Origin of the sequence: Nonomuraea sp. GTA35 (genome assembly GCF_041950525.1) — a bacterium.
Classification (GTDB): domain Bacteria; phylum Actinomycetota; class Actinomycetes; order Streptosporangiales; family Streptosporangiaceae; genus Nonomuraea.
In genome coordinates, this window is record NZ_JBGNUV010000003.1 from 395,440 (window position 1) to 450,469 (window position 55,030).

The 55,030-nt window shown below is 72.0% G+C and carries 55 protein-coding genes (2 of these 55 running past the window's edge); 29 read left to right on the top strand and 26 right to left on the bottom strand.

The annotated features are described in order from the left end of the window. The 8 genes from ACBJ32_RS15005 to ACBJ32_RS15040 all read right to left on the bottom strand — a co-directional run. Positions 1 to 70 carry the beginning of a leucine-rich repeat domain-containing protein gene (locus ACBJ32_RS15005; protein ID WP_375127225.1) on the bottom strand. It extends 932 nt beyond the left edge of the window, so only the first 70 of its 1,002 coding nucleotides appear in the window; it begins with the start codon at positions 68 to 70; the stop codon falls past the left edge of the window. Between the two features lie 75 nt (positions 71 to 145). Then, positions 146 to 2,506 (bottom strand): aerobic carbon-monoxide dehydrogenase large subunit, encoded by a 2,361-nt coding sequence (cutA, locus tag ACBJ32_RS15010; protein ID WP_375127226.1) that lies wholly within the window; start codon positions 2,504 to 2,506, stop codon positions 146 to 148. Then, positions 2,503 to 2,982, bottom strand: a complete 480-nt coding sequence (locus tag ACBJ32_RS15015; RefSeq protein ID WP_357868809.1) for a (2Fe-2S)-binding protein — start codon at positions 2,980 to 2,982, stop codon at positions 2,503 to 2,505. Before ACBJ32_RS15015 ends, cutA begins: the two co-directional genes overlap by 4 nt. After that, entirely contained in the window at positions 2,972 to 3,823 is an 852-nt protein-coding gene (locus ACBJ32_RS15020; protein ID WP_375127227.1) for an FAD binding domain-containing protein, read from the bottom strand. Before ACBJ32_RS15020 ends, ACBJ32_RS15015 begins: the two co-directional genes overlap by 11 nt. Then, on the bottom strand, positions 3,820 to 5,232 hold the full coding sequence (locus ACBJ32_RS15025; protein WP_375127228.1) for a uracil-xanthine permease family protein: 1,413 nt from the start codon (positions 5,230 to 5,232) through the stop codon (positions 3,820 to 3,822). Before ACBJ32_RS15025 ends, ACBJ32_RS15020 begins: the two co-directional genes overlap by 4 nt. Before the next feature lie 151 nt (positions 5,233 to 5,383). After that, the gene (locus ACBJ32_RS15030) at positions 5,384 to 6,691 is read right to left on the bottom strand and encodes a solute carrier family 23 protein (protein WP_357868802.1); all 1,308 of its coding nucleotides are present in this window, start codon (positions 6,689 to 6,691) and stop codon (positions 5,384 to 5,386) included. 95 nt (positions 6,692 to 6,786) lie between these two features. Continuing rightward, positions 6,787 to 6,999 (bottom strand): RNA-binding S4 domain-containing protein, encoded by a 213-nt coding sequence (locus ACBJ32_RS15035; protein ID WP_357868799.1) that lies wholly within the window; start codon positions 6,997 to 6,999, stop codon positions 6,787 to 6,789. A gap of 11 nt (positions 7,000 to 7,010) precedes the next feature. Next, the gene (locus ACBJ32_RS15040) at positions 7,011 to 8,621 is read right to left on the bottom strand and encodes a PucR family transcriptional regulator ligand-binding domain-containing protein (RefSeq protein WP_375127229.1); all 1,611 of its coding nucleotides are present in this window, start codon (positions 8,619 to 8,621) and stop codon (positions 7,011 to 7,013) included. A gap of 130 nt (positions 8,622 to 8,751) precedes the next feature. On the opposite strand from ACBJ32_RS15040, the gene ACBJ32_RS15045 reads away from it, so the two are divergent. The 8 genes from ACBJ32_RS15045 to ACBJ32_RS15080 all read left to right on the top strand — a co-directional run bounded on the left by ACBJ32_RS15045 (position 8,752) and on the right by ACBJ32_RS15080 (position 18,919). Beyond that, positions 8,752 to 9,600: a DUF2877 domain-containing protein gene (locus ACBJ32_RS15045; RefSeq protein WP_375127230.1), complete on the top strand. Its 849-nt coding sequence runs from the start codon at positions 8,752 to 8,754 to the stop codon at positions 9,598 to 9,600. Continuing rightward, on the top strand, positions 9,597 to 11,051 hold the full coding sequence (locus tag ACBJ32_RS15050; RefSeq protein ID WP_375127231.1) for an FdrA family protein: 1,455 nt from the start codon (positions 9,597 to 9,599) through the stop codon (positions 11,049 to 11,051). Before ACBJ32_RS15045 ends, ACBJ32_RS15050 begins: the two co-directional genes overlap by 4 nt. A gap of 37 nt (positions 11,052 to 11,088) precedes the next feature. Next, entirely contained in the window at positions 11,089 to 12,468 is a 1,380-nt protein-coding gene (locus ACBJ32_RS15055) for a DUF1116 domain-containing protein (RefSeq protein ID WP_375127232.1), read from the top strand. Between the two features lie 256 nt (positions 12,469 to 12,724). Continuing rightward, positions 12,725 to 14,875 (top strand): protein kinase, encoded by a 2,151-nt coding sequence (locus ACBJ32_RS15060; protein WP_375127233.1) that lies wholly within the window; start codon positions 12,725 to 12,727, stop codon positions 14,873 to 14,875. 43 nt (positions 14,876 to 14,918) lie between these two features. Beyond that, positions 14,919 to 15,491 carry a TetR/AcrR family transcriptional regulator gene (locus ACBJ32_RS15065; protein WP_375127234.1) on the top strand — a complete coding sequence of 191 codons (573 nt, stop codon included), beginning with the start codon at positions 14,919 to 14,921 and terminating at the stop codon, positions 15,489 to 15,491. A gap of 60 nt (positions 15,492 to 15,551) precedes the next feature. Continuing rightward, complete coding sequence (locus ACBJ32_RS15070) at positions 15,552 to 16,751, top strand: Cmx/CmrA family chloramphenicol efflux MFS transporter (RefSeq protein ID WP_357868782.1); 1,200 nt, start codon at positions 15,552 to 15,554, stop codon at positions 16,749 to 16,751. Beyond that, positions 16,748 to 17,572, top strand: a complete 825-nt coding sequence (locus tag ACBJ32_RS15075) for an MOSC domain-containing protein (protein WP_375127235.1) — start codon at positions 16,748 to 16,750, stop codon at positions 17,570 to 17,572. The genes ACBJ32_RS15070 and ACBJ32_RS15075 overlap by 4 nt, the downstream gene beginning before the upstream one ends. An 87-nt stretch (positions 17,573 to 17,659) precedes the next feature. Further along, entirely contained in the window at positions 17,660 to 18,919 is a 1,260-nt protein-coding gene (locus ACBJ32_RS15080) for an MFS transporter (protein WP_375127236.1), read from the top strand. A gap of 92 nt (positions 18,920 to 19,011) precedes the next feature. Here the strand turns inward: ACBJ32_RS15080 and ACBJ32_RS15085 are convergent, their stop codons facing one another. Together ACBJ32_RS15085 and ACBJ32_RS15090 are read right to left on the bottom strand one after the other, a co-directional pair. Next, positions 19,012 to 20,580, bottom strand: a complete 1,569-nt coding sequence (locus ACBJ32_RS15085) for a bifunctional 3'-5' exonuclease/DNA polymerase (protein WP_375127237.1) — start codon at positions 20,578 to 20,580, stop codon at positions 19,012 to 19,014. A 44-nt stretch (positions 20,581 to 20,624) separates the two neighbouring features. Next, positions 20,625 to 22,037 (bottom strand): metallophosphoesterase family protein, encoded by a 1,413-nt coding sequence (locus tag ACBJ32_RS15090; protein WP_375127238.1) that lies wholly within the window; start codon positions 22,035 to 22,037, stop codon positions 20,625 to 20,627. Positions 22,038 to 22,240: 203 nt separating this feature from the next. Between ACBJ32_RS15090 and ACBJ32_RS15095 the strand changes: the two genes are divergently transcribed. After that, positions 22,241 to 22,657, top strand: coding sequence for a hypothetical protein (locus ACBJ32_RS15095; RefSeq protein WP_375127239.1), 417 nt, complete (start codon positions 22,241 to 22,243; stop codon positions 22,655 to 22,657). 42 nt (positions 22,658 to 22,699) lie between these two features. Here ACBJ32_RS15095 and ACBJ32_RS15100 read toward each other — a convergent pair whose 3' ends face one another. Next, complete coding sequence (locus tag ACBJ32_RS15100; protein WP_375127755.1) at positions 22,700 to 24,277, bottom strand: FAD-binding oxidoreductase; 1,578 nt, start codon at positions 24,275 to 24,277, stop codon at positions 22,700 to 22,702. Between the two features lie 31 nt (positions 24,278 to 24,308). Here ACBJ32_RS15100 and ACBJ32_RS15105 point away from each other — a divergent pair, with 31 nt between their 5' ends. The 6 genes from ACBJ32_RS15105 to ACBJ32_RS15130 all read left to right on the top strand — a co-directional run bounded on the left by ACBJ32_RS15105 (position 24,309) and on the right by ACBJ32_RS15130 (position 29,927). Beyond that, positions 24,309 to 24,818, top strand: coding sequence for a TetR/AcrR family transcriptional regulator (locus ACBJ32_RS15105; RefSeq protein ID WP_375127240.1), 510 nt, complete (start codon positions 24,309 to 24,311; stop codon positions 24,816 to 24,818). Beyond that, entirely contained in the window at positions 24,811 to 26,307 is a 1,497-nt protein-coding gene (locus tag ACBJ32_RS15110; RefSeq protein ID WP_375127241.1) for a glycerol-3-phosphate dehydrogenase/oxidase, read from the top strand. Before ACBJ32_RS15105 ends, ACBJ32_RS15110 begins: the two co-directional genes overlap by 8 nt. 103 nt (positions 26,308 to 26,410) lie before the next feature. Continuing rightward, positions 26,411 to 27,280 carry a sucrase ferredoxin gene (locus ACBJ32_RS15115; RefSeq protein ID WP_357868765.1) on the top strand — a complete coding sequence of 290 codons (870 nt, stop codon included), beginning with the start codon at positions 26,411 to 26,413 and terminating at the stop codon, positions 27,278 to 27,280. Positions 27,281 to 27,380: 100 nt separating this feature from the next. Further along, a complete protein-coding gene (locus tag ACBJ32_RS15120) occupies positions 27,381 to 27,692 on the top strand; it encodes a WhiB family transcriptional regulator (protein ID WP_080036407.1) in 312 nt (103 codons plus the stop codon). Between the two features lie 297 nt (positions 27,693 to 27,989). Continuing rightward, positions 27,990 to 29,189 carry an esterase-like activity of phytase family protein gene (locus ACBJ32_RS15125; RefSeq protein WP_375127242.1) on the top strand — a complete coding sequence of 400 codons (1,200 nt, stop codon included), beginning with the start codon at positions 27,990 to 27,992 and terminating at the stop codon, positions 29,187 to 29,189. Positions 29,190 to 29,267: 78 nt separating this feature from the next. After that, positions 29,268 to 29,927, top strand: a complete 660-nt coding sequence (locus ACBJ32_RS15130) for a hypothetical protein (RefSeq protein ID WP_375127243.1) — start codon at positions 29,268 to 29,270, stop codon at positions 29,925 to 29,927. A 49-nt stretch (positions 29,928 to 29,976) separates the two neighbouring features. Here the strand turns inward: ACBJ32_RS15130 and ACBJ32_RS15135 are convergent, their stop codons facing one another. Together ACBJ32_RS15135 and ACBJ32_RS15140 are read right to left on the bottom strand one after the other, a co-directional pair. Next, positions 29,977 to 30,210 (bottom strand): DUF397 domain-containing protein, encoded by a 234-nt coding sequence (locus tag ACBJ32_RS15135; protein WP_080036405.1) that lies wholly within the window; start codon positions 30,208 to 30,210, stop codon positions 29,977 to 29,979. Positions 30,211 to 30,346: 136 nt separating this feature from the next. Then, the gene (locus tag ACBJ32_RS15140) at positions 30,347 to 31,228 is read right to left on the bottom strand and encodes a helix-turn-helix domain-containing protein (protein ID WP_375127244.1); all 882 of its coding nucleotides are present in this window, start codon (positions 31,226 to 31,228) and stop codon (positions 30,347 to 30,349) included. Positions 31,229 to 31,357: 129 nt separating this feature from the next. On the opposite strand from ACBJ32_RS15140, the gene ACBJ32_RS15145 reads away from it, so the two are divergent. Next, positions 31,358 to 31,831 carry an ATP-binding protein gene (locus ACBJ32_RS15145; protein WP_357868756.1) on the top strand — a complete coding sequence of 158 codons (474 nt, stop codon included), beginning with the start codon at positions 31,358 to 31,360 and terminating at the stop codon, positions 31,829 to 31,831. A gap of 48 nt (positions 31,832 to 31,879) precedes the next feature. On the opposite strand, the gene ACBJ32_RS15150 is transcribed toward ACBJ32_RS15145, so the two are convergent. After that, entirely contained in the window at positions 31,880 to 32,506 is a 627-nt protein-coding gene (locus ACBJ32_RS15150) for a phosphoribosyltransferase family protein (RefSeq protein ID WP_357868753.1), read from the bottom strand. A 116-nt stretch (positions 32,507 to 32,622) separates the two neighbouring features. After that, on the bottom strand, positions 32,623 to 33,720 hold the full coding sequence (rsgA, locus tag ACBJ32_RS15155; protein ID WP_375127245.1) for a ribosome small subunit-dependent GTPase A: 1,098 nt from the start codon (positions 33,718 to 33,720) through the stop codon (positions 32,623 to 32,625). A gap of 294 nt (positions 33,721 to 34,014) precedes the next feature. On the opposite strand from rsgA, the gene ACBJ32_RS15160 reads away from it, so the two are divergent. The 3 genes from ACBJ32_RS15160 (at position 34,015) to ACBJ32_RS15170 (ending at position 35,614) form a co-directional block, all read left to right on the top strand. Beyond that, complete coding sequence (locus ACBJ32_RS15160; RefSeq protein WP_375127246.1) at positions 34,015 to 34,563, top strand: sigma-70 family RNA polymerase sigma factor; 549 nt, start codon at positions 34,015 to 34,017, stop codon at positions 34,561 to 34,563. Beyond that, positions 34,560 to 35,291, top strand: a complete 732-nt coding sequence (locus tag ACBJ32_RS15165) for an anti-sigma factor family protein (RefSeq protein ID WP_375127247.1) — start codon at positions 34,560 to 34,562, stop codon at positions 35,289 to 35,291. Before ACBJ32_RS15160 ends, ACBJ32_RS15165 begins: the two co-directional genes overlap by 4 nt. A 107-nt stretch (positions 35,292 to 35,398) precedes the next feature. Continuing rightward, complete coding sequence (locus ACBJ32_RS15170) at positions 35,399 to 35,614, top strand: DUF3455 domain-containing protein (protein WP_375127248.1); 216 nt, start codon at positions 35,399 to 35,401, stop codon at positions 35,612 to 35,614. Between the two features lie 182 nt (positions 35,615 to 35,796). On the opposite strand, the gene glyA is transcribed toward ACBJ32_RS15170, so the two are convergent. From glyA to ACBJ32_RS15195, 5 genes are all read right to left on the bottom strand, one after another. After that, positions 35,797 to 37,047 (bottom strand): serine hydroxymethyltransferase, encoded by a 1,251-nt coding sequence (gene glyA / locus ACBJ32_RS15175; RefSeq protein ID WP_357868741.1) that lies wholly within the window; start codon positions 37,045 to 37,047, stop codon positions 35,797 to 35,799. Between the two features lie 224 nt (positions 37,048 to 37,271). Beyond that, positions 37,272 to 38,639 (bottom strand): serine/threonine-protein kinase, encoded by a 1,368-nt coding sequence (locus ACBJ32_RS15180; protein ID WP_375127249.1) that lies wholly within the window; start codon positions 38,637 to 38,639, stop codon positions 37,272 to 37,274. A gap of 39 nt (positions 38,640 to 38,678) precedes the next feature. Further along, positions 38,679 to 39,611 carry a YihY/virulence factor BrkB family protein gene (locus tag ACBJ32_RS15185; RefSeq protein WP_357868736.1) on the bottom strand — a complete coding sequence of 311 codons (933 nt, stop codon included), beginning with the start codon at positions 39,609 to 39,611 and terminating at the stop codon, positions 38,679 to 38,681. A gap of 58 nt (positions 39,612 to 39,669) precedes the next feature. Then, a complete protein-coding gene (locus tag ACBJ32_RS15190; RefSeq protein WP_357868734.1) occupies positions 39,670 to 40,044 on the bottom strand; it encodes a YccF domain-containing protein in 375 nt (124 codons plus the stop codon). A gap of 33 nt (positions 40,045 to 40,077) precedes the next feature. Continuing rightward, on the bottom strand, positions 40,078 to 40,863 hold the full coding sequence (locus ACBJ32_RS15195; protein ID WP_375127756.1) for a TIGR03084 family metal-binding protein: 786 nt from the start codon (positions 40,861 to 40,863) through the stop codon (positions 40,078 to 40,080). A gap of 57 nt (positions 40,864 to 40,920) precedes the next feature. On the opposite strand from ACBJ32_RS15195, the gene ACBJ32_RS15200 reads away from it, so the two are divergent. From ACBJ32_RS15200 to ACBJ32_RS15220, 5 genes are all read left to right on the top strand, one after another. Then, positions 40,921 to 41,046 carry a hypothetical protein gene (locus ACBJ32_RS15200; protein ID WP_357868731.1) on the top strand — a complete coding sequence of 42 codons (126 nt, stop codon included), beginning with the start codon at positions 40,921 to 40,923 and terminating at the stop codon, positions 41,044 to 41,046. Positions 41,047 to 41,125: 79 nt separating this feature from the next. Beyond that, positions 41,126 to 41,209 (top strand): putative leader peptide, encoded by an 84-nt coding sequence (locus ACBJ32_RS15205; protein WP_311132608.1) that lies wholly within the window; start codon positions 41,126 to 41,128, stop codon positions 41,207 to 41,209. 112 nt (positions 41,210 to 41,321) lie between these two features. Then, a complete protein-coding gene (locus ACBJ32_RS15210; protein ID WP_375127250.1) occupies positions 41,322 to 43,010 on the top strand; it encodes a nitrite/sulfite reductase in 1,689 nt (562 codons plus the stop codon). 136 nt (positions 43,011 to 43,146) lie between these two features. After that, on the top strand, positions 43,147 to 43,875 hold the full coding sequence (locus ACBJ32_RS15215; RefSeq protein ID WP_357868725.1) for a phosphoadenylyl-sulfate reductase: 729 nt from the start codon (positions 43,147 to 43,149) through the stop codon (positions 43,873 to 43,875). 59 nt (positions 43,876 to 43,934) lie between these two features. Continuing rightward, complete coding sequence (locus tag ACBJ32_RS15220; protein ID WP_375127757.1) at positions 43,935 to 44,633, top strand: sirohydrochlorin chelatase; 699 nt, start codon at positions 43,935 to 43,937, stop codon at positions 44,631 to 44,633. Positions 44,634 to 44,678: 45 nt separating this feature from the next. Here ACBJ32_RS15220 and ACBJ32_RS15225 read toward each other — a convergent pair whose 3' ends face one another. Next, positions 44,679 to 45,398 (bottom strand): DUF1707 domain-containing protein, encoded by a 720-nt coding sequence (locus ACBJ32_RS15225; protein WP_357868720.1) that lies wholly within the window; start codon positions 45,396 to 45,398, stop codon positions 44,679 to 44,681. A 186-nt stretch (positions 45,399 to 45,584) separates the two neighbouring features. Here ACBJ32_RS15225 and ACBJ32_RS15230 point away from each other — a divergent pair, with 186 nt between their 5' ends. Continuing rightward, the gene (locus ACBJ32_RS15230; protein ID WP_375127251.1) at positions 45,585 to 46,949 is read left to right on the top strand and encodes an ankyrin repeat domain-containing protein; all 1,365 of its coding nucleotides are present in this window, start codon (positions 45,585 to 45,587) and stop codon (positions 46,947 to 46,949) included. 4 nt (positions 46,950 to 46,953) lie between these two features. Here the strand turns inward: ACBJ32_RS15230 and ACBJ32_RS15235 are convergent, their stop codons facing one another. The 4 genes from ACBJ32_RS15235 to ACBJ32_RS15250 form a co-directional block, all read right to left on the bottom strand. After that, a complete protein-coding gene (locus ACBJ32_RS15235; RefSeq protein WP_375127252.1) occupies positions 46,954 to 47,529 on the bottom strand; it encodes an HD family hydrolase in 576 nt (191 codons plus the stop codon). A gap of 125 nt (positions 47,530 to 47,654) precedes the next feature. Next, entirely contained in the window at positions 47,655 to 48,086 is a 432-nt protein-coding gene (locus ACBJ32_RS15240) for a hypothetical protein (RefSeq protein ID WP_375127253.1), read from the bottom strand. Positions 48,087 to 48,340: 254 nt separating this feature from the next. Then, on the bottom strand, positions 48,341 to 49,231 hold the full coding sequence (locus ACBJ32_RS15245) for a maleylpyruvate isomerase family mycothiol-dependent enzyme (RefSeq protein ID WP_375127254.1): 891 nt from the start codon (positions 49,229 to 49,231) through the stop codon (positions 48,341 to 48,343). A gap of 58 nt (positions 49,232 to 49,289) precedes the next feature. After that, positions 49,290 to 49,847: a sigma-70 family RNA polymerase sigma factor gene (locus ACBJ32_RS15250; RefSeq protein ID WP_357868705.1), complete on the bottom strand. Its 558-nt coding sequence runs from the start codon at positions 49,845 to 49,847 to the stop codon at positions 49,290 to 49,292. A gap of 151 nt (positions 49,848 to 49,998) precedes the next feature. Between ACBJ32_RS15250 and ACBJ32_RS15255 the strand changes: the two genes are divergently transcribed. Together ACBJ32_RS15255 and glgX are read left to right on the top strand one after the other, a co-directional pair. Next, positions 49,999 to 50,424 (top strand): OsmC family protein, encoded by a 426-nt coding sequence (locus ACBJ32_RS15255; RefSeq protein ID WP_185102645.1) that lies wholly within the window; start codon positions 49,999 to 50,001, stop codon positions 50,422 to 50,424. 76 nt (positions 50,425 to 50,500) lie between these two features. Next, the gene (gene glgX, locus ACBJ32_RS15260) at positions 50,501 to 52,627 is read left to right on the top strand and encodes a glycogen debranching protein GlgX (protein ID WP_357868702.1); all 2,127 of its coding nucleotides are present in this window, start codon (positions 50,501 to 50,503) and stop codon (positions 52,625 to 52,627) included. A gap of 7 nt (positions 52,628 to 52,634) precedes the next feature. Here the strand turns inward: glgX and ACBJ32_RS15265 are convergent, their stop codons facing one another. Next, positions 52,635 to 53,030, bottom strand: coding sequence for a hypothetical protein (locus tag ACBJ32_RS15265; protein WP_375127255.1), 396 nt, complete (start codon positions 53,028 to 53,030; stop codon positions 52,635 to 52,637). Positions 53,031 to 53,170: 140 nt separating this feature from the next. Between ACBJ32_RS15265 and ACBJ32_RS15270 the strand changes: the two genes are divergently transcribed. Next, on the top strand, positions 53,171 to 53,911 hold the full coding sequence (locus ACBJ32_RS15270) for a pyrimidine reductase family protein (protein WP_375127256.1): 741 nt from the start codon (positions 53,171 to 53,173) through the stop codon (positions 53,909 to 53,911). Beyond that, positions 53,908 to 55,030, top strand: the 5' portion of a protein-coding gene (locus tag ACBJ32_RS15275) for an ATP-dependent DNA ligase (RefSeq protein WP_357868693.1). 29 nt of this gene lie beyond the right edge of the window; only the first 1,123 of its 1,152 coding nucleotides appear in the window; it begins with the start codon at positions 53,908 to 53,910; the stop codon falls past the right edge of the window. Before ACBJ32_RS15270 ends, ACBJ32_RS15275 begins: the two co-directional genes overlap by 4 nt.

Genomic DNA, 55,030 nt, shown 5'->3' on the forward strand with positions numbered 1-55,030 from the left:
CCAGGTCGACGACCCGGACGTCGGCGGGCACGGCGGGAAAGGCGGTCAGGCCGGAGTCGGGGGCACGCATGCCGCCGATCATCCCACGCGCCCGCCGGCGGGCGCGCTACCGGCGCGCTACCGGCGCGCTACCGGCTGGGGCCCGTCAGCCCGTACGGGCGGCGCGCAGGTCGAACAGCTCGGACGGCGAGATCGGCATGCGGTTGATCTCGATGCCCTCGGCGTCCTCGAGGGCCGAGGCGATGACGGCGGAGACAGGGATCACGCCAGCCTCGCCCGCCCCCTTGATGCCCAGGGGGTTGAGCGGCGACGGCGTCTCCAGGTGGCCGGTCTCGACGTGGGGGATCTCGGTGGCGTACGGCATGAGGAAGTCCATGAAGGAGGCGTTCACGAGCTGCCCGTGCTGGTCGTAGACCATGCGCTCGTACAGCGCGCCCCCGATGCCCTGGGCCACCCCGCCGTGGATCTGCCCCTCCACGATCATGGGGTTGATCAGCCGCCCGCAGTCGTGCACGACGGCGTACCGCAGGACCCTGATCTCGGCGGTGTCGGGGTCGGTCTCGACGATCGCGGCGTGCATGCCGGCCGCGAACGTGGACCTGATCGGCGAGTAGTAGTCGCGCCCCTCCAGCCCCGGCTCCTCCCCCTCGGCGACCGGCGGCCGGTCGGGGGTGGCGGTCCCCGCGAACTGGGTGGCCTTCGCGGTCTCCTCGTCGAAGGCGTACCGCAGCGGGTTGGCCAGCACCGCCACCGTGGACAGCGGGATGGCGGCGGACGGGGCGCCGGCCACGTGCACGATGCCCTCGGCGATGTCGAGGTCGTCCGGGTTCGCCTCCAGCGCCTCGGCGGCGATGCGCAGCGCCTTCTCGCGCACCTTCCTGCAGGCCAGCGCGATGGCGTTGCCGCTGACGACGGCCGCTCTGGAGGCGAAGGTGCCGACGGCGTAGCCGAACCTGCGGGTGTCGCCGGTGACCACCCTGACCCGCTCGATGGGCACGCCCAGCTCGGTGGCGGCGATCTGGGCGAACGCCGTCTCGTGCCCCTGCCCCTGCGAGGTGAGGCCGGTGGAGACGTGGACGAGGCCGTCGGAGGTGATCTGCACGTGGCCGCCCTCGTACGGCCCCACGCCGGTGCCCTCCACGTAGCACCCGATCCCGATCCCGAGGCCCGGCCGGCGCTCGAAGGTGTCCCAGCCGATCAGCTCCTTGATCATCCGCAGCATCTCGGGGTAGTCCCCGCTGTCGTAGATCAACGGCCGCCCGTCCTGGAAGGTCATTCCCTGGTCGTAGGGGAACTCCTCGGGCCGGATGAAGTTGGCCGCCCGCACCTCGGTGCGGTCCTTGCCGAGGTACCGGGCGATCTTGTCCATCGTGCGCTCCATGCAGAAGACGCCCTGGGGCCGCCCCGCCCCGCGGTAGGGCGTCACCTGCACGGTGTTGGTGTAGACGGCGGTGAACTCGACCCGGTAGGCGCCCGGCTTGTACGGCCCCAGCAACTGCGTCGAGGTGACGATGGGGACGATGATCCCGTACGGGGTGTAGGCGCCGTGGTCGTGCAGGATCGTCACGTCGAGCCCCAGCACGCGCCCGTCGTCGTCGAACCCGACCCGCACGTACTGCACCTGCCCCCGCTCGTGCGCCGAGGCGATGAAGTGCTCCCTGCGGTCCTCGGTCCACTTGATCTCCCGGCCGAGCGTCATGGCGGCCCACGGGACCAGCACCTCCTCGGGCCACGGGTGCACGATCTTCACCCCGAAGCCGCCGCCCACGTCGGGCGCGATCACCTCGACCTGCGGCAGCGGCAGGCCCAGCGCGGCGGCCACGGCCATGCGCACGCTGGTGGAGGTCTGGGTGCTGGAGTAGACGCGCAGGTCGCGGCCGTCCCAGCGGGCGTACACGCCGCGGCCCTCCAGCGGCGTGCTGGCGCTGCGCTCGATGTCGAGCCGGAAGGCGAGCGTGTGCGGCGCGGTCTCGATGGCCTGCCTGGCGCCGCTCCCGTCGGCCGCCGCGACCTCCTGGACGAGGTGCGCGCCGACGTTCCCCGGCACGTCCTCGTGGACGAGCTGGGCCCCCTGGACGGCCTCCTCGATGCCGACGACGGGCTTGAGCGGCTCGTAGTCGACCTCGATGAGCGCGCAGGCGTCCTCGGCGGCGTACCGGTCGGCGGCCACCACCATGACCACCGGCTCGCCGACGTGCCTGACGACGTCCCTGGCCAGCGGGTAGGCGGTGCGCCCGTGCGTGAGCGCGGGGTGCGGGATCAGCAGCGGCAGCGCCCGGCCGACCCGCTCGGGCAGGTCCTCCCAGGTGTAGACGGCGACGAGCCCCGGCACGTCCAGCGCGCCCGCCACGTCGATGTCGCGCACGCGGGCGTGGGCGTGCGGCGAGCGCACGAACGCCGCCGCCAGCGCCTCGCGGCCCAGGTCGTCGAGGTAGCGGCCCTGCCCGGTGAGCAGCCTGGGGTCCTCGCGCCGCTGGACGGCCTCCCCGAACAGCTTGGTCGTCATGCTTCCTCCGCCAGCAGCTCGGCGGCCCGGTGCACGGCCTTGACGATGTTCTGGTAGCCGGTGCAGCGGCACAGGTTCCCCGAGATGCCCTCGATCACCTCGTCGCCGGTGGGAGCCGGGTTCTCCTTCAGCAGGGCCGTCACCGTGCACAGGAAGCCCGGCGTGCAGAACCCGCACTGCAACCCGTGGCACTCGGCGAACGCGCGCTGCACGGCCGACAACCCGCCGTCCGGTCCGGCCAGCCCCTCCACGGTGGTGATCTCGGCGCCGTCGACGGTCACGGCGAACGTCAGGCACGACCGTACGGGCCGCCCGCCCAGCAGCACCGTGCAGCAGCCGCAGACGCCGTGCTCGCAGCCCACGTGCGTGCCGGTCAGGCCGAGGTCGTGGCGCAGGCAGTCGGACAGCAGCCGCCGCGCCGGGACGCGGACCCGCCTGGCCGTGCCGTTCACGACGAGTGTGATCTCATGCTCCACGGGCCGCAGCCCCTTCCCGCGCCGCGTTGCGCAGCGCCCGCTCGGCCAGCACGCCCACCAGGTGCCTGCGGTAGGCGGCGGAGGCGTGGATGTCGGCTTCCGGCGCGGTCGCGTCCCGCACGAGGGCCGCCGCCGCGCCCCAGCCGGCGTCCGCGGCGGGCCCGCCCGCGCCCGCCTGGCCCAGCTCCACGACGACGGGCGCCGGGCCGACCCCGATGCAGGCGACCCTGGCGCCGTCCGGGGTGACCACGGCGCACACGCCCGCCAGCGCGTAGTCCCCGTGCCTGCGCGCGACCTCCTCGAACGCGGTCCCGGCCCCTTCCCCCAGCGCCGGGAAGAAGGCCGACACGGCCAGCTCGCCCGGTTCGACCGCCGACTCCATGGGCCCCACGAAGAACTCGTCCGCGGGCACCTCCCGCACCGTGACCCGGCCGTCCCAGCGCGCCACCCGCACGCTGCCGCCCAGCACCGCCAGCACGGCGGGCAGCTCGGCGGCGGGATCGGCGTGCACGAGGCTGCCCACCACGGTCCCCCGGTTGCGGATCACCGGATGGGCCACCAGCTTGAGCGCCCGGGTGAGCAGCGGGTGCACCTCGGCCCGCTCGACGTCCGCGTGCCTGGCCAGCGCCCCCACCGTCACCCCCGCCGGGCTCGCCTCGATCCCGTCGAGCCCGGCCACCCGGTTGATGTCCACGACGTGCTCGGGCGCGGCCAGCCGCATGTTGAGCATCGGGATGAGGCTCTGCCCGCCTGCCAGCACCTTCCCGCCGACCTCCGCGAGCGTGCGCAGCGCCGCCGGGAGGTCGCGGGGCGCGTGGTAGGTGAACGGCGGCGGCTTCACCCGGCCTCGCTCCTGACGGGCTCGGGGCTGCGGCCCGCGATGGCACGCAGCAGGTGGTAGCCGCCCAGCACCACGACCGTGCCGAGCGCGATGCCCTCCAGCGTGAAATCGCCGCCGATGAAGTGCTTCACAGGTCCGATGGCCAGGATGATTCCCGCGCCGATCGGAACCATGTTCACGGGATCGGCGAAGTTCACCCGGTTCTCGATCCAGATCTTCGCGCCGAGCAGCCCGATCATCCCGTACAGGATCACGGTCACGCCGCCGAGCACGCCGCCGGGCGTGGCCGCGACGAGCGCGCCGAACTTGGGGCAGAGCCCGAACAGGATCGCGATGACGCCGGCGATGTAGTAGGCGGCGGTCGAGTACACCTTGGTGGCCGCCATGACGCCGATGTTCTCGGCGTAGGTGGTGGTGGGCGAGCCGCCGACGGCGCTGGTGACCACGGTGCCGACGCCGTCGGCCATGACGGCGCGCCCCACGTACGGGTCCACGTCCGTCCCGGTCATCTCCCCGACGGCCTTGACGTGCCCGATGTTCTCGGCGATCAGCGCGATCACGGCGGGCAGCACCAGCAGCACGGCCGAGGTCCTGAAGTCGGGCGCGTGGAAGCTCGGCAGCCCGAACCAGGGCGCGTCGGCCACCGACTGGAAGCTCACCCGGTCGTGCGGGAAGGCCGTCGCCACGCAGTACGTGCCCTCGACCGGGCAGGCGTTCCCGGCGGCGTCCCGCAGGTTGGCGCCCGGCAGCACGGACGTGACCGGCCCGGCGGCCCTGTCCAGCACCCACGACAGCACGAACCCGGCCACCAGCCCGATCAGCACCCCGATCCGCCCGGCGAACCCCTTGAACGCCACGATCACCACGAACGTGATCAGCATCGTGACGAGCGCCACCCAGTGGTCCTGCGGCCAGTAGACGTCCGCCGCCACGAACGCCAGCCCGAACCCGATCAGCATCACGACCGCGCCGGTGACCACGGGCGGGAAGACCCGGTGGATGATCCGCACGCCGAGGAAGTGGATGGCCAGCCCGGCCAGCGCCAGCACGAGCCCGGCGACCAGGATGGCGCCGGTCACGATCGCGTCCGCGCCGCCGGTGTCGCCGCCGGCCGCCGCCCTGATCGCGAACACGCCGCCGACGAAGGACGCGCTGGTGCCCAGGTAGCTGGGCACCTTCCCCTTCACGATCAGCAGGAACAGGATCGTCGCGACGCCGGACATCATCACGGCCACGTTCGGGTCCAGCCCCATGACCAGAGGGAACACGAACGTCGCGCCGAACATCGCGATCACGTGCTGCGCCCCGAACCCCACCATCCGGGGCCAGCTCAGCCTCTCGTCGGGCCTGACCACCTCGCCGGGGGCCAGATGCTTGCCGTCACCGTGTTTGGTCCATCCCACAACCATGCGAGCCCCTCTTGTGCCGGGCGCCTGGACGTACCGTTCGCGGGCACATTAGGCCCGCCGGCACGCTCCTACACGGGCATGATCTGCCAAATCTGACCCGCCGACCAGAGAGAACCTCGCGCACACGGGCGCGGCCGCCTTGTGAGGGGGACTACCGCCGTACGGCGCGCAGCAGGTGGTAGCCGACGAGCAGCACGATGGTGCCGAGCGCGATGCCGCTGAGCGCGAACGTGTCGGTGATCGGGAAGGCGACGGGCCCGATGGCGCAGATGATGCCGGCGCCGGTCGGCACGAGGTTGCCCGGCTCCGACAGGTTCACCTTGTTCTCGATCCAGATCTTGGCGCCGAGCAGGCCGATCATCCCGTACAGGATGGTCGTCACGCCGCCCAGCACCCCGCCCGGCGTGGCCGCGATGAGCGCGCCGAACTTGGGGCAGAGCCCGAACAGGATCGCGATGACGGCCGCGATGTAGTAGGCGGCGGTCGAGTAGACCTTGGTGGCCGCCATGACCCCGATGTTCTCGGCGTACGTGGTCGTCGCGGAGCCGCCCACGGAGGTGGCCACGACGGTGCCGACGCCGTCGGCCATGACCGCCCGCCCCATGTAGGCGTCGACGTCGGCCCCGGTCATCTCGCCCACGGCCTTGACGTGCCCGACGTTCTCGGCGATCAGCGCGATCACCACGGGCAGCACCAGCACGATGGCCGACACCTCGAACACGGGCCCGTGCAGCGACGGCAGCCCGATCCAGTCGGCCTGCGCCACCGCGTCCAGGTTCACCCGGAAGTGCTCGGTCACCTTGCCGCTGTCGTCGGGCGCCGTGATCGGCCCGCCGGCGAGGTCCCACGCCCAGGACAGCAGGAACCCGAACACGAGCCCGAGCAGCACCCCGATCCGGCCGAGGAAGCCCTTGAACACCCCGATGAACACGAACGTGGCCGCCATCGTCAGCAGCGCCACCCACGGGTCCTTCGGCCAGTAGACGTCCGCCGCCACGTACGCCATGCCGAACCCGATGAGCATCACCACCCCGCCGGTCACGATCGGCGGGAAGACCCGGTGGATGACGCCGACGCCCAGCTTGTGGATCGCGAACCCGCACGCGGCCAGCACGACCCCGACGACGAGCAGCGCCCCGGTGACGGTCGCGTCGCCGCCGCCGGCCGCCCTGATCGCCACGACGGCCCCCACGAACGACGCGCTGGACCCGACGTAGCTGGGCACCTTGCCCTTGACGATCAGCAGGAACAGGATCGTCGCGACCCCGGACATCATCACGGCGAGGTTCGCGTCCAGCCCCATGACGAGCGGGAACACGAAGGTCGCGCCGAACATCGCGATGACGTGCTGTGCCCCGATGCCCACCATCCTGGGCCAGCTCAGCCGCTCGTCCGGCTTGACCACCTCACCCGGCGTCAGGCGCTTCCCATCGCCGTGCACCTTCCACCCCAGCGCCACGAACACACCTCGATCTCCCGCCTGAACTGCGGGTATGTCTCCTGTCTGATGCTGGAGAGCACAATAGAGGGTGCCCTGGGGTACTCGCGCACCGGCTAGGCGACGTGGATCGAGAACCCGTCGCCGCCGACCACCTGCCCCTTCCGGATCTTGGCGCGCTTGCGCAGCTCCACCTCGCCGTCCACCTCGATCATCCCCTCGGCGATGAGCTGCTTGGCCATCCCTCCCGTCTCGGTGATGCCGCAGTACTTCAACAGGTCGCACAGCGGTATGTACTCGTCGCGCAGTTCGAATTCCAGCTCGTCCACAACGCAGCAGCCTAGATGCCCCGCATCCGCAGCACGTGCAGGGCCAGCGTGAGGTTGAGCCGCAAGTGGGGATCGTCGGTGAAGTTGCCGAGCAGCCGCTCCAGCTTGCCGATCCGGTAGCGCAGCGTGTTGTAGTGGAAGTGCAGCCGCCGGGCCGTCTCCGCCACGTTCAGGTTGGTCTCCAGCAGCGACTGGAGCGTGCGCCGCAGGTCGGCGTTCTCGGCGTCGTCGTCGGAGGCCAGCGGGCCGAGCGTCTCCCGGACGAACGCGTGCAGCTCCTCGGTGTCGTTCACCAGCGACAGCAGCCGGTAGACGCCGAGCTGGTCGAAGTGCGCCACCGCCCCGGGCCCGTGCAGCTGCCGCCCCACCCGGGCCGCCTTCAACGCCTGCGAGTACGCCTCGGGCAGCGTCTCCGCGCCGGGGCTCGGCCGGGAGGTGCCGGTGGAGAACGTGGCGGGCGGCACGTCGGCGAAGGCCGCGGCGGCGTCCTTGGCCACGCGGGCGGCGTCGATGGCGGCGTCCACCACGGCCACCACCTCGTGCGAGAACCCGGCGACGGCGCCGTGCGGGTCGTGCCGCCTGATCGCGGCGGTCCAGCAGGAGACGAGGCGGTCCTGGGCGCTGCGCTCGTCGCCGTCGGGGTCGAGCTCGGCCACCAGCACGGTCACCGGCCGCGACAGGTCCCAGCCGAACGCCTGCGCGCGGGAGGTGACCCGCTCCGCCGTGCCGGCCCGGCCGGTGAGCACGTCGCGCAGGAAGTCGGCGCGGTACTTGCTCTCGACGGCGTTGACCGCCTCCTGCCGGGTGACGACGAGGGCGGCGACGGTGGCGGCACGTTCCAGGATGCCGACGTCGCTGTCCCTGATCGCCGCGGCCGGGCTGTAGGCGACGATCCTGCCGTGGTGGTGGCCGCCGGCGAGCACGGGCACCGAGGCGAACGAGCGGGCGCGCGCGGCGGGCGTACGCGGGTGCGACGTGGGAGGCCCCTCGCGGGAGATCGACTCCCGCAGGACGCTCACGTGGTCGCCGGGCCCGGCGGTGGCCAGGACGCGGCCCGAGCCGTCCACGGCCGCCACCGCCACGTCGAGGAGCTGCGCCACCTCCGCGGTGACCTCGTCCAGGCCGCCGCCGGCCAGCACCACCTGGACCAGCGCCCGGTGCGCCTCCTCGGCGCGGGCGAGCACGGCGGCCTGGCGGTTGAGTATGTCGGTGAGCACCTGGTTGAGGATGTCGTCGAAGCCGACGTCGTTGGGCAGCAGGATGAGCGGGAAGCCCAGCCTGTCGGCCTGCTCCACCATCTCGGCGGGCAGCTCGTCGAGGTAGCGGCCGAGCTTGATGGCCAGCGCGGCCAGCCCGCGCTCGTCGAGGTCGGCGACCAGCCGGCCGAGCGACTGCGGCGTGTTGCGCAGCGGGTAGCCGGTGGTGAGCAGCAGCTCGTGCGGCTTGACCCAGGCCAGGATGTCGGGCACTTCCATGACGTTGAGCCGCTGCACGATGCGGCCGAGCCCGCTCTCCCCCGCGATCAGCCTGGCCTCCGCGAGAGTGGACACGCCCAGCACCTCTCCCACGGACACGCCGTGGATGATCGTGCCGGTGCTGGCGAGACGAACGGGGGGCTCCATGGGGAAATTGTGAACCCGGAAGCCGTCTGTCAGGAAGAGCCAACCAACCCGCTGACTGTTGGCAAATTTACCCGTACGGAGGGTTCACCGGCCGTTCTACGGTCAGGTCCAAGGTCGGTTGGGAGGTCCGGTGACCGTCAGTACTTCCGCGCGGCGTACCCGCGTCCACGTCACGGGCGCGGCGAGCACCGCGGTCCGCCCCGTCCTCGAGGGCCAGCGCCGGCCCGCGCGCGTGCTGGCGGCGTTCCCCGCGGGCGTCTACCTCGAGGTCAGGACGGAGCTGGAGCCTTCGGTGATCGCCGTCATCACGGGCGAGGCCACCCGGCTGCCGAACTCGGTGCTGCTGGCGGGGCCGCTCCCCCACCTCACGGTGGGTGACGACGCCTCGGTGGGTGACCGGGCGATCGAGCTGGGCCCGCTGAGCCTGAACGTGCGCCGCTGGTGGGATCCGGCCCCGCCGCTGGGGCGGCTCGACCCGGCCCTGCTGGAGGACGCCCTGCCGAAGGACCCGCCCGGCGCCGGGCTGGCGGGCAACGGCGCGGTGGACATGCTGGCGAGCAGTTGCGCGAAGGGCTGGCTGCTGGGGGCGGTGACGGCGGCTGAGCAGCTCGTCGGGCTGGGCCCCGGGCTGACGCCGAGCGGCGACGACGTGCTGGCGGGGCTGCTGGTGACGCTGCGGCGCCTGGGCACGGCGGCGGGGTGCGAGCGGGCGGTCCGGCTGGCCGGCTGGCTGGCGGCGACCGTGACGTTCGACGCGCGCACGCGTACGACGCCGATCTCGGCCACGCTCCTGCACTGCGCCGCCAGGGGCGAGGCCAGCCCCGAGGTGACCGCGGTGCTGCGCGGCGTGGCGGGCCGCCAGGCGCTCGAACCGGCCCTGCACCGCCTGTACCGCCTCGGCCACACCTCGGGCGCCGACCTGGCCCAGGGCATCGCCATCGGCGTGGCCGCCGTCCGTTCCCTGAGCGAGGCGCGATGACCGGCCTGCCGCAGGCGGTGCTGGTACGGCGGGGGGCCTACCACGACTCGGTCACCCTCATGCGGGTCAGCCGGGCACTGTCGGAGCTGCCGGGCGTGGAGGCGGCCATGGTCGCCATGGCGACGGACCTGAATGTCTCGATCCTTAGGGAGATGGGCTTCGGCGTCCCGGAGTCCGACCCGGGCGACCTGCTGATCGCCGTGCGGGCGCGGGACCCGGACGCGGCCGTCGAGGAGGCCGAGCGCCGGCTCACCGAGGTGGACCGGCCGCGCTCCGGCTCGTCGGAGCAGCCGCCGCTGACCACCCGCTCGGCCGCCGCCCGCGGCCCCGCGGACCTCGTGCTGGTCTCCACCCCGGGCGAGTACGCCTTCTTCGAGGCCCTGGACGCCATCGAGGCCGGCCTGCCCGTCATGATCTTCAGCGACGGCGTCACCGTGGCCCAGGAACGCCGGCTGAAGGAGCTGGCCGAGGCCAGGGACGTGCTGGTGATGGGCCCTGACTGCGGCACCGCCGCGATCGGCGGCGCCGGCCTCGGCTTCGCGAACGTGCTGGCCCCCGGCCCTGTCGGCGTGGTCGCCGCGTCCGGCACCGGCGCGCAGCAGGTGACGTGCCTGCTCGACTGGGCCGGCGTCGGCGTGAGCCACGTGCTGGGGGTGGGTGGCAGGGACCTGTCCGCCGAGGTGGGCGGCCTGTCGGCGCGGCGCGCCCTGCGCATGCTGGACGAGGACCCGGCGACGGAGCTGATCGTGCTCGTCTCCAAGCCGCCGGCGCCGGAGGTGGCGCGGGCCGTGCTGGGGCAGCGGCTGCGCACGCCCGTGGTCCCGGCCCTGCTGGGCACGCCCGCCCTCACGCGGGGAGGGCCCGGGGCAGCGGACGGGGCAGCGGCCGGGGAGGCGCCCGGCTCCGCGCGGACGCCAGGCACCGCACCGGCGCCCGGCCCCGCGCCGGCCGGGGATCTCACCTGGGCCGCCGAGCAGGCGTTGCGCGCCCTCGGCAGGCCCGTCCCCGAGTGGCCGTCCTGGCCCGCCCCGCCCGGCACGCGCCCCGCCCCCAAGCGGATCAAGGGCCTGTACTCGGGGGGCACGCTGGGCGCGGAGGCGGCGCTGGTGGCCGGCCACGGCGACTTCGTCGACTACGGCGACGACGCCTTGACCAGGGGCAGGGCGCATCCGATGATCGACCCGACGCTGCGGGTCGAGGCGCTCGCCCGTGCCGGGGAGCAAGACGTGGTGCTCATGGACGTGGTCCTGGGCCACGGCGCCGACCCCGACCCGGCCGCCTCGCTGGCGCCCGCGGTCGCCGGCACGCCGGCCACGGTCGTGATCGCCCTGATCGGCACCGAGGGCGATCCTCAGGACCTGCACCGCCAGGCCGCCGCCTTCCGCGAGGCGGGCGCGGCCGTCTTCACCTCCAACGCCCAGGCCGCCCGCCACGCCAGGAGCCTGCTGTGACGTGCCGGGAGCGGGGCGTCCCGGCTCAGGAGTCGCCGTGACCACCTTGCTGAACGCCCCGCCACGCGTGATCACCGTCGGCGCCGGCCTGCTCGACGAGGCGCTGCGCGCGCAGGCCGTGCCGACGGCCCCGGTCGCCTGGCGCCCGCCGCTGCCCGGCACCGCCGGCGCCCTGGCCAGGGTGCTGGCCGACCCGCGCCGCCAGGAGGCCAACGAGCTGGCCGTGCGCAGGCTGATCTCGGCCCGCCCGCACCTGGTGGGCGTGCGGCGCGCCGCCGAGCTGCTCGACGGGGACACGTTCCTGCACGCGGGCCCGCCCATCACCTGGGAGCGTGCCTCGGGCCCGATGCGCGGCGCGCTGATCGGCGCGATGCTCCTGGAGGGCCGGGCCGCGGACGAGCACGAGGCCGCCGGCATGCTGGCGGCGGGCGCGGTCGCGCTGCGCCCCTGCCACGAGCACGCGGCCGTGGGCCCGATGGCGGGCGTGGTGAGCCCGTCGATGTGGCTGTTCGAGGTGCGCGACGACGAGCACGGCGGCACCGCGTACTGCTCGCTCAACGAGGGCCTGGGCAAGGTGCTCAGGTACGGCGCGTACGGCCCGGAGGTCCTCGACCGGCTGCGCTGGATGGACCGGGTGCTCGGCCCGGCGCTGGCGGCGACGCTGGATCGTACGGGCCCGATCGACCTGCGCTCGCTGATCGCGCAGGCCCTGCAGATGGGCGACGAGCTGCACAACCGCAACAGGGCCGCCACCTCGCTCCTGCTGCGCGAGCTGGCCCCGGCCGTGGTGGAGGCGGCGCCGGGCGCGGCGGCGGAGGTGCTGCGCTTCATCAACGGCAACGACCACTTCTTCCTCAACATCGGGATGGCCGCGGCCAAGGCCGGCACGGACGCGGCCCGCGACGTGCCGGGCTCGTCCCTGGTCGTGGCCATGGCCAGGAACGGCACCGACTTCGGCGTCCAGGTGTCGGGGCTGGGCGGGCGCTGGTTCACGGGCCCGGCGGGGGTGCCGGACGGGCTCTACCTCGGCTCGTACGGCCCGCAGGACGCCAACCCGGACATCGGCGACTCCACGATCACGGAGACGTCGGGGCTGGGGGGGTTCGCGATGGCGGCGTCGCCGGCCATCGTGCGGTTCGTGGGCGGCGAGGTGGCGGACGCGGTGCGGGCCACCCGCTCCATGTACGAGATCACGCTGGCCGAGCACCCCGTCTACCAGATCCCCGGCCTCGGTTTCCGCGGCACGCCCGTCGGCATCGACGTGACGCTGGTGGCGCGGACGGGCCTGCTTCCGGTGGTCAACACGGGTATCGCGGGCCGCGTCGCGGGGACGGGCCAGGTCGGCGCGGGCCTGGTCGAGCCGCCTGCCGAGGCGTTCACCAGCGCGTTGCTGGCTCTGGCCGAGGCGAATAAGTGATCCATTTTAAGGCGGACATATCCCCACGTCAGTGGCAATGTAAGACTGTATCGCCTTCCCTTGCGGATTCGCCGCCGATATCGTAACGATCCTCATAATCTGCAAGTAGCGTGAAGAACGCACGTGACGGATGAGGCGAGATGGGGGCGGGAACATGGCAGCCGACCGCTTGCTCAGCGGGCCCGGCTCAGAGGGAGGTGCCACGGGGGGCGCTCCGCAGAGCCAGGGGCGCCTGATCGGCAGGCGCTACCGACTGATGTCGCCCGTAGGCAGAGGCGGCATGGGCATGGTGTGGCACGCGCACGACGTGCTGCTCGACAGGGACGTGGCCGTCAAGGAGCTGATCCTGCCCTACGGCCTGGACCACGCGGGCAAGCAGGTGGCCCACCGGCGCATGCTGCGCGAGGCCCGCTCGGCCGCGCGGCTGACGCACCCGGGCATCGTGACCGTCCACGACGTGGTCGAGGAGGACGGACGGCCCTGGATCGTGATGGAGCTGGTCCGGGCGTGGTCGCTGGAGCAGGCCGTACGCCAGAGCGGGCCGCTCCCGGTGATCCAGGCGGCCGAGATCGGCATCCGGGTGCTCGACGCGCTCATGCACGCGCACGCGGCCGGCATCCTGCATCGCGACATCAAGCCGGGCAACGTGCTGCTCACCCAGGACCGGGTGGTGCTGACCGACTTCGGCATCGCGGCCATCGAGGGCGACGTCACGATCACCCAGACGGGGCTGCTCATGGGGTCGCCGGCGTACATCCCGCCGGAGCGCCTGTCCGGCCAGCCGATCTCACAGGCGGCGGACCTGTGGTCGTTCGGCGCGACCCTGTACGCCGCCGTCGAGGGCCGCCCGCCCTACGAGGGGCCCGACCCGGTGGCGGTGCTCGGCGCGGTGGTCACCCAGGACCCGATCAGGCCGCAGCGGGCCGGCTCGCTCATGCCCGTGATCGAGGGCCTGCTGCGCAAGAACCCGGCCGAGCGGCTCACCGCCACGCAGGTGATCGAGATGCTGGAGGCGGTGCTGCGCGCGCACGGCGCGCCCAGGCCGCGCGCCCCCGAGACGCTGCCCGGCCCCGCCGATCCGACCCCGGCCGGGCTGCTGCCCCCGCTGGACACCCCCTCGGGGCCGATGCCCTCGCGCATCGTGGAGACCCCCTCGGGGCCGGTGCGGGTGCCGTACGACCCGCTGAACAGCCCGTCGGGCGGCCACTCGATGCCCTACGAGGGGATGACGAGCCCTTCGGGCAGCCACCGCACCGACCAGCTCCCGCCGCTGCCGCGCACCCCGGCCCAGCCCCCGGCCCAGCCCCCGGGCCAGCAGCGCGGCCCGTACGACTCCCTGGCCAGTTCCTCCGGCCCGTACGACTCCCTGGCAGGCCCGTCCGGCCCGTACGACTCCCTCGCCGCCCCGTCCGGCCCGTACGACTCGCTGAGCAGCTCTTCGGGCCCGTACGACTCGCTGAGCGGTTCCTCCGGCCCGTACGACTCCCTCGCCGCCCCGTCGGGCCCGCAGCAGCCGCCGTTCGGCGCGCCGCCCGGCCCCCGGAGGGGGCGCCGCGACGCCGACGACCTGGACGGCCCGAGCGGCCCGCACCCCCAGCCGATCCTGCCGCTGACCACGGACAGCCGGACGTCGTCCGCCGCCACCCCGTGGCCGCTGGCCTCGCCCGACGACCTGCGCGAGCAGTCGCGCGACCTGTCGCACGACATCTCCCGCAGCCGCCTGGCCACGCTGCCGGGCGGCGGCCCGCGTCCGGGCAAGAGCCGGCGCCGGGTGGAGGACGACGAGGGCGGCCCCTGGATCCGCGACGGGCGGCCCACACTGCTCACGATCATCAGCTCCCTGGTGGCCGTGGCCGTCGTGGCGGGCGCCGTGTGGATCATCCTGACGGGTGGCTCGGCGCAGGGGCCGTCCACCGCCTCCACCACCGTCTCGGAGAGCGCCACGACGGAGAACGCGACCGAGCCGTCGATCATCCCCGAGGGCTACCTGGAGCACACGGGCCCCGGGTTCTCGGCGGCCGTGCCCGAGGGCTGGAAGCTCGCGACGTCCGGCGGCGTGGCCACGTTCAGCGGCCCGAAGGACTCGGGCATGCGCATCCTGGTCGAGCGGGCCGCCCCGCAGACCGACGGCGGGCTGTCGGAGCTGAGCAGGCTGGAGGCCGACGGCGGCCTGGAGAGCTACATCCAGGTGCAGCTCCAGGCCGTCGACTACCGCGACTGGCAGGCCGCCGACTGGGAGTACACCTACACCACCGCCAACGGTGTCCCCATGCACGCCCTGACCAGGTACGTCTCCATCGACGACACCGCCGCGTTCAAGATCACGATGGATCTGCCCGAGCTGAAGTGGGACGACCAGGCCGACACCCGCAAGGTGTTCCTCAACACGTTCCGCCAGGCCACCTGACCCGTATTGCACCAACCGTTCCAAAACGTGTAACGTGCCTGCCATGGCGCGACCGAGGAAGTTCGAGGAGGACCGGGCGGTCGAGGCGGCCATGCGCGCGTTCTGGAGCGCGGGCTACGAGGCCACCTCGACGCAGGACCTGTGCGCGGCCACGGGGCTCGGGCGCAGCAGCATCTACAACACCTTCGCCAGCAAGCACGACCTGTTCCAGCGATCACTGCGGCACTACATGGACGAGCGCAACGCGCGGCTCGCCGAGCTCATGGGGGGCGAGCTGCCGATCAAGGAGAAGATCAGGACCGTGCTGTGGTGGGCGGTCGAGCCCGACCCCGGCGACCCGACCGGCTGCCTGGTGGTGAACTCGCTGGTCGAGCTGGGCCCGCGCGACGCGGAGATCGCGCGTTTGCTGCGCCGCGACAACGACAAGCGGGTCCAGATCGTCAGGGCCGCGATCGAGGCGGCCCGCACCCGCGGCGAGTTCGACTCGGGCCGGGACCCGCTGGCCCTGGCCCACTTCCTGGCCGCGACGGTCAGCGGCCTGCGCGTCGCGGCCCGCGGCGGGGCCGATCGGGCCACGCTCGAGTCGATCGCGAACACCGCACTGGCCGCCTTCTGAATTCTTCGTGGCCGCATTTTGAACTGATCAATCCAAAACTGTCTGAAGGAGGAGGTCGCCATGCCGTTGGCGGTCTACATACTGGGGCTCTCGATCTTCGCTCAGGGCACCTCCGAGCTCATGCTGGCCGGGCTGCTCCCCGAGCTGGCGCGCGACCTCGGGGTGTCGGTGCCGGACGCGGGGCTGCTGATCTCGGCGTTCGCGATCGGGATGCTGGTGGGGGCGCCGGTGCTGGCCGTCGTCACGCTGCGGTGGCCGCGCCGCACGGTGCTGCTGGCGTTCCTGGGGCTGTTCGCCCTGTCGCACGTGGCGGGCGCGCTGACGTCGAGCTACGGCGTGCTGTTCGCCACCCGCGTGGTCGGCGCGTTCGTCTACGCGGGCTTCTGGGCCGTGGCGGCCTCCACCGCGATCGGCCTGGTGCCCGCGAACGCGCGTGCCAAGGCGATGAGCGTGCTGGCCGGCGGGCTCACCGTGGCCACCGTCATCGGCCTGTCCGCGGGCACGGTGATCGGGCAGCACCTGGGCTGGCGGGCGGCGTTCTGGGCGGTCGCCGCGCTGTCGGCGCTGGCCGGCATCGGCGTGTTCGCCACGATCCCCGGCGGCCGTCCCGACCGGGACAGCACGCCTCGCGTCTCCGACGAGCTGCGCGCGCTGGCCAGGCCCGCGCTCTGGCTCGCCTACGGCACCACCGCGCTGACCACCGGCGCGCTGCTGTCGTCCTTCAGCTACCTCAGCCCCCTGCTGACCGACGTCACCGGCCTGGACCCGGCCTGGGTGCCCGCCGTGCTCGGCCTGTACGGGGTGGGCGCCCTCATCGGCATCACCATCGGCGGCCGGATCGCCGACGCGCGGCCGTACCCGCTGCTGTACGCCGGCGTCGCCGGCCTGATCCTGACCTCGGCGGCCCTGGCCGCCTCCGCGGCCGTGGCCCTGCTCGCCATCCCGCTGATCTTCCTGCTCGGCGCGTTCGGCTTCGGCACCAACCCGGCGCTGAACGCCCGCCCCTTCGCCCTGGCCAGGAACGCCCCCACGCTGGCCGCCGGCATGAACGTCGCCTCCTTCAACGTCGGCATCACCGCCGGCCCGTGGGCGGGCGGCCTGGCCATCGAGGCGGGCCTCGGCTACGCGTCCGTCGCCTGGATCGGCGCCGCGATCGGCGTGGCGGGCCTGGTCGCCGTGGCGCTCGGCGCGGGCCTGCAGCGCAGGAGCTCGCTCGTCCAGGAGACGTCCGGAACCCGTGAGATACGGTCTGCCGTATGAAGCTGGCGAGCATCTCCCGCTACCCCGTCAAGTCCACCGCCGGGCACGAGGTCACCGAGGCCGAGGTACAGCCGTGGGGGCTGGCCGGCGACCGCCGCTACGTCATCACCGACGAGAGCGGCGCGGTGCTCACCGCCCGCCAGGAGCCGCGCCTGCTGGCCTGCGTGCCCGTGCTCGACGGCGGCGCGCTCACGCTGACCGGCCCGCACGCCGATCCGCTGGCGGTGATCCCCACCGGCACGAGGTCCGTCGTGCACCTGCCGAGGACCTCCGTGGAGGTCACCGACTGCGGCGACGACGCCGCCGCATGGCTGAGCGGGCTGGCGGGGCGGCCGGTGCGGCTCAGGTGGCTCGACGACCCGACCCGCCGCCCGGTCGACCCGATGTACGGCCGGCCGGAGGACCGGGTGAGCCTGGCCGACGCGTTCCCGCTGCTGCTCACCACGACGGCCTCGCTCGCCCGCCTCAACGAGTGGATCGCCGGGACGGCGCTGGAGCTCGGCGAGGAGCCGCGGCCGCTGCCCATGCGCAGGTTCCGGCCGAACGTGGTGATCGACGGGGTGGCGGAGGCGTTCGCCGAGGACGAGTGGAAGCGCCTGCGCATCGGGGAGGTCGAGTTCCGCGTGAGCAAGGGCTGCGATCGCTGCGTGCTGACCACGGTCGACACCACGACCTACCGCAAGGGCAAGGAGCCGCTCAGGACGCTCGCCCGTCACCGCAAGCGGGACGGCAAGGTCTGGTTCGGCGTGAACCTGATCCCCGACCTGATTCCCGGGACGTACGGGCGCGTCGCGCAAGGGGATCCCGTTCTCGTGCTCTGAAAGATCATGGCGAAAATCCCAATTTCCCGATAAATAGGATCACCGTCCCCTTTGGGGCACTGTTAGGGGTTATGCGAGACTTCACGGGTGACCAGTGCCCCCACAAAGCCCGCTGTCTCGCCCCCTGACCGGATCCAGCGCGTACAACGGCGGACCCTGGCGGTCCTGTCGGCGGCACAGATCGTGGGCGGGGTGGGCGTGGCCGTCGGGCTGGCGCTCAGCTCGGTCGTCGTGGACGAGCTGTCCCGCTCCACGGTGATCAGCGGCTTCGCGGGCACGGCCACCGTGCTGGGCGCGGCGCTGCTGGCCCTGCCGACCGCCAAGGCGTCGGGCCGGGGCGGGCGGCGGGCGGGGCTGTCGCTGGCGTACGCGGCGGCGCTGGTGGGCTGCGCGGTCTCGGTGCTGGCCATCAGCCTGCGCAACTGGCCGCTGCTGCTCGCGGGCCTCGTGCTGGTCGGCGGCGGCAGCGCGGCCAGCCTGGCGGCCTGCTACTCGGCCACCGACCTGTCGCCGAAGGACCGCTCGGCCCGCCACCTGTCGCTGGTCGTCTGGGCCTCGACCATCGGCTCCGTGGCCGGCCCGAACCTGGCCGAGCCCGCCGACCGGATCGGCAGGAGCCTCGGGCTGGTGGAGAAGGCGGGGCCGTTCGCGTTCGCGGCCCTGGCGTTCGCGCTGGCGATGGTCGTCATCCTCGGCTTCCTCCGCCCCGACCCGCTCCAGCTCGCCAGGGCCGGTGCGCGCGAGGAGGACTCCGGTGGGAACCGCACGATCCGTACGGCCTGGCGGACCCTGCGCACCACCCCGATGGCCCGCCGCGCCCTGGTCATGATCGCCGTCAGCCACACGGCGATGGTCTCCGTCATGTCCATGACCCCGGTCAAGCTCCACCACGACGGCTCGAACCTGGACGTCATCGGCATCGTGATCAGCCTGCACATCGCCGGCATGTACGTGCTCTCGCCGGTCGTGGGCTGGCTGGCCGACAAGGCGGGCAAGGTGCCGGTGCTGGTGCTCGGCTCGGCCCTGCTGCTGGCCGCCGCCGCCCTGGCCGGCACGGCGGGTCACCGGGTGTGGCAGGTGACGGCGGCGCTGGTGCTGCTCGGCCTGGGCTGGTCGTGCGGCCTGGTGGCCGGCTCGGCGCTGGTCACGGAGTCGGTGCCGATCGAGCGCCGCCCTGCCGTGCAGGGGCTGTCGGACCTGCTGATGAACGTCTGCGGCGCCACGGGCACGATCGTCGCGGGCGCCATCGTGGGGCTGCTCGGCTACGGCATGCTCGGCCTGGTGGTCGGCATCATGGTCGCCCTGGCCGGCCTCTGGCTGACCGTCGTCTGGCGCCGCACCACCTGACGACCGCCCGGCTCACCACAGGCCGGCTCACCGCCGGGGTGAGCCACCGCCCGCCACTCCCTCTCCGCCTCGCACGTCGTGAACCGGCGAGCTCACTTCGCGTCGGCGTAGGACTTGACCGCCACCGCCTCCATCGGGAACCGCACCGGCGTCGCGCCGAACAACAACCGGCTGGCCTCCGCCGCCGAGGCCGCCACGGCCGCGATCACCTCCTCGGCCAGCTCGGCCGGGCAGTGCACCATCACCTCGTCGTGCTGGAAGAACACCAGCCGGGCCGGCTCGGGCAGCCGCCCCCGCAGCACGGCCAGCAGCGCCAGCGCCCACTCGGCCGCCGTGCCCTGCACCACGAAGTTGCGCGTGAACCGCCCGCGGTCCCTGGCCGCCCGACCGCCCTCGGGCCCCGACACCAGCTCCTTCCACCGCTCCGACGGGGGCGGGCTGGTGCGCCCGAGCCACGACCGCACGATCCGCCCCTCCTCCCCCGCCTTGGCCGCGTCCTCCACGAACTGGTACGCCTTCGGGAAGCGCTGCCGCATCACGGCCAGCAGCTTGGAGGCGTCGCCGCTGGTGCCGCCGTACATCGCGGACAGCATCGCGATCTTGGCGTTGGCCCGCTCGCCGCCGAACGACTGCGCCAGCGCGGAGTACAGGTCGATCTCCCCCGCGGCCCTGGCCAGCCCCACGTCGCCGGCCATCGCCGCCAGCACCCGCGGCTCGAGCTGCGCCGCGTCCGCGACGACCAGCAGCCATCCGTCGTCGGCCACCACCACCCGCCGCATGACCTTGGGGATCTGCAGCGCCCCGCCCCCGTTGGTGGCCCACCGCCCGGACACGACGCCGCCCACCACGTACTCGGGCCTGAACCGCCCGCCGCGCACCCACTGGTCGGCCCACGTCCACCCGTGCGCGCTGAACAGCCTGGCCAGCTCCTTGTAGGCCAGCAGCGGCGTCACCGCCGGGTGGTCGATCTGCTTGAGCTCCCACTGCCTGGTCGTCTTCAGCGCCACCCCGGCGCCCTTGAACGCCTTGACGAGCTGCTGCACCGAGTCGGGGTTGACCGGGTGCCCGAACGCGGCCGCCACCTCGTCGGCCAGCGCCTGCAGCTTGGCCGGGCGCATGCCGTGCACGGGACGCGGCCCGAGCAGGTCGGTCAGCAGCGCGTCGTGCACGTCCCTGCGCCACGGCATGCCCTCGTGCGACATCTCGGCCGCGACCAGCGCGCCGGCCGACTCGGCCGCCACCAGCAGCCGGAACCGGCCCGGCTCGGGCAGCGCGGCGACGCGCCGGAGCTGGTCGGCCAGCACCTCGGCGACCGCCTCCGCGCCGAGCGGCTCGGGCGCGAACAGCGTGCCGGGCGCGCTCGGCTGCTCGTCCGGCACCGGCAGGCCGTGCAGCCTGGCGTGCGCGGCCCTGGCCGAGCGCGGCTCGCCGTAGCGGCCCTCGTACGCCAGCAGCAGCCCCTCGGTCAGCGCGAGGTCGTGGCAGCGCGCGACCCGCACACCCCGCTCCAGCAGCGGAGGGTACGACTCCCGCGCGTCCGCCCAGACCCACCGCGGCCCCTCGGCGGCCTCCAGCTCCCGCACGGCCCGCGCCAGGTCGGCGGGACGGCGCGCCGCGCCGCCGACCGGCAGCACCGTCTCCCCCGCGACCACGACGTACACGTGGTCAAGGGTGCCAAACGGCCCCGACAAAAAGGGGCACGGGGTCAGGCGAGGCTGATGCGCACCTCGTCCTCCAGCGGCGGCTCCAGCTCCTGCGCCAGGCACCCGGTGGCCGCGAAGCAGCGCAGGGTCAGCTCGTCGGAGGTCACCGTGGCGTGCAGGAACTGCTTGAAGAACGGCGGCGTGTCCCAGTCGGACAGCTCGGACAGGTAGCGGTGGAACACCCGGTCCACCGGCAGCCGCAGCGGCCACGGCCAGGCGCCGAGCAGCCGCGCCGCCCACCGCATCCGCCGCGTGATCTTCACGGGCCCTTCCGGGGTCCTGACGGGCTCGTTCTTGATGTGCTCCGACATGATGCACAGCGCCTCGGAGGGCGTCAGGTAGAGCCACTTCATCCGCAGCCGCTTGGCGTAGAGCTGGCTGTAGAAGGACAGCGAGTCGCCGCGCAACGGGTAGCACTTGAACGCGTCCTCGTGCACGCCCGCGACGTCCACGCGCTCGATGGTGTGCGTGGCGTGCATGAACGCGCCGCCGCCGCCCGACACGACGTACTGGATCACCCGGTCGCCCACCCGGACCGGATAACGCTGGTAGTTGTGCACGTCGCCGCCGATGGCCGCGACGTACCGGTGTGCCGGGTCGCGCACGATGTCGTCGATCGTCCCGCCGCCCTCCAGCGGCGACGGCTTGTACGTGTTGCCGGTGTAGATCGGCTTGCCGGTCACCAGGACCTTCGGCCTGGGGTCGAGCGAGACCCGGCGCAGCCAGGCCGTCTGTCCCCGGTCGATGACGTTCCTGATGCCGGTGTCGACACCCACGATCAGCAGGCTGTCGCTCTCGATCGTCCAGTACGGCCCCGGCTGCGTCGCCTGCTGCGACGGCCTGCCCCTGAGCTTGCGCGCCTCGGCCAGCTTCGCCTCGTCGATGGTGTCCGGCTTGCGCCACAGCAGGCCGCGCAGCCCGCGGTCCGGCTTCGGCTTGAGCGGCGGCGCGTCGCAGAAGACCCGCATGAAGCCGCCGAGCCCGTCGTACCAGTCGTGGTTGCCGGGGATGGCGTAGATCGGTGCGTCATAGTCCTGGTACGGGCGGAAGAACTTGTCGCCGTACTCGTTGCCCGATCCCGTGGGATAGACCACGTCGCTGGCGATGATGGCGAAGGACGTCTGTTCGCCGAGTTTCATCATCCCCGGAACAACGGCGTACTGGGAGGCGTCGCCTTCTCCGGTATCGCCGAGCAGAAGAAAACTGAAATGACTCCCAAGGGCCGGTTTGATGCGAAATTCCGGATCGATCCCTCGCGCTTCCTGGGACTCCACCCAGCGCGCCCGCACCTCCCCTGACGGATCACCGAACAACCCCGCCAGGATCTCGTTGCGAGACAGCCACAGCGTCCGTAAATTCAACCAGGTAAAGCCTTGCTTGTTGGGCCTGAGCTGCGCAAACGCCCCTGGTTGCACACAGGCCCATCCGGCACCCTCCTCCGAGATCCGGGAGGAAACCTGCTTTCCACGCTCAGCCGCGACTTCCACCATGACCACATCTTTACCGCGATCTACCAATTGCGCATCCTGAACGCTCCGTACCGCTCGGAACACACAAGGTGTGCAATGGTGTAGCCTCACCCCCCAAGCAAGCGGTTGGGACTGCCTAGGAGGCTCCCATGACCCGTAACGGCCCCGACGACGCGACCCGCAGAGGCACTTCCGCCGTGGCGGCCATCGAGGGCCTGCTCGCCTTCGCCACGACCCGGCCGCGCTGGGCCAGCGGCGCGGCGCTCAACAGCGCGAGCGAGGCGATCGCGAGAAGCCGGGCGCTGGCCGCGCAGTCGCCGGGCGAGCACACCCCGCTGCTCGCCCGGTGCCTGCGAACGACCGCGAAGCTGTTGCTGGCGCGGGGGCGCGCCACGGAGGCGCTGCCGCTGGCGCAGGAGGCGGTGGCGCTCACCCGCTCGGTCGGCGGCGGTTCGCTGGCGCTCTCCCTGCGGCGCCTGGCCGAGGTCCAGGAGGCTCTGCACCGCTTCAGCGACGCCGCCGCCACGATCGCCGAGGCCGACCGCCTCCCGCCCCCGCCCGACTGACCCGCGCCCGGCCGCCTGGCTCCTGTCGCCGTCCGGCTGGACCTACGACACGGCCGGCGGGACCAGCACGCCCGGGTTGAGTATCCCGGCGGGGTCGAGCTCGGCCTTGACCGCGCGCAGGATGCCCGCGCCGACGGGCCCGAGCTCGCTCGCGTAGGCGTCCAGGTGGTCCCGGCCCACGCCGTGGTGGTGGGTGATCGTGCCGCCCGCCTCGACGATGGACGCGTTCACCGCCGCCTTGGCCCGCTGCCACTGCGCCACGGGGTCGGCGTCCTGCGGGGTCACGACGGTGAAGTAGAGCGAGGCGCCGGTCTCGTACACGTGCGAGATGTGGCACATGACGAGCGGCGAGCCGAGCGCGCCGAGCAGGGCCAGCCGGACCGCGTCGTACAGGCGCGGCAGGTTCGCCCAGAAGCCGGCCGTCTCCAGCGTCTCGACGGTGGCGCCGGCGGCGAGCAGGGAGTCGCGCAGGTACGGGGCCGAGAAGCGGCCGTGCTCCCACGCCTGGCCCGGCTCGGGCCCGAGCGGCTCGCCGCCCGACCGCGCCAGCACGGCGGAGGCGGCGGCATGCCGGCCGGCCACGCGCGCCCCCTCATAACCGGCGATCAGCAGGCAGCCGGAGCCGTCCGCTCCGCCTGTGCCGATCCCGTCCGGCTTGGCCAGGCCGATCATCGTCTCGGTCTCGTCCGAGAGGCGCAGCACGGTCGGCAGCGGCCCTTCCTGGGCGAGCGCGCGCACGGCGGCAGAACCCGCCGCGAACGAGGCGAACCGCCACCCTTCGTACCGCCGCTCGGCGGGGGCCCGGCGCACCCGCAGCCGCAGGGACGTGATGACGCCGAAGGCGCCCTCCGAGCCGAGCACGAGCTGCCGCAGGTCGGGCCCGGCGGCCGACTTGGGGGCGCGCCCGAGCTCCAGCGTGCCCGAGGGCGTGGCCAGGGTGAGGCCGACGACCATGTCGTCGAAGCGCCCGTACCCGGCCGACGCCTGTCCGCTGGACCGGGCGGCTGCGAAGCCGCCCAGCGTGGCGTACTCGAAGGACTGGGGGAAGTGCCCCAGCGTCAGCCCGTGCCCGGCCAGCAGGCGCTCGGCGTCCGGCGCTCGCACCCCCGGCTCGAACCCCGCCACCATGGACTCCTCGTCCACGAACAGCAACCGGTCGAGCCGCCCCAGGTCGAGCGCGATCACCCCGGCGAAGCCGGCGCGGTCGGCGGCGAGCCCGCCCACCACCGAGGTGCCGCCGCCGAAGGGCACGACCGCGACGCGCTCGCGCGAGCACAGCCGCAGCAGCTCGGCCACCTCCTCGTGCGAGCCGGGCAGCACCACGGCGTCCGGCGCGGCCGAGCCGTCCCCCGCGCGCATGCGCAGCAGGTCGGGCGTGGACTTGCCGCGCGTGTGGCGGACGCGGGCCTCGTGGCCGGTCAGGACGTGCCCGTCGCCGACGACCTCGGCCAGCGCCCCGAGCAGCGGCCGCGCCAGCGCGACCGCCGGGAGCGCGACCTGTTCCAGCGAGGCGGCGGGCGTGCCGGGCGCGCGCACGCCCAGCAGGTCGCGCAGCAGCGCCCGCACCGGCTCGGGCAGCTCGCGGGCCCTGGCGGGATCGCCCCAGCCCGACCACGACATCGGTTCTCCAGTCACGCTTACACTGTGACACATGACGTCGATTCGTCACAATGAGGGCGTGCTGGACGCGGCGCGCGACTGCGTGCTCGCGTACGGGGTGCGCAGGACGACGCTCACCGACGTGGCCAGGCGAGCGGGGGTGTCGCGGATGACGATCTACCGCCGCTGGCCCGACGTGCGCACGCTGGTGGCCGACCTGATGACCAGGGAGTGGGTGCGGGTGGTCGAGGGGCTCGACCTGTCGGACCCCGTACGGGCGGTGGTGGCGGGCGTGCGGGGGCTGCGCGCGCACCCGTTGTGGCGCAAGATCGTGGAGGCGGATCCCGAGCTGCTGGTGCCGTACCTGCTGGATCGGCGCGGCGCCAGCCACGAGGCCATCCTGGCGGTGCTGGAGCCGGCCGTCGGCGATCCGGCCAGGGCCAGGGCGGTGCTGCTGGTGGCCCAGTCGTTCCTGCTGTCCGCTCCGACCATGCTCGACCCCGTCACGCTGGACGAGCTCGACGCCGAGCTCGCCGCCCTGCTGGAGGCCTACCTTGGATAGCTCGCTGAACGCCGCCAGACGCTCCCGGGAGCTGCGCCGGGTCGCGGAGGAGCGGGTGGACGTGCTGGTGGTGGGACTCGGCGCGACCGGCGCGGGCGCCGCGCTCGACGCCGTGTCCCGAGGGTTGAGCGTAGCGGCGATCGACGCCCACGACCTGGCTTTCGGCACCTCCAGATGGAGCTCCAAGATGGTGCACGGCGGCCTGCGTTACCTGGCGAAGGGTCAGGTGGGCGTGGCGTACGAGAGCGCGGTCGAACGCGGGATCCTGCTCCGCAGGACGGCTCCGCACCTGGTCAGGGCGCATCCGTACATGCTGCCGCTGACCCCGGCCGTCTCGCGGCGGCAGGCGGCGCTGCTGATGACCGGCTACCGGCTGGGGGACGGCCTGCGTGCCGCCGCGCGCACGCCGCGCCGCATGCTGCCGGGCCCGGCCCGGCTGAACGCGGCCCGCGCGCACACGCTGGCGCCAGTCCTGCGCGCCGACGGCCTGCGCGGCGCGCTGCTGTCGTGGGACGGCCGGCTGCTCGACGACGCCCGCCTGGTGGTGGCCATCGCCAGGACCGCCGCCGCGCACGGGGCCCGCGTGCTGACCCGCTGCCGCGCGCTGCGCCTGACCGGTCACGGGGCGGACGTGCGCGACGAGCTGACGGGCGAGGAGTTCACGATCCGCGCGAAGGTCGTGATCAACGCCACCGGGGTGTGGGCGGGCACGCTGGACCCGCGGGTGCGGCTGCGCCCGTCGCGCGGCAGTCACCTCGTCCTGGAGCCGGGCACGCTGCCCGGGCTGATCGCGGGCATGCACGTGCCCATCCCCGGCGAGGGCAACCGGTTCGCGCTCGTGCTGCCACAGCCTGATGGCCGGATTTACGTGGGTCTGACCGACGAGCCGGTGGACGGGCCGGTGCCGGACGTCCCCGAAGTGCCCGAGGAGGACGTCAGAACGCTTCTGGAGGTGCTGAACGGGGTCCTTGAGGTCCCAGTGACCGGGGAGGCGGTCGCGGGCGCGTACGCGGGCCTCAGGCCGCTCCTGGCGGCCGACGGCAGGACGGCCGACCTCTCGCGGGAGCACGCGGTGTTCTCGGAGGGCGGGATCGTGACCGTCGTGGGAGGCAAGCTGACGACATATCGCCGCATGGCGGAGGACGCGGTGGATCGAGCGGTCTCGTCCGGGAACCTCCGGGCCCGCCGGTGCCGCACCCGGCGCATCGCGCTCGTGGGGGCGGGACCGCGCCCGTCCGGGGTGCCGCCGCGCCTGGCCGAGCGGTACGGCTCGGAGGCCGAGGCCGTGCACGAGCTCGTCGAGCGGCACCCGCAGGAGGTCGGGCTCGGCTTCACCGAGGGCGAGCTGCTCTGGGCGGTCCTGCACGAGGGCGCGCTCGACGAGGGCGACCTGCTCGACAGGCGGACGCGGATCGGCCTGGTCAAGCGGGACAGGGACCGCGCCCTGCCCGCGACACGGGACGTACTGGACCGAACCTCCCGCGCCTAAACCCGCCGATCCGTTAGGTTAGTCTTACCTAAGTCGGATCGAGGAAGGGGCAGGGGCGTTGGCGAGGGGCTGCGAGCACCCGATGGGGTGCCACACCGGCGAGATGCCCACACTGGCCAGCGCCACCGTGGGAGCCCGGCTGTGGCTGCTCATCGAATACACCGGAGCCTGGCCCTCGCGCCTGGAAAACTTCGAACTTCCTGCAGAAATCTCGAAACTCGTCCGGCGGGCGCTCGAACGCGGTATCAGGCCCCAGCTCATCCGCCGGCCAGGCAAGCGGACCCGCCCACGGGAGCAGGGGATCCGTGTGCTAGTGGGCTACGCGGCAGGCGAGAGCCCCTGGATAGCGCAGGGTGTCATCGCAGGTCCCGACGATCTTGACCTGGACGCGCTCGTGGCCGGAGTGGTCCCGGAGTCCTGCATACTTGAAGACGAGCCGGTATTTCTGGTCTGCACGCACGCCAAGCGCAATGTGTGCTGCGCCCGCATTGGACTACCCCTCGCTCGGTCCCTGGCCGAAATCTTGCCGGACAGAGTGTGGGAAACGTCACACGTTGGCGGCGATCGCTACGCCGCCAACCTCGTGTGCTTGCCACACGGAATTTTCTACGGCAGCATGTCTCAGGCTGCTGCATCGGCAGCGGCTAACGCGTACCGGTCGGGCGAGATCATTCTCGACCGCTACCGGGGACGCGCAGGCATCCCTGAGCCATTGCAGGCCGTCGAGCACTTCGCCCGAGCCCATACGGGAGAGTGCTCCGTCGGCGCGGTGGCCGTGGAATCCTCCAGGACGGACGGCGACGTCACCGAAGCCATTGTGCGCTGCGGCGACGTCCGGCTCCAGGTTGTGATCGAGCCATCGGCGTTCACCGCGCCGTGTGGTACGGCTTGCGCCGAGACGATCACCACCTACCGGCTGGTTTCGCTGGACAGGCTCGCGCCTGTGCGGTACGCCACGCCCGCTCTCGCCTGAAGAGGGAACATCACGGCCCGACGTTGCGTTGGAACAGTGACGCCATAAGCGTCCAATGCGGCTCAATTACCGAAATACCTCTCACGAAGGTGGTTTTCTCATGTCTCAGGTACGTCGGCAGCTCGCCCGCCCGCGCCCCAGCTGGGGTTGGCAGGATGATGCCGCGTGCCGGGGTGAGGACCTCGTGCTCTTCTTCGGCCCCGATGGGGAGCGGCAGCCCGAGCGTGACGTACGAGAGCGGAAGGCCAAGGCGATCTGCGCCCAGTGCCCCGTCCGCAACGAGTGCCTTGACTACGCGCTGTCCCGGCCGGAGAAGTACGGCACGTGGGGCGGTCTCAACGAGGACGAGCGGGCCAGCGAGCGTCGCCGTCGCATGCGCCGCGCGGCCAGCGCCGGCATCTCCGCCGCCTGACACACCCGGCAGCATCACCATCATCGCGTGATCACGCAGTTGTCCCGATGAGCCGGAGCCTGGACATCCCTTGCCAGGCTCTGGTGAACCCGGTCGGGGCAACTGCCTGATCAGGCACCGGATGGTCCACGAGCAACACCTGACTTCGCACCGCGGACGCCAACCGCGGTCGCGAAGTCATCACATTTCCGGGTCATCACATTTCAGGACATTTCGGGACCTGCCTGACATCTGGCGGTCACCGCCCGTTGCCGTCCGTTCGGGATTGCGTCATGTGCCCGTCCTAGTGTGCCCGGCATGAAACGCATCGCGATCCTGATGAGCGCGGGCGCGCTGACCCTCGGTCTGGCAGCCGTCCCCGCGACCGCGGACCCCGACCGGACCGCCTCCTTCGGGCAGGCCACGCTGACCGGGTTCGCCTCCCTCCCGGCGATGACCTTCGTCCCGGGCAGCGAGCCGTCGGGCTCGCTGCTGGGCACGACGCCGGTCAACGGCGTCACCCCGCCGTTCACCGGCCAGCCGGTGCAGGGCTTCAGCGGCATCGCGCGCCGCCACGACGGCACCTTCGACGTGCTGTCCGACAACGGCTACGGCAACAAGGCCAACAGCTCGGACTTCCTGCTGCGGATCCACCGCATCAAGCCGGACTTCAGGTCCAGGACCGTTCAGGTGCTCGGCGGCTTCAACCTCACCGACCCGCGCGGGCTCGTCCCCTTCGCCCTGACCCGCCAGGACCGCACGCTCACCGGCTCCGACTTCGACGTCGAGTCGATCGTGCGGGCGACGGACGGCACGTACTGGATCGGCGACGAGTTCGGCCCGTACCTGCTGCACTTCGACCACAAGGGCCGTCTGCTGGAGGCCCCGGTCGCGCTCCCCGGTGTCCAGGCCCCCGAGAACCCCGGCCTCAACGGCGGGCAGCCCAACCTGGCCAGCAGCAAGGGCTTCGAGGGCATGGCCAGGGGCGTGGACGGCCGCCGCCTCTACCCGCTGCTGGAGGGCACGGTCAGCGGCGACCCCGCGGGCACGCTGCGCATGTACGAGTTCGACCTGCGCGAGCGGGCCTACACCGACCGGCGGTGGACGTACCGGCTGGAGGACCCCTCCCACGCGATCGGCGACGCCATCGCGGTCGACGAGAACCGGTTCCTGATCATCGAACGGGACAACGGGCAGGGCGACGCCGCCAAGGTCAAGCGCATCTACCTGGCGGACAGGCGCGACAGGGATCGGGACGGCGCCCTGGACAAGACCCTGGTCGCCGACCTGCTGAACCTCGCCGACCCGCGCGGGCTGGGCGGCGCGCCGGGCACGTTCCGGTTCCCGTTCCAGACGATCGAGGACGTGATCATCCTCGACGACCGCACGCTGGGCGTGCTCGACGACAACAACTTCCCCTTCTCCAACGGCCGCACCGCCGGCAAGCCGGACGACAACGAGTTCATCACCGTACGGCTGACGCGCGGCCTGAAGGCCGACCCCCGCGTGTACCGCTGACGCGCGCGGCGCGGTGGCCGGCGGTCCACGAGACCGGCGGCCACCGCGCCGATGGGGGTCGTCGATAGGGTGCCTGCCATGTCAGCACCACCGCAGCTCACGCCGGCGACCGCCGCAGCCGACCTCGAAGAGATCATCCGCCTCGCCGTCGAGACACTCCGGCAGGCGCCGGAACCCGCAGCCTGGGCGGCCAAGGCGGGCTCGCTCGACTGGACCTGCTGGGAGACGGCCGAGCACCTGGCCGACGACCTGTTCGCCTACGCCGTGCAGCTCGGCCTCACGACGCCGCCGCTCGACGTCGACGTGCCGTTCGTCGTGGAGAGCCGCCGGCCCGGCGGCCCTGGCAACGCCGTGCACGCCGACCGGGCCGCGGGCGTCACGGGCCTGATGCAGGTGCTGCAGGCGAGTGGCGCGCTGCTGGTCGCGATGGTACGCACCGCACCGCCGCACGCCCGCGCCCACCACGGCTTCGGCCCCGCCGACGCCTCGGCCTCCGCGGCGATGGGCCTCACCGAGACCCTCGTCCACGTGCACGACCTGGCCGAGGGCCTGGGCCTCGCCTGGGACCCGCCCGCCGGCGTGTGCGCCCGCGTGCTCGCCCGGCTCTTCCCCGACGCCCCTCGGGACACGGACCCCTGGACGACCCTGCTGTGGGCCACGGGCCGCGCCGAGCTTCCCGGCCGTCCGCGCCTGACGCGCTGGCGCTGGCACAACACGCCTGCCTCACAACAGTCATGACCGAAAACCCGCGACGCCGGGACCGATACCCGGCGACCGGGTGGCGGCCTCAGACGATGAGGTCGTCGAACTCGCCGTCCTTCGCCCCGAGGACGAACGCGGTGATCTCGGCGCGGGTGTAGACGAGCGCCGGTCCTTCGGGAAAGCGTGAGTTGCGCATGGCGATCTCCCCCGTGGGCAGGTTCGCGACTTCGACGCAGTTGCCGTTGGGGTTGCTCCGCTTGCTCTTGCGCCAGACGACGGGAAGGCGGCCGGCGGGCGTTCCGTTCCGGAACTCGTGCATGGGGGCAGCTCCTCGCGATCTTACGGATGCACGTGCATCCGCGTTTGCGAGGTGACAATACGGCAACAAGAACTGCTCCATATACCGGACGACCAAAAATCCCGGTATGGAGTGGATCACAGGAGTAATCAGTGACTCATCCGGAAAGCAGCCGTTCCAGGAAGCGCCTGGTGGCCTTGGGCTCCTCCGCCTGGATGCTCAGCCGGTCCATGACCTCCATGTAGTGGTCGGAGTCGGCGGCCTTGTCCAGGTAGAGGGCGCTGGTGAGCTGCTCCATGTACACCACGTCGGGCAGCTCGCGCTCGGGGAAGCGCAGGATGCTGAAGGGGCCGCCGGCCGCCGCGTGGCCGCCGCGGTCGAACGGCATGATCTGCACGGTGACGTTGCGCCCGGCCGTGATGTCCAGCAGGTGCGCGATCTGCTCGCGCATGATCTCGGGGCTGCCCAGCGTGCGGCGCACCACGGCCTCGTCGATCACGGCCCAGAGCGTCAGGCCGCTCTCCAGCCGCTTCTGCCGGGTCATGCGCAGCGCCACCCGGCGCTCCAGCTCCGACTCGGCCGCCTTCTCGTGCGCCAGCTCGATCACCGCCCTGGCGTACGCGGGCGTCTGGAGCAGGCCGGGGACGAACTGGTTCTCGTAGGTGCGGATGCCGGCCGCGGCGCCCTCCAGGCCGATGTAGACCTCGAACCAGGCGGGCAGCAGGTCGCCGTACTTGTGCCACCAGCCGGGGGCGTTGGCCTGCTTGGCCAGGGCCAGCAGCGGCTCGCGCTCCTCGGGGTCGGTGACGCCGTACAGGGTGAGCAGGTCGGCCACGTCACGCTGCTTGAAGCTGACCTGGCCGAGCTCCAGCCGGCTGATCTTTGCGTGAGATGCCCGAATCGAGTACCCGGCGTCCTCACGCGAGATACCCTTCTCCGTACGGAGCCTGCGCAGTTGCGTCCCCAGCAGGATCCGCAGCACCGTCGGGCTTCCCGGCGAATAGCTGAGAAGCTTCCCTTCCGTGCTCTGTGCGCTCACTCCGCCGCTCCTAGGTCATCTGCACGTGCAGATGCGATTCGCATCCGTAAACTACGAAAAGTCTTGCATCGGTAAGCACTCCCCGTAAAGATGGGTATTGGATCACCAGACCGCGCTTCGGGGGCCAGAATGACGACTTTCGACGCTCGGCCGCAAGCCGCCATCGGTGCCCGGCCACCAGGATGGCTCTCCTCCATCCTGGTGGAGGGACGTGCCGGTGCATGCGACGCCGTGTTCCCGTTCCACCGTGGCACGGCGCTGGAGCCGTCCTGCGTCGCCACGGCCCGCCGGTTCGTCGATCAGACACTCGCCTCGTGGGGCACCCTGGAGCACGCCTTCGACGCCCAGCTGGTGGTCTCGGAGCTGGTGACCAACGCGATGCGCCACGGCGGCGGGGCCGCGCAACTGCGGCTGCTGTCGCACGAGGCGGAGCTGGCGTGCGTGGTGACCGACCACAGCCATACCGTGCCGGTGACCGCCGCGCCCGACGTCTTCTCGGAGTACGGGCGGGGGCTGCGGCTGGTGGACGCCCTGTGCACGGCGTGGGGCTGGCTCTCGCCGGAGGGGACCCGCAAGGTCGTCTGGGCGATCATCGCAGGCTGAGGCCATGACAGGCCGAGGCGTCACGGGCCGAGGCGGCGGGCCGATGTCTCAGTCGCGGCCCAGCAGGTGCAGCACGTCGGCGTCGCTGAGCTGGTCGAAGCGCTCGTACCACTGGCCCACCGCCCGGAAGTCGAGCGGCATCCTGAGCACGACCACCTCGTCCGCCTCCTCCCGCATGGACCGAACGGTCTCGCGGGCGCCGACCGGCACGGCCAGCGTCACCTTGGCGGGCTTCATCGTGGCCACCGCCCTGAGCGCGGCCCTCGCGGTGCCGCCCGTGGCCAGGCCGTCGTCCACCACGATCACCTCCCTGCCCTCGACCGGGGGCAGCGGGCGGTCGCCGCGGTAGGCGCGTACCCGCCGGGCGAGCTCCCGCCGCTCCTCCTCCACCACGTCGGCGACGTCCTCGGGGGTCATGCCCAGGCGCCGCAGCAGCAGCGGGTCGAACACCGGCTCGCCGCCCTCCGCCACCGCGCCGACACCCAGCTCGGGGGTCGGCGGGTAGCCGATCTTCCTCGTCACGAGCACGTCGAGCACGGCGTCGAGGCGGCGCGCGATGGGCACGGCCACCGCCACGCCGCCGCGGGGCAGGGCCAGGATCACGGGGTCGTGCGCGTCCCGCAGCCGCTCGGCGAGCTGCGCCCCTGCGTCGGCCCGGTCTGCGAAGAGCTCCATGACCTGTGCCTACCCGCTGACGCCCGCTCCTCGCCTCCCCGCCCCGCCCGCCCCTTCGCCCGCCGCCCGCCGCCCGCGCGGTCACGGGCGGTCTCGGGCGGCCGCGGTCCGAGCGGTCAGGGGCGGCTGCGGCCCGAGCGGCGCATCTCCTTGGTGATGAGCTTCCACTTGTTCTGCTGTTCCTTGCGCAGCCGCGCGTCGGTCCTGGTGGCCATCCACGCCGCCTCCCGCTGCAGCTTGCGCCAGCTCTCCAGGCGCCGCTCCGGCAGCTCCCCCCGTTCCAGGGCGGCGAGGACCGCGCACCCCGGCTCGCCGTTGTGGCCGCAGTCGCCGAAGCGGCACTGCCCCGCGAGGGCCTCGATGTCGGAGAAGACGAGGTCGACGCCCTCTGCCATGTCGTAGAGGCCGATCCGCCGGATGCCCGGCGTGTCGATGACGAGCCCGCCCCCGGGCAGCGGGATCAGCTCCCGGTGCACAGTGGTGTGCCGGCCGCGGCCGTCCGCGGCGCGGACCTGCTGGGTCTCCATGACGGAGTCGTCGGCCAGGGCGTTGACCAGCGTGGACTTGCCGGCGCCCGACGGGCCGAGGATGACGGCCGTTCGGGAGCCCTCCAGGTGGTCGCGGACGAGCCGGACCCCGTCGCCCCGCAGGGAGGAGACGGCGTGCACGGCCACGCCCGGCGCGGTGCCGCGGACGTCGGCGAGCAGGTCGTCCAGGCCGCTCTCGAACAGGTCGGACTTGGTGATGAGCACGACGGGCGTGCCGCCGGACTCCCAGGCGAGCGCGACGAGGCGCTCGATGCGGCCGAGGTCGGCGAAGTCGGTGGCGTGCATCGACGGCTCGGCCACGAAGACGACGTCCACGTTGGCCGCGAGCACCTGGCCCTGGCCGTCGCCCGACAGGCCGCCGACCGAGTCGCGGCTGACGCCGCCCCGGACGAAGGCGGTCGTGCGGGGCAGCACCTCGTCGAGCTCGTAGCGGCCCTCGGGCAGCCACCTGAGCGCGACCCAGTCGCCGACGCAGGGCAGCGCCACCGGGTCGGCGGCGGAGGCGCGGCGTACGCGGGCGCCGTACCTGGCCTGGTGCTGGCCGTCGGTGGTGATCACCTCGGCGGCGCCACGGTCGACGCGGGAGACGCGGGCCGGGACGGTGCCGTCAGGCAGCTCGGCGGCGCGAAGGTCGGTCCAGCCGAGCAGGGAAAGATCGTAAGACAACGTCGTGAAACCTTTGATCGAGAAGGAAGAAGGAAGAAGAACGGGCTGGTCAGATGAGCGCCCGGAGGTGAGCTGAGGACACGTTGAACAGGACGACCCGCATAGTCCTCACCCCCTCGATCAGTTTCTGGAACGACTCTACGCAGGGTGTCCCCGGCGATGCAATCGCATTATCTTCCGCGATCTGTTGAACCGTGCCAGGGCGGCTCCCCGTACCACCTCTCGACGGACTGAGAAAGGGGAATGATGCGAATCAGCACGTATCCCCCGCCCTCGGCCGAGGGAGCCGCCCCGATGGGCAAGCCGCGCCTACGACACTGGATCCGGCGCGTACGCCCGGACGACGAGGTGGTCGTGTCCGCGCTCTACCGGGAATACCACAGGCCGCTGCTGGCCTTCGTGATCCGGCTGACCGCGGGCGATCGGCAGTGGGCGGAAGACGTGGTGCAGGAGACCATGATCCGGGCCTGGCGGAGTGCGGAGCAGCTCGACCCCGACTCGGTCTCGCTGATGCCCTGGCTCGCCACGGTCGCCAGACGTATCGTGATCGATGACCGGCGGCGCAGGGACGCCCGCCCCCAGGAGTCGGGTGACGGGCCGCTGGAGAGCATGCCTGTGCCTGACGAGATGGAGGGACTGCTGCACCAGGTGGTCGTGTCCGAGGCGCTGAAGGCGTTGTCGCCGGCACATCGCGAGATCCTCAACGAGACGATCCTGCGGGACCGGTCGGTCAACGACGCCGCCGAGGCGCTCGGCATCCCCGTGGGCACCGTGAAGTCCCGGGTCTACTACGCCGTTCGCGCGTTGCGCATCGCGCTGGAGGAGAGGGGGGTGAAGGCATGACGTCGAGAGTCGAGCACACGGACGTGGGAGCGTACGCGCTCGGGCTGCTGGACGAGGACGACCGGCTGGCCTTCGAGGCCCATCTCCTCGGCTGCTCCTCCTGCCGGTACGAGCTGTCCGACCTGGCGGGTGTGGCCAGCGTGCTGCACGGGATCGGCCCGGTGGAGGACCTCGACCCCCCTTCCCTTGAGCCCGAGGGCGACGTGGTGGACCTGCTCCGGCGCAAGAAGGCGGCCGACAGGCGGACGCGCAGGGGCACGTTCGTGATCGGGATGGCGGCGGCGGTCACGCTGGTGGCCGGCGGGCTGACGATCGGCACGCAGCTCAGCGCCGGCGACACGCCGCAGGTGGCGCAGGGGCACGGCGGTCACATGGGCACGAACATGGGCCCGGCCGAGCAGTTCTACGCCGATGGCAGGCCCATCGAGGGCACGGGCGCGGAAGGCGTGACGGGCGGGCTGGTCGTGGAGTCGAAGGGGTGGGGCACCCACGCGGCGCTCAAGCTGTCGGGGGTGAAGGGGCCGCTGGAGTGCGAGCTGATCTCGGTCGGCAAGTCGGGCGAGAGGCGGGTGATGACGGGGTGGTCCGTGCCTCCAGCCGGGTACGGAGTGCCGGGGTCGCCCGATCCGCTCTACATGCACGGCGGCAGCGCCACGCCGTTGCGCGACATCGATCATTTCGAGGTGGTCACGTCGGCGGGCAGGAAACTGCTCACCATCAAGGCCTGATCCTTTCTGCTGGATGCCCTCTCACCGCTGGTGGGAGGGCATCTTCGCGTGCCGGCACGGTCCAGGGGAGAAATGCGGAGATTTACGGGTCCCCGGACGGGAGCGCGGTGCGCGGCTCGGTCGTCACCAGGACGCCGAACGGCGGCCACATCCCCGAGCTGGTGCTCGACGCCGCCCAGGCGGGCGCCGGCGCCGGCCTGCTCGCCCACGCCACCCAGATCCTGCGCCTGAACACGACCGGCGGCACCGCGCCCGCGGGGAGCTGCCTGCCGGGCACGGAGGCCAGGGTGCCGTACGGGGCCGACTACGTCTTCCTCGGCTGAGGCTCTGAGGTCTTCCCGGGACGATTCGGTCCCGTCCCTGGAAGGCCGTCCCAGGCCGATCCGGACCGGTCCTCCGGGCCGGGATCGGCCACCGCGACGGGGTACTCCGGCCCACCCCGCTCGCACGAAGCACCCCACCGCGCACCGGGAGCCCGCGCGGTGGGGTGCTTCTCTGGTGAGATCTACAGACCGGGGGCGGGGAACTGGGCGGTGAGCTCGCTGACCTCGTGGTGGACGCGGGTGATCACGTCCTCCGCGTCGCCCTTGGCGAGGGCGGTGACGACCTCGTCCATCCAGGCGCCGATCTGGCGCATCTCGGCCTCGCCCATGCCGCGCGAGGTCACCGATGGCGTGCCGATGCGGATGCCCGACGGGTCGAACGGCTTGCGGGTGTCGAACGGCACCGTGTTGTAGTTGGTCTCCAGGCCCGCGCGGTCGAGCGCCTGCGCGGCCGGCTTGCCGCCGATGCCCTTGGGCGTGAGGTCGAGCAGGATCAGGTGGTTGTCGGTGCCGCCGGAGACCAGGTCGAAGCCGCGCGACGACAGCTCCTCGGCCAGCGCCTTGGCGTTGCGCACCACCTGGTGGGCGTAGTCGCGGAAGGCCGGCTGGGCGGCCTCGTGCAGGGCGACGGCGATGGCGGCGGTGGTGTGGTTGTGCGGGCCGCCCTGGAGGCCGGGGAAGACGGCCTTGTTGAGCGCCGTGGCGTGCTCGTCGGCCGTGGCCATGAGCATGGCGCCGCGCGGGCCGCGCAGCGTCTTGTGGGTGGTCGTGGAGATCACGTCGGCGTGGCCCACCGGGGACGGGTGCGCGCCGCCCGCGACCAGGCCCGCGATGTGCGCGATGTCGGCGGCCAGCACGGCGCCGACCTCGCGGGCGATGGAGGCGAAGCCCTCGAAGTCGATCGTGCGCGGGATCGCGGTGCCGCCGCAGAAGATCAGCTTCGGCCGGTGCTCCAGGGCGAGCCGGCGGACCTCGTCGAGGTCGATGCGGCCGGTGTCCTTGCGTACGCCGTAGCGGACCGGGTTGAACCACTTGCCCGTGGCCGAGACGGACCAGCCGTGCGTGAGGTGGCCGCCGAACGGCAGGCCCATGCCCATCACGGTGTCGCCGGGCTGCAGGAAGGCCATGTAGACGGCGAGGTTGGCGGGCGAGCCGGAGTAGGGCTGGACGTTGGCGTGGTTGACGCCGAACACGGCCTTGGCCCGCTCGATGGCCAGGGTCTCGATCTGGTCGATGACCTGCTGGCCCTCGTAGTAACGCTTGCCCGCGTAGCCCTCGGAGTACTTGTTGGTCAGGACGGTGCCGGTGGCCTCCAGCACGGCCTTGGACACGTAGTTCTCCGAGGCGATCAGCTTGACCGTGTCGGACTGGCGGCGCTCCTCGGCCTTGATGAGCTCGGCGATCTGCGGGTCGACGCTAGCGAGAGAACTCATGACTCTCCTGTCATCGTTGACGATGTGCGAAGACCCAGGCGCACGGCCTCCGCTCCCTTCGCTCCCTGGTGGTCGATCCCACCCAATGCGCCAGTCGCGTCTCGTTACTGAACCTTATCGGATGCGACAGGGGCCCATTCCTTCGTGATCAGCAGGTTCGCGGAGCGTCCGGCGTCCTTCACGTCCGGGCCGACCGTCGTGGCGGCGGCGGGGGAACGCCGGGATCATGCCTCGGTGACGGCCACGTTCCTGATCGAGCCGAGCGGTCCCAGGTTGACGTCCACCTTCTCGGCGGTTTCCGGCAGCCCCTCGAAGACGGCCCAGAGCTGGAGCTGCGCGCCCTCGCCGAAAGCGGCGTTGGGGACGGTGAAGCACTGGCAGGCGCCGTCCTTGACGGCCGGGTAGAGCGGATTGCCCACCCCGGGCGGGACGATGCTCACGCGCGAGACGGTGTAGTCGAAGACGTCGGAGCCGAGCTTGCCGGCCAGGGGCGCGTTCCCGGTGCCGACGTTCTTGACCGTCCACTGCAGGCGGACCCTGGTGCCCTGCCGCACCAGCGAGTCGATCCGCACCTCGAGCCGGCTGCCCAGGGCGTCGATCGTGCTGGCGGCCGCCGGGGTGCCCGGCTCGGCGCCGGGCCGCTCCCAGGGGCGTATCGCGGCGAGGGTGACGCCCGCCCCGACGGCGGCGGCGAGCACTCCGGCGACGATCGCCGGCCAGGGGATCCCGCGCCGCGGGGCGGACGGCTGCACGACGGGGGTCCAGGTCTCCGAGACCGCCGCGGTGGCGGCGGCCACCGGCACGCCCGCGCGGCCGAGGAGCTCGTCCACGAGCTGCTGGGCGGTCGGGCGGCGCGCCGGGTCCTTGTCCAGCGCCCGCTCGACCAGCGGCCTGATGCGCTCGTCGAGCCCGTCGAGCCTGGGCACGTGGTTGATGACGCGGTAGACGACCTCCGCCACGCCGCCGGTGCCGAAGGGCGGCCTGCCGGTGCCCGCGAACGTCACCAGGGCGCCCCAGGAGAAGATGTCGCCCGCGGGCGTCACGTGCTCGCCCCTCGCCTGCTCCGGCGACATGTACGCGGGCGTGCCCATCATCGTCGCGATCGTCGCCACCCCGCCGGGGGTGTCGGCGAGCTGGGCGACGCCGAAGTCGATGACCCGCGGCCCGACGGGGCTGAGCAGCACGTTCGACGGCTTGAGGTCGCGGTGCACGACCCCCGCCTGGTGGATGGCGGCCAGCGCGGTGGCCACGCCGACGGCCAGCGCCTCCAGGTTCGAGCCGGTCAGCGGGGCCCGCGCGACCACGGAGGACAGGTCGGGGCCCTCGACGAACTCGGTGACGAGGTAGGCGGTGCCGTTGTCGAACCCGGCGTCCAGCACGGGCGCGGTGCAGAACCTGGCGACCCTCCTGGCGGCCTCGGTCTCCTTGCCGAACCGCCGCCTGAACTCCTCCCGCCCGGCCAGGTCGGGCCGCATGGTCTTCAGCGCCACGCGCCGCCCCGCCGGGTCCTCCGCGAGATGGACGACGCCCATCCCGCCCTCCCCCAGCTTCTTGAGGAGGGTGTACGGCCCGACCCGCTGCTGCACGTTCACCGGTGGGATTATTCCGGACATGATCCGGCTGGGGAATGGCTATCTGGTACGGCTCACGCCCGGCCAGAGCCGGTCCACCTCGGCGTTCAGGATGGCCCCGATGAGCACGGCCAGCGCCGTGATGTAGAGCCACAGCAGCAGCGCGATGGGCGCGGCCAGCGAGCCGTACACCGAGACGGGCGAGAACCAGGCGGCCAGCACGGCGCGCAGCACGGCCGCGCAGACGATCCACAGGAACAGCGCCAGGATGGCCCCGGGCAGCTCGCGGTACCACTTGGTGCGCACCGGGACGCTGACGTGGTAGAGCACGGTGAGGAAGAGCACCGAGCCGATGATCACGACGGGCCAGTAGAGCAGGTCGATGAGGATGCCGTAGTCGGCGGGCAGCGCGTCCTTGATCAGGGTCGGGCCGACGACGAGGATCGGCATGACGATGATGCCGATGATCAGGCCGATGACGTAGAGGCCGAACGACATCAGCCGGGTGCGGATGATGCCGCGCTCCTCCCCCAGCCCGTAGGCGACGGAGATGAGGTCGACGTACACGTACAGCGCCCTGGAGCCGGACCAGAGCGACAGCAGGAAGCCCAGCGAGATGATCGACACCTTGCCGGCGTCGTCGCTGAGCACGTCGGTGATGAGCGGGTTGATCACCTTGTTCACCGCGTCGTCGGTGAACAGCAGCCCCGCCTGCTCGATCACCCAGGTCTTCACCTGGGTGACGACGGTGGGGCCCAGCCAGGTGCCGAGCTTGCCCAGCACGCCGATCAGGCCCAGCACGAAGGGCGGCAGCGACAGCAGCGCGAAGAACGCCGCCTCCCCGGCCAGGCCGGTGACGCGGTAGGTGACGCCGGCGTTGGTGGCGGCGCGCACGATCGCCCACGTGTTGGTGTCGAGCACCCAGTTCAGCCTGGCCCGGGCATGGGAGACGAGCCCGCGCTTGGGCCGGGGAGGCGCATCGGTGGACGTCATGGCACCCAACGGTATGTCGCAGTGACTCTTCGGGACAGCTTACGTCCCGGCGCCACCCCTAGTCGTTGTCCACGATGCGCGCGCCCAGCGGAAGGAGGGAGACGGGGATGAGTTTGATGTTCGCCACGCCCATCGGGATGCCGATGATCGAGATGAACAGCGGGATCGAGGTGACGACGTGGCCGATGGCCAGCCAGATGCCGGCGACCACGAACCAGATGATGTTGCCCAGGAGGGAGAAGACGCCGGCGTCGGGGTCGCGGACCACGGTGCGGCCGAAGGGCCACAGCGCGTACTTGGCGATTCTGAACGAGGCGATGCCGAACGGGATCGTGACGATGAGGATGCAGCAGATGACCCCCGCCAGCGCGTAGCCCATCGCCAGCCAGATCCCCGCGAACACCAGCCAGATGACGTTCAGGATTGTGCGCATGCTCACAGCATGTCACGGATCATGACGCGAGCGTCATCCGGAATGACCCTGATTCACCCCCGACTTGGGGCTGCGTCCCTTTCCGGGTGGACCCGCGAAACACTGCGCGATCTCCATCCAGGCCCGCGCGGGCTCGCCCACCGGTTCCAGGCCGGTGTCCGACAGGTGGATGCGCTGGGTGACGACCAGGCAGAAGTCCAGGACGGTGCCGCGGACGAGCGACGGGGCGTCCGGAGGTCCGGCCGTCCAGGCGCCGCCGTCCGGCATGGCCAGCTCCACGCGTACGGGCTCGCCGGGGGCGGGCAGGCCGCGGACGGCGAAGCTGTAGGGGCGGGCCCTGAACCCCATCATGGCCACGTGCCGCAGCCGCGCCGTCGCCTCCCTGGTGACGCCGAGCGCGTCGGCCACGTCCTGGCCGTGCGCCCACGTCTCCATCAGCCGCGCGGTGACGAACGAGGCGGCCGACATGTCCGGCCCGAACCACGGCAGCCGGTCGCGGGCGCCGAGCGTGGCGAACACCTCCAGGCTGCGGGCGCGGGAGGCGCGGAACCAGGCGAGCAGCGCCTCCGGCGCCTTCCCCCGCGCCTCGGCCGCGATGTCGTCCACGGACGTGAAACGCGCCAGCGAGGCGCGGAATCCGCCGGGGTCGGTGGCGGCCAGGACGGCGGCGTCGTCGAACCACGCCAGGTGGCTCGCCTGGTCGCGGACCGCCCACCCCTCGGCCGGCGTGGGCCGCTCCCAGTCGCCGTCCCGCAAGGGGTGCAGCAGCGCTTCGAAGGACGCGGTCTCGGCGCGCAGGTCGGCGAGCAACTCGGCCATGAGGTCCACGCGCGCCAGCCTAACCGGAGCCGCGTTCTGGGAGAATAATGTCGTAACGTGATCTGCGAGAGCTGCAAGGACAAACGCCACGAGGACTGCCGCGGCGGCTCGTGGTGCGACTGCCAGCACAAGGAGCAGGCGCGGCCGGAGGAGTCGGAGCTCGACTGGCCGCGTCAGGGCTGAAGGCCAGGCAGAGGGGGCCACTATCCCACACTCTGGACCCGGTCTTGGACATCTCGGACAGCCAGAGTACTCTCGAACCATGCCAGCGGACCCCATGCTCGTCGGTCGACGACACGTCGACCTTCAGCGTGTCCGCAGTGCCATCTGTTGCGACGCCCGCTAACCCACGTCGATTTCTACCGCTGAGCGCGTCGCACTCCATCCTCTCCAGCCCTGCCCTTCGACGATGAAGGCAGGAGGAACGTTGCGCGCGCCCATGATCTTAAGGACGCGCAATGAGCACCCCTGCCAGCCGCACTCCTGCCAGCCGGCACCACAAGCGCCCGCGCGGCGAAGGCCAGTGGGCTCTCGGTTACCGTGAGCCGCTCAACAAGAACGAAGAGAACAAGAAGAACGACGACGGTCTCAACGTCCGCCAGCGCATCATCGACATCTACTCCAAGCGGGGCTTCGACTCGATCGACCCGGCCGACCTGCGTGGCCGCATGCGGTGGTACGGCCTCTACACCCAGCGCAAGCCGGGGATCGACGGTGGCAAGACGGCGGTGCTCGAGCCGGAGGAGCTCGACGACCGCTACTTCATGCTGCGGGTGCGCATCGACGGCGGCCAGCTCGACCTGGCCCAGCTCCGTGCGATCGCCGACATCTCCAACGACTACGCCCGCGGCACGGCCGACATCACCGACCGCCAGAACATCCAGCTCCACTGGGTGGAGATCGAGTCGGTGCCCGACATCTGGGAGCGCCTGGAGGCCGTGGGGCTGTCGACCACCGAGGCATGCGGCGACACCCCGCGTGTGATCATGGGCTGTCCGCTGGCCGGGATCGACGTCGACGAGGTGCTCGACGCCACCCCGCAGATCAGCGAGATCTACGACCGGGTCGTCGGCAACCCGGCGTACTCGAACCTGCCGCGCAAGTTCAAGACGGCGCTGAGCGGCTGCCCGGCGCACTGCACCGTGCACGAGATCAACGACGTGGCGTTCGTCGGCGTGGTGAACGAGCACGGCGAGGCCGGCTACGACCTGTGGGTGGGCGGCGGCCTGTCGACCAACCCGATGCTGGGCAAGCGGCTGGGCGTGTTCGTCAGCCCCGAGAAGGCGGCCGACGTGCACGAGGGCGTCGTCGGGATCTTCCGCGACTACGGCTACCGGCGGCTGCGGCACCGGGCGCGCATCAAGTTCCTGGTCAGCGACTGGGGGCCGGAGAAGTTCAGGGACATCCTGGAGACCGAGTACCTCAAGGAGAAGCTGCCCGACGGGCCCGCCCCCGAGCAGCCGCGCAGCAACCGGCGCGACCACGTGGGCGTCTTCCCGCAGAAGGACGGCAACTTCTACGTCGGCTTCGCGCCCAAGGTGGGCCGGGTCGACGGCGACAAGCTGCACCTGATCGCCGACATCGCCGAGCGGCACGGCTCGGACCGGGTCCGCACCACGGTCGAGCAGAAGATGGTCATCCTCGACGTCGCGCCCGACCGGGTCGACTCGATCGTGGCCGAGCTGGAGGCCAACGACCTGCAGGTCAAGCCCTCCACGTTCCGCCGCCAGACGATGGCCTGCACCGGCATCGAGTACTGCAAGCTCGCCATCGTCGAGACCAAGGCATCGGCCATGGACCTGATCGACGAGCTGGAGCGGCGGCTGCCCGACTTCGACGAGCCGCTGACCATCAACCTCAACGGCTGCCCCAACTCCTGCGCCCGCATCCAGGTCGCCGACATCGGCCTGAAGGGCCAGCTCGTCGTGGACGAGAACGGCGACCAGGTCGAGGGCTTCCAGATCCACCTGGGCGGCTCGCTCGGCGTCAACGCCGGCTTCGGCAGGAAGGTGCGCGGCCTCAAGACCACCGCCAAGGCGCTGCCCGACTACGTGGCGCGCGTCGTGTCCAACTACGACAGCCAGAAGAAGGAAGGCGAGTCGTTCGCCGACTGGGTCCAGCGAGCAGACGAGGCTGACCTGAAATGACCACACGAGCGGTTCCCTTCCACTGCCCCTACTGCGGCGAAGAGGATCTCGAACCCTACGAGGGTGATGGCGGCTGGTACTGCCGCGCCTGCGCTCGTGCCTTCAAGCTGAAGTTCCTTGGAATCGGAGTGAAGATATGACGCTGGTCGACATCGAGGTCGGTCTGAGAGAGCAACGCGGCGCCCTCGACCTGCAGGACATCGTCGAGTCCGCCGCGAAGTTCCTGGACGACGCCCCCGCGCGCGAGATCATCCGATGGGCGGCGGCGACGTTCGGCGACCGGCTGTGCCTGACCTCCTCGATGAGCGACGCCCTGCTCATCGACCTGGTCAGCCGGGTCAAACCCGGCGTGGACGTGTTGTTCATCGACACCGGCTACCACTTCGCCGAGACCATCGGCACGCGGGACGCCGTGCGGCAGGTCTATGACGTCAACGTGATCGACATCAAGCCGTCGCGGACGGTCGCGGAGCAGGACCGCGACCTCGGGCCGCGCCTGTTCGGCCGCAACCCCGACCTGTGCTGCTACCTGCGCAAGGTGGAGCCGCTGAACCGGGCGCTGGAGCCGTACCTGGCGTGGATCTCCGGCATCCGCCGCGACGAGTCGCCCAGCCGGACCGGCACCAAGGTCGTGGAGTGGGACGCCAAGCGGCAGATGGTGAAGGTCAACCCGATCGCCTCCTGGACCCAGGAGGACGTGGACAACTACATCGCCGACAACGGGGTGCTGATCAACCCGTTGCACTACGACAACTACCCCTCGATCGGCTGCGCGCCGTGCACGCGGCAGGTCGCGGAGGGGGAGGATCCGCGCAGCGGTCGCTGGGCGGGCCTGGGGAAGGTCGAATGCGGCATTCACCTGTGATCCCCAGCGGGGGACCCGTCCCGTTGGCAGGCGGGGCGGCCCCCGGCCGCGTGCCACTGGTGGCGGTGGCGCACGGGTCTCGCGACCCGCGGGCCGCCGCCACCGTGGCCGCGTTGCTCGATCGGGTGCCGCTGGACGTGCGGGTGGCGTACCTGGACCACAGCGCCCCGACCCTCGGCCAGGCCCTCAGCGGCCTGCGCGAGGCCGTGGTGCTGCCGCTGCTGCTCACCGAGGCGTACCACAGCCGGGTGGACCTGCCTGCGGCGCTGAACGAGGCGCGTGCGCGCGAGCCCCGGCTGCGCGTCCGCTACGGGCACACGCTGGGCCCGCACCCGCTGCTGCTGACCGCGCTGGAGCGGCGGCTGGGCGAGGCGGGCGTGCCGGCGGGCGACCCGGACACGGCGGTGGTGCTGGTGTCGGCCGGGTCGAGCGACGCGCGGGCCAACGCGGTGATCGCGGAGACGGCGCGGGTGTGGCGGCGGTCCGGCTGGTGGACCGTCACCCCCGCGTACGCCTCCGCCGCCTCCCCCACGCCGGCCGAGGCTGTCGCCTCGCTCGTCCGGGCGGGGGCGCCGCGGGTGGTCGTGGCGCCGTACCTGCTGGCTCCCGGGTACTTCGCCGACAAGGTGCGCCGCGACACGCTGGCCGCGGGCGCGTCGGTCGTGGCGGATGTGCTGGGGCCGGCGCCCGAGCTGGTGGACGTGCTGGTGGAGCGTTACGAGGCCGCTCAGCGTCAGCCGGTCACCCTGGCCGGCTGAGCGCCCCGCCCGGGGCGCCCGGAAGGCCGGGGCGCCGGTGACGGGTCAGTAGCCGCGGCCCAGCCGGCGGTCGTCGCGGATCTGGCGGCGCAGCTCGCGCTCCTCGGCTGCGATCCGGCGGCCGATCTCGCGCCAGTCGTCGCCGTGCAGCCGCCGCCAGTGCTCGCGCCACGCCGCGAAGCCGCGCTGGAGCGGCTGCACCTGCGAGTCGCCGATCACCTTGACGTCGCCCATCACGGCGTACGCCTGCACGCGCACCACGGGCACGTTCATGCCGGGCGGCGCCTGCATGACGTTCACCTTCTTGTCGCCCATGACCGCCATGCCGTCGAGGTCCACGTACACGCCGTCAGGCACGATGATCTTGACGTCGCCCATCACGGAGACGGCCAGGATCTCCACCCGGTCCGTACGCACCTCCGCCTCGCGCAGGTCGAGCAGGACGTCGCCCATCACGGCGACGGCCCCGAGCTCCTGGTCGATGCGCCAGGTGCCGCGGCGCTTGGAGTCGCCCATGACGCCGACGAACCACCGCCGCTTCTTGCGCTCCGGGGCCGCGGCGGCGACGGGGGCGGAGCCGCCCGCCGTGGGCAGGTCCTGGGTCAGCATGGCCAGCTCGGCATGGGTGGTCGCGGTGTACGCGGCCTCCGTGCGGTCGGTCAGCTCGGCGAGCGTCAACCGGCCCTCGACCGAGGCGACCCGGAGCTGCTCGACGACGGCCTCGCGCTCGGCGTCCGATGCGCGGACCTCACCGGGATCAGTCATACTCGCAACATATCGCGTTTGCGTCCCGGTGCAGCTCCTCCTTGCGGAGGAATCCAGTTATCCATCGAAACATGCATATTCGGGATGAGATCTGAACCGGTCCGCGGGCGGGGCGCGTACCACGCCATGACACGGGGCCCCGGCCTTGGTCCGGGGCGCGGCCGGACCAGGCTAGGGTCCCTTGTCATGCATGCAGAACAGCTCTACCGCGCGGCGTTGATCGGCGACATCGAGACCGTGGGCAAGCTGCTCGCGGGCGGCCTCGACCCCAACACGCCCAGCGAGGGACAGGAAGACGGCGGGGCGGAGGGCGGGCTGGCCCTGTGCGCGGCGGCCTCGCGTGACCGCACCGAGGTGATCACGGCGCTGCTGTCCGCCGGCGCCGACGTCAACGCCAGGGAGGACGGCGGCTGGACGGCCCTGCTGTGGGCCGCCGCCAACGGCCACGCCGACGCCGCCAGGCTGCTCGTCGAGGCGGGCGCCGACGTGAACGCCACCAACGAGGTCGGCGACACCACGCTCACGCTCGCCGCCAGCCGCGGCGCCCCCGGCGTGGTGCAGGTGCTGCTGGAGGCGGGCGCCGACCACGAGAGGTACGACGGCGACGGCGACACCCCGCTCGAGGTCGCGCTCGGCTGGGCGGGCGTGCACCTGGAGAGCGCGCTGCTGGAGCAGATCGAGCAGGAGGGCTGGGAGTACGTCGTGGCCCGCCAGTACGCCAAGGACGGCACCGAGCTGATCACCGTGGCCGGCCGCTCCCCCGACGGCGAGCAGAGCGAGCAGGTGCAGGCCCAGCGCGGCCACGCCGCCGTCGCGACCCTGCTGGAGGACGCGGCGGGCGTCTACACGCCGGTCGAGCAGCTCGTGGCCAGGGCCCTGGCGCACCGCGACGTCGACGAGGACGCCGAGACCTGGTGGATCGTGGCCGACTCGCTGGGCAAGCGGGCCGACGAGGAGACGTACGAGGCGCTGGCCCGGTTGTGCGTGAGCGAGGACGCCAGGGAGCGGGAGTTCGGCGTGGACGCGATCGCGCAGTTCGGGTTCGCCGACGGGGAGAAGCCGTACCTGGAGCGGACCCTGCCGCTGCTGCAGAAGATGGTCACCACCGAAGGCAACCCGCAGGTGCTGCGCTCGGTGCTGGCGGCGCTCGGGCACCAGGGCGACCCGCGGGCGCTGCCGAACGTGCTGGACATCCTCGGGCGTCCCGATCACAAGCGCACGATGACGGACCCGATCGCGCTGGCCGACGTGCTCCCGCCGGACCACGAGGAGGGGCTGGCCCTGCTGATCTCCATGACCGAGGACGAGGACTCGGAGATCCGCGACTGGGCCACCTCCGGGCTCGCCGGGCTGGCCGCCGACACGCCGCGGATCAGGGAGGCCCTGGCGGCCCGGCTGTCCGACTCCGACCTGCGTACGGTGGCCGAGGCCACCCGCGGCCTGGCCGACCGCGGGGACGAGCGGGCCGCGCAGGGCATCTCGCGGGTGCTGGCGGAGAGCGACGACGAGTACGCCAGAGAGCTGGTCACCCGGCCCGCCGCCGGAGCCTGAGGGCTCAGTCGCCGTTGAGCACGCGGGTCACCCAGTCGAGCGTCCCCGTGCTCAGGGCCTCCTCGGCCAGGCGCTTGCCCGACTCGGTGGTGATCGCGGCCAGCGAGCTGTCGATCCACCCCTGGACGTTCTGGTGGCCCTGCTCGCGATACTCGACGGCCTGGATGAGGCACTCCAGCTTGTCGGCGTCGCGGGCGCAGACGGCTTCGAGGGTGGCCTTCTCCTCGTACTCGGCCACGGCGTCGCCGACGATGGAGGCCACCTCCGCCGGCAGGCCGCGGACCTGGTCGGCGGTGACGTCCTCGTTGGAGGCGGCCGTGAGGTAACGCTTGCCGATGTACGGGATGTCGGTGACGCGCGTCTCCTGCGTGTCGTGGAAGAGGCTCATGAACGCGGCCCGCTCCGGATTGCCGCCCTCCAGACCCGCGATCACGGCCGCGATGACCGCCGCGCGGAAGGAGTGCTCGGCGATGCTCTCCGGATCGCGGACGCCCGCGACCAGCCAGCCGGTTCGTTTGTAGCGCTTGAGCAGCCCGAACTCGTACAGAAACCCCGCCAGACCCGTCACGTCACCTGCCACGAGGACCCCCTTCTCGTCATGCGCAGAGTCTGATTCCTGCCCCGAAATCACGCGGCGAATGCCGTGACCGGCCGGCCGGTCACGGCACTCGCGGGGCGTCGCGCGTTCGCACGCCCGGCCTCGGGTCAGCCCTCGTCGCCGTCGCCCTCGTCACCGAAGGGCAGCCACGGGTCGAAGTCCCACGGGTACGGGTCTTCCTCGTGGCCGTCCTTGATCGGCTCGCGGTCGTCCTCGATCGGCTTCCGGTCGTCGCTGACCGGCTTGCGATCGTCCTTCACCGGCGGCTTCACCGGCAGTTCGGGGGCCGGCTCGGCGTGGTGGTGCCGGTCGCCCGAGTGGTGGTGGTCGTGCTCGTAGTAGTGATCGTGGTGCCGGCGGTGGTGGTGCCCGTGGCAGCGCCGGCCGCCGCACCAGCGCCGGCCCCACGAGCCGTCGCCGCACCGGCGGTCGCCACAGCCCAGCGCCGGCTTGTCACCGGTGACGTATCCGGCGCCGGCCGGGACGGCGGACGCGCCTGCGCTCGCGCCGGCGACCCCTTGGCCCGTGGGAAGGAGCATGAGGCCCGCCGTGGCGCCGGCCACGGCGAGCGCCGCGAAACGCCGACGGCCCCGGCGATTATGTGGATTTTCGGTATTCACGTGCATTCTTTCCGTCCTGGGTAGTTCGACCCGGAATCCCGCGTCCCTTTTTCGGGAACGCTCGGATAAGGGGCGACGTACCCATGCACGTAATCGCCTTTACCTCCACCGATCGAAATAACCTGTCAAAGCCCTAACGCAAATAGCCGCGGCGTTCAATCCCTTTTGCGCTATTACGGGCCCGAAAGGGTGGGGGCGGTCGCCAGCACGTCCCTGGCTAGGGCGAGATCGCCCTCCAGGTCGGCGGGGAAATCGGCGGGATCGCCCCTTCCACCGAGCAGGAAGCAGAATTTCTTCACGTCCGCCGTGATGTGCGCGTCGGGCTCGCCCGGCCCGGCGTCCTCCACGCCCAGTGCGACGCGCCACTCGCCGCCGCCCTCGCCGGTCAGCGTGAGGTGGAGGGTGCGGCCCGTGCCGTCCACGCCGCCGAAGAGCATCGTGAAGGGCAGCAGGCGGGCGCACAGGTCGGCGGTGGGGTGGATGTGCCGCGCGATCGGGTCGGGCAGGCGGATCTCGGCCGTCTCGGCCGCGTCGGAGGTGTGGATCCACGTCTCCAGGCAGCGGGCCAGGATGTGGTCGTTGACCGGCGCCTCCAGGCCGTCGATCGTGGCCTGGGTCGTCGGGGGCAGCTCGGCCAGGTGACGGCAGAGGGCGTCCGCCTGCGCGCGCCAGTCCCTGCGGGTCTGCTCGGGGCTGCGGGCCCGCTCGTACGCCTGGACGTCGCTCGTACGGGACAGCGAGTCGGCCGCGCCGATCGGCGGGCCCAGCACGGGAGCGCCGACGGAGGCGGCCAGCAGGCCGTCCTTGGCGGCCAGGTGGGCGACGAGCTCCTGGAGCGTCCAGCCCTCGACGATGATCCGCGACCAGTCGTCGTCCACCGCCGAGGCGAGCAGCGCGTCCATGGCGGCCACGCGGCCGGCGTACGGCTCCACCCAGGCGGCGGTGGGGGCCGCCGGCCGGCGCCGGGCCCGGGCCCCGGCGAGGAGCTGGGGCCGCAGCGAGCGGGCCGGCACCTCGGGGTCCTCCATCAGCGCGTCGAGGTAAAGACGCTCGACGGGGTCCATCACACCTCTTCCTGAGCATGCGGGTACGCCTCGGCCGTGTGCGGCGACCTGGCGTCCATCACACTTCTTCCTCTGCCAGCGCGTCCGCCAGGCGCCGCAGCGCCAGCCGGATGCGCGATTTGGCCGTTCCCTCCGGCACGCCGAGCTCCTCGCCGACCTGCCGGTAGGTCCTGCCTCCGAAATAGGCGAGCTCCACCGCCTCGCGTAAGCCGTCGGGCAGTGACGTCACCGCCTGGCGCACCCGCTGGGCCTCGTCGGCGGCCAGCACGGTGTCCTCGAGCCTGGTGGGCTCGCGCTCGAACAGCCTGGGCCCGAGCGCCGACACCCGCCTGCGCTCCTCGGCCCGCACGTGGTCGACCGCACGCCGGTGCGCGATCGTGGCCAGCCAGGCGCGCAGGGTGCCGCGTTCCGGGTCGTAGGCCAGGGGCCGCTCCCAGAAGACCAGGAAGACCTCCTGCGTGATGTCCTCGGCGATCACCCGGTCCCTGGTGACCCGCAGGGCGAGACCGAAGATCAGCGAAGAGAGCCGATCGTAGACCTCCCCCAGCGCGGACTCATCGCCGCCGACCACCCGCTGGTGCAGCAGACGGTCGTCGTACGGTGCCTCCACTGGCACCACACTCCCGTTTATTCCGGACCAAGGCGGCAGGTGCGCCGCGACCCGAGCATGTCACTATTCGCACCAAATGTAGAGCTGGATGACCGCCGGGCAAGACTCTTTCGCGCCACGATAAGGTCGAAAGGTAACAACGGAGGGAGCAATCACCATGGCCACCACCCGCACCGCCACCACCCAGTGGAAGGGCGCCCTGCTCGACGGCTCGGGCACCGTCTCGCTCGACACCTCGGGTGTCGGCACGTTCGAGGTCTCCTGGCCGTCCAGGGCCGAGTCGGCCAACGGCAAGACCTCCCCCGAGGAGCTCATCGCCGCCGCCCACTCCTCGTGCTTCTCGATGGCGCTCTCGCACGGCCTCGCCGGGGCCGGCACGCCGCCGGAGTCGCTGCAGACCAGCGCCGACGTGACGTTCCAGCCGGGCGAGGGCATCACGGGCATCGTGCTCACGGTGAAGGGGCACGTTCCCAACATCACGGCCGAGCAGTTCCAGGAGGCGGCCGAGACGGCCAAGGCCAACTGCCCGGTGAGCAAGGCCCTGGCCGGCACGACGATCAGCCTCAAGGCCGAGCTCCTCTAGTCCCTTGGTCGCGCGGGGAGCGGCGATGTGGTCATCGGAAGACCAAGAGCGCTTTCGCGTGCGACAATCGGGTCACATGCGCGAGGTCTGGCCGGGCGAGCCCTATCCACTCGGCGGCACCTGGGATGGCGTGGGCACCAGCTTTTCGGTGTTCTCCGAGGTCGCCGAGCGGGTCGAGCTGTGCCTTTTCCACGATGACGGCTCCGAGGAACGCGTCGACCTGCCCGAGGTCGACGGGTTCGTCTGGCATGGCTACCTGCCGGGCATCCAGCCGGGGCAGCGGTACGGCTACCGGGTGCACGGGCCGTACGAGCCGTCGCAGGGTCACCGGTGCAACCCGGCCAAGCTGCTGCTCGACCCCTACGCCAAGGCCATCGACGGCGACCTGACGTGGAACCAGGCGCTGTTCCCCTACTACTTCACCGATCCCACCCGGCGCAACACCGAGGACAGCGCGCCGTACATGCCGAAGAACGTGGTGATCAACCCGTTCTTCGAGTGGGGCAACGACCGGTCGCCGCGCATCCCGTACCACGAGACCGTGATCTACGAGGCGCACGTGCGCGGGCTCACCATGCGCCACCCCGACGTGCCGCCCGACCTGCGCGGCACGTACGCCGGGGTGGGGCATCCGGCGATCATCGACCATCTGCTGTCGCTCGGGGTGACGGCGGTCGAGCTGATGCCGGTGCACCACTACGTGCCCGAGCACTTCCTGGTCGCGCGGGGGCTGACGAACTACTGGGGCTACAACACCATGGCCTACCTGGCCCCCCACGGGCGCTACTCCAGCGCCGGCACCAGGGGGCAGCAGGTGCTGGAGTTCAAGGCCATGGTGCGGGCGCTGCACGAGGCGGGCATCGAGGTCATCCTCGACGTGGTCTACAACCACACGGCCGAGGGCGACCACATGGGGCCCACGCTGGGGTTCAGGGGGATCGACAACGCCGCCTACTACCGGCTGCACGACGGCGACCGGCGCTACTACCTCGACTACACCGGGTGCGGCAACTCCCTCAACGTGCGCTCGCCGCACGCCCTGCAGCTCATCATGGACTCGCTGCGTTACTGGGTGCTGGAGATGCACGTCGACGGGTTCCGCTTCGACCTGGCCTCGGCGCTGGCCAGGGAGCTGCACGACGTCGACCGGCTGAGCGCGTTCTTCGACCTGATCCAGCAGGATCCGGTGATCTCGCAGGTCAAGCTGATCGCCGAGCCGTGGGACGTGGGCCCCGGCGGCTACCAGGTGGGCAACTTCCCGCCGTTGTGGACGGAGTGGAACGGCAAGTACCGCGACATCGTCCGCGACTTCTGGCGGGGCACGCACTCCGCGCTGCCCGAGTTCGCCTCCCGCCTGACCGGCTCCGCCGACCTGTACGAGTCCTCCGGCCGCCGCCCCGTCGCCTCGATCAACTTCGTCACCTGCCACGACGGGTTCACGCTGAACGACCTCGTCTCGTACGACCACAAGCACAACGAGGCCAACGGCGAGGACAACCGCGACGGCACCAACGACAACCGCTCCTGGAACTGCGGCGCGGAGGGCCCGGTCGAGGATCCGCAGATCGTCACGCTCCGCCGCCGCCAGCGCCGCAACTTCCTGGCCACGCTGTTCCTGTCGCAGGGGGTGCCGATGCTCTCCCACGGCGACGAGATCGGGCGCACGCAGCGCGGCAACAACAACGCCTACTGCCAGGACAACGAGCTGGCCTGGGTCGACTGGTCGCTGGTGAACGCCGAGTCGGAGCTGCTGGAGTTCGTGCGGGCGCTGGCGAAGCTGCGCCGCGAGCACCCGGTCTTCCAGCGGCGGCGCTTCTTCCACGGGCGCCATCCCGACAACGGGGCCCGCGACCTGGTCTGGCTGACGCCCGGCGGGCGGGAGATGACGGCCGGCGACTGGCACATCAGCTACGCCAAGTCGCTGATGGTCTACCTGAACGGCGAGGCGATCACGGAGATGGGGCCGCGCGGCGAGCGGATCGCGGACGACTCGTTCCTGCTGCTGATCAACGCGCACCACGAGAGCCTGCCGTTCACGCTGCCGGGCGAGGAGTTCGGCACGCGCTGGCTGCCCGTGCTGGACACCACGCATGACGTGGTGGAGGAGGGGTTCGCGGACGACGGGTGGCAGGCGGGCGACCTGGTGGCCGTCACGGCGCGCTCGCTGCAGGTGCTGCGCCGGCCCAGGAGCGGCAAGTCGTAGGGGCGGTTCAGAAGACGCGGGCCGCGCTGGCCGTGAGGAAGACCAGCGTGAACGCCGTCACCCCGGCCAGGCCGTGCAGCGTCACGGCGAGGGCGGGGAAGCCTCGGCCCGCCATCCGGTGGCGGCCGGCGCCGAGCCAGCGGGTGGACATCGCGAAGCCGAGCAGGGCTGCCGCCGCCAGGCCCGCGAAGGCCGCCCAGGCGAGCGCGCGGCTGCCCGTGGCGAGGCCGGCGGCGTAGCAGGCCAGCGCCGACACCGCCAGCGCCGGGTGGGCGAAGACGAGGGCGGCGGGGAAGCGGGTGACCTTGGCGCGGCGCAGGCCGCCGCCCGCCAGCCACAAGGAGAGCAGGTAAACCCCGGCGAGCGCGGCGACCGTCCATGCCGCGGCGGTGAGCAGGCCCACAGCGCGCCTCCCTCGATCCCCATCCCTATCGTTACGTTAAGCGGAGAATTGCCGGTACGTCCGCCGATACGGGAAAAGCGGTATCCGTCCGCAAAACCCCTGGCCGATCGGATGTCGGTGGCGTGTGCCAAGGTAGAGGGGTGCGGCGCATCTATCCCGACATACAGGACAACCCGGATATCGTGCAGGCCTACGCCTACCCCGACGACCGGCCATGGCTGCGGCTCAACATGGTCGCCAGCGCCGACGGCGCCGCCTGGCTGAAGGGGCGGTCGGGCCCGCTGTCGAGCAAGGGCGACAAGCGGATCTTCCAGACCCTGCGCGGGCTGGCCGACGTGGTCGTCGCGGGCGCCTCGACCGTGCGCAAGGAGGGGTACGGCCCCGTCCCGCCGCGCGACACGTGGGCGGAGATCAGGCAGGGGCGGCCCGAGGTGCCGCCCATCGCCGTGATCACCCGCAGCCTCGCGCTCGATCTCGACGGCGAGCTGTTCTGCGACGCCCCCAGCAGGACGATCGTGATCACCTGCGAGGCCGCGCCGCACGAGCGGCGCAAGGAGGCGGCCAAGCTCGCCGACCTGATCGTGGCCGGCGAGGAGAGCGTCGACATGCGGCAGGCCGTGGCCGCGCTGCACCAGCGCGGCCTGACCAGGGTGCTGTGCGAGGGCGGGCCCCGGATCAACGCCCAGCTCTCGGCCTGCGACCTGGTCGACGAGCTGTGCCTGTCGATCAGCCCGCTGCTGGTCGGCGGCGGTGCGGCGCGCATCCAGAACGGCGAGCCCGCGCAGGTCACACTGGATCTCAACCAGGTGCTGGAGGAGGATGGCGTCCTCTTCTGCAAGTACACGAGGGCCACTCACGGGGACGAGGGAGCGCAGCCATGACCGATGAGCCGACCGCACCGGAGGTGGCCGAGGAGCCGGAGCCGGTGCCCAACCTGCCGGTACGGCCGCCGGTGGCGCCGATGCTGGCCAAGCCGGTCAAGGCCATGCCCAAGCAGGACGGCACCCTGCTCTACGAGCCGAAGTGGGACGGGTTCCGCTGCATCATCTTCCGCGACGGCGACGAGGTCTACCTGGGCAGCCGTAACGAGCGGCCGTTCACCCGCTACTTCCCCGAGCTGGTCGAGGCGGTCAGGGCCGAGCTGCCCGACAAGGTGGTGATGGACGGCGAGATCGTGCTGCCGGTGGGCACGCAGCTCGACTTCGACGCCCTGCAGCAGCGCATCCATCCGGCCAAGTCGCGGGTGACGATGTTGTCGGAGCGCACGCCGGCCCAGTTCATCGCGTTCGACCTCCTGGCGCTGGGCGACGAGTCGCTGATGGAGACGCCGTTCTCCGAGCGGCGGGCGCGGCTGGAGGGGTTGTTCGGCGAGAAGGCCGGCTCGGTGCGGCTGACGCCCGTCACGACCGCCTACGAGCAGGCCCTCGAATGGTTCGAGACGTTCGAGGGGGCCGGGCTCGACGGCATCATCGTCAAGCCGGGCGACCAGCCGTACGTCCCGGACAAGCGCACGATGTTCAAGGTCAAGCACGAGCGCACCGCCGACGTGGTGATCTGCGGCTACCGCGAGCACAAGACGGGGCCGATCGTGGGGTCGCTGCTGCTCGGCCTGTACGGCGACGACGGGCGGCTGCACCACGTGGGCGTGGCGGCCTCGTTCCCGATGAAGCGCAGGGCCGAGTTGGTCGAGGAGATCAAGCCGTACCTCGCGGAGCTGAGCGAGCACCCCTGGGGCCACTGGGCGGAGCAGGCGCAGGCCAACCTGGGCCAGCCGGCCGCCGGGCCCGCGACGGGCGGGCAGCGGGTGCCGGGCGCGGTGTCGCGGTGGAACGCCAAGAAGGACCTGTCGTTCATCCCGCTGCGGCCGGAGCTGGTGATCGAGGTGGCCTACGACCAGATGGAGGGCGACCGGTTCCGGCACACGGCGCAGTTCCGGCGGTGGCGGCCCGACCGTACGCCCGAATCGTGCACGTATGAGCAGTTGGAGCGTCCGGTTAGTT

What these genes read in the sequence shown, in the direction of transcription:
- cutA (WP_375127226.1), bottom strand. Translation starts at nt 2,506, where the DNA reads ATGACGACCAAGCTGTTCGGGGAGGCCGTCCAGCGGCGCGAGGACCCC.
- ACBJ32_RS15025 (WP_375127228.1), bottom strand. Translation starts at nt 5,232, where the DNA reads ATGGTTGTGGGATGGACCAAACACGGTGACGGCAAGCATCTGGCCCCC.
- ACBJ32_RS15040 (WP_375127229.1), bottom strand. Translation starts at nt 8,621, where the DNA reads ATGGAGCCCCCCGTTCGTCTCGCCAGCACCGGCACGATCATCCACGGC.
- ACBJ32_RS15050 (WP_375127231.1), top strand. Translation starts at nt 9,597, where the DNA reads ATGACCGGCCTGCCGCAGGCGGTGCTGGTACGGCGGGGGGCCTACCAC.
- ACBJ32_RS15060 (WP_375127233.1), top strand. Translation starts at nt 12,725, where the DNA reads ATGTCGCCCGTAGGCAGAGGCGGCATGGGCATGGTGTGGCACGCGCAC.
- ACBJ32_RS15065 (WP_375127234.1), top strand. Translation starts at nt 14,919, where the DNA reads ATGGCGCGACCGAGGAAGTTCGAGGAGGACCGGGCGGTCGAGGCGGCC.
- ACBJ32_RS15070 (WP_357868782.1), top strand. Translation starts at nt 15,552, where the DNA reads ATGCCGTTGGCGGTCTACATACTGGGGCTCTCGATCTTCGCTCAGGGC.
- ACBJ32_RS15075 (WP_375127235.1), top strand. Translation starts at nt 16,748, where the DNA reads ATGAAGCTGGCGAGCATCTCCCGCTACCCCGTCAAGTCCACCGCCGGG.
- ACBJ32_RS15095 (WP_375127239.1), top strand. Translation starts at nt 22,241, where the DNA reads ATGACCCGTAACGGCCCCGACGACGCGACCCGCAGAGGCACTTCCGCC.
- ACBJ32_RS15100 (WP_375127755.1), bottom strand. Translation starts at nt 24,277, where the DNA reads ATGTCGTGGTCGGGCTGGGGCGATCCCGCCAGGGCCCGCGAGCTGCCC.
- ACBJ32_RS15105 (WP_375127240.1), top strand. Translation starts at nt 24,309, where the DNA reads ATGACGTCGATTCGTCACAATGAGGGCGTGCTGGACGCGGCGCGCGAC.
- ACBJ32_RS15115 (WP_357868765.1), top strand. Translation starts at nt 26,411, where the DNA reads ATGCCCACACTGGCCAGCGCCACCGTGGGAGCCCGGCTGTGGCTGCTC.
- ACBJ32_RS15120 (WP_080036407.1), top strand. Translation starts at nt 27,381, where the DNA reads ATGTCTCAGGTACGTCGGCAGCTCGCCCGCCCGCGCCCCAGCTGGGGT.
- ACBJ32_RS15125 (WP_375127242.1), top strand. Translation starts at nt 27,990, where the DNA reads ATGAAACGCATCGCGATCCTGATGAGCGCGGGCGCGCTGACCCTCGGT.
- ACBJ32_RS15130 (WP_375127243.1), top strand. Translation starts at nt 29,268, where the DNA reads ATGTCAGCACCACCGCAGCTCACGCCGGCGACCGCCGCAGCCGACCTC.
- ACBJ32_RS15135 (WP_080036405.1), bottom strand. Translation starts at nt 30,210, where the DNA reads ATGCACGAGTTCCGGAACGGAACGCCCGCCGGCCGCCTTCCCGTCGTC.
- ACBJ32_RS15145 (WP_357868756.1), top strand. Translation starts at nt 31,358, where the DNA reads ATGACGACTTTCGACGCTCGGCCGCAAGCCGCCATCGGTGCCCGGCCA.
- ACBJ32_RS15150 (WP_357868753.1), bottom strand. Translation starts at nt 32,506, where the DNA reads ATGGAGCTCTTCGCAGACCGGGCCGACGCAGGGGCGCAGCTCGCCGAG.
- ACBJ32_RS15160 (WP_375127246.1), top strand. Translation starts at nt 34,015, where the DNA reads ATGGGCAAGCCGCGCCTACGACACTGGATCCGGCGCGTACGCCCGGAC.
- ACBJ32_RS15165 (WP_375127247.1), top strand. Translation starts at nt 34,560, where the DNA reads ATGACGTCGAGAGTCGAGCACACGGACGTGGGAGCGTACGCGCTCGGG.
- glyA (WP_357868741.1), bottom strand. Translation starts at nt 37,047, where the DNA reads ATGAGTTCTCTCGCTAGCGTCGACCCGCAGATCGCCGAGCTCATCAAG.
- ACBJ32_RS15185 (WP_357868736.1), bottom strand. Translation starts at nt 39,611, where the DNA reads ATGACGTCCACCGATGCGCCTCCCCGGCCCAAGCGCGGGCTCGTCTCC.
- ACBJ32_RS15190 (WP_357868734.1), bottom strand. Translation starts at nt 40,044, where the DNA reads ATGCGCACAATCCTGAACGTCATCTGGCTGGTGTTCGCGGGGATCTGG.
- ACBJ32_RS15195 (WP_375127756.1), bottom strand. Translation starts at nt 40,863, where the DNA reads ATGGCCGAGTTGCTCGCCGACCTGCGCGCCGAGACCGCGTCCTTCGAA.
- ACBJ32_RS15205 (WP_311132608.1), top strand. Translation starts at nt 41,126, where the DNA reads ATGCCAGCGGACCCCATGCTCGTCGGTCGACGACACGTCGACCTTCAG.
- ACBJ32_RS15210 (WP_375127250.1), top strand. Translation starts at nt 41,322, where the DNA reads ATGAGCACCCCTGCCAGCCGCACTCCTGCCAGCCGGCACCACAAGCGC.
- ACBJ32_RS15215 (WP_357868725.1), top strand. Translation starts at nt 43,147, where the DNA reads ATGACGCTGGTCGACATCGAGGTCGGTCTGAGAGAGCAACGCGGCGCC.
- ACBJ32_RS15225 (WP_357868720.1), bottom strand. Translation starts at nt 45,398, where the DNA reads ATGACTGATCCCGGTGAGGTCCGCGCATCGGACGCCGAGCGCGAGGCC.
- ACBJ32_RS15230 (WP_375127251.1), top strand. Translation starts at nt 45,585, where the DNA reads ATGCATGCAGAACAGCTCTACCGCGCGGCGTTGATCGGCGACATCGAG.
- ACBJ32_RS15240 (WP_375127253.1), bottom strand. Translation starts at nt 48,086, where the DNA reads ATGCTCCTTCCCACGGGCCAAGGGGTCGCCGGCGCGAGCGCAGGCGCG.
- ACBJ32_RS15245 (WP_375127254.1), bottom strand. Translation starts at nt 49,231, where the DNA reads ATGGACCCCGTCGAGCGTCTTTACCTCGACGCGCTGATGGAGGACCCC.
- ACBJ32_RS15255 (WP_185102645.1), top strand. Translation starts at nt 49,999, where the DNA reads ATGGCCACCACCCGCACCGCCACCACCCAGTGGAAGGGCGCCCTGCTC.
- glgX (WP_357868702.1), top strand. Translation starts at nt 50,501, where the DNA reads ATGCGCGAGGTCTGGCCGGGCGAGCCCTATCCACTCGGCGGCACCTGG.